Here is a 54,347-nt window from a genome sequence, read left to right as displayed (position 1 = left end):
CGGGACGGGGGGTTTTGGCCGGCCCCGTCGCACTGGCCGGTGCGGGCGCCCCCGGGGCCCCGGATCCGGACCCACTGGTCGTGGCGGGGGGGGGGGCGCCGCGGCTGCGCGGCACCCCCCCCCCGCGCCTCGACCAGCACGAGGTGGTCCGGCCCCGGGCCTTCGACCGTGGTCGGCGGCGCCCCGCGCCCCCACGCCTCGGTCGACCGGCGGCGGAACCGCCACCGGCTCACCGCGAGCCGCCAGGCGACCGTGCGGATCCACGCCTCGGGCCAGCCGTCCCGGTCGAGCTGCCGGCGCCGGTCCCAGCCCTTGACGAAGGCCTCCTGCACGACGTCCTGCGCCTCGTGCAGGTCGCCGAGCATCACGAACAACTGGCCCGTGAGCCGCGCCACCGCATGGGCGTAGAACTCTTCGAACTCCTCGACGGTCAACGAACACTCCCGGATCTCCGACTACACCCCGCATACGCCTGCCGTGGGCCCGCCGGTTGACACGGAATCCCGGGGACCAGAGTGATCGTGATCACGGAACCGCGGCCGGAGGACACGCGTCACCGGGACGCCGGGCCGGGGACCGGCGGGCAACAGGACACGCCGCGGCACCTGAGGTATGCCTTTCCCATGGGGTCCCGCCGCACAGCCTTGGTCCCGCGCCTCTCCCGGCGCGGCGGCCGACTGCTGCTCGCCGTGCCCTTCGCGCTGATCGCGCTGGTCACCGTGGTGGACGTGCTGGTGCCCCCCGACGTGCACCTGGGCCCGTTCCTGATCGCCGCGCCCGCCGTGACGGCGTCGTTCGCGGGGGCGCGCATGACGGCCTTCGTGGGGGCGGTCGCGGTGGCCGCCCAGTCGGTGGTGGCCGCCGCGCGGACGACCTTCACGGACCTCAACCACACCTACCAGATCGTCGCGCTGGTCCTCATCTCGGTCATCGCGACCTTCTTCGCCCATCTGCGGGAGCGGGACGAGAGCAGGGTGACGCGGCTGCGGTCGATCGCGCACGCGGCCCAGAGCGTCGTGCTGCGCCCCCTGCCCCACCGTGCGGGCCCCCTGCACATCGCCTCGGTCTATCTCGCGGCCGAGGAGGAGATGCAGATGGGCGGCGACCTGTACGCGGCGGCCCGCACGGCCTCCGGGACCCGGCTGCTGATCGGCGACGCCCGGGGCAAGGGGCTCGACGCCATCAGCGAGGCCTCGCTCGTCCTGGGCGCCTTCCGGGTGACGGCCCGGCGCGAGCAGGAGCTGCCGGAACTGATCGGACACCTGGAGGCGGGGGTCGGCTCCGAGGAGGAGACCCGGGACCCGGACGGGGCGGGATCCGGCGCCGGAACGGCGGCCGACGACACGGACGAGGCCTTCGTCACCGCGCTGGTGCTGGACATCCCCGACCACGAACCGGTGGTCCGGCTCGTGAACCGCGGGCACCCGCCGCCGCTGCTCCTCCGGGACGGCAAGGTGATCCCGCTCGACACGGCCGAGGCGAGCCCTCCCCTGGGTCTCGCGGACATCGTCTCCCCCGAGGTGACGGTGGAGACCTTTCCCTTCGGCGTGGGAGACGTGCTGCTGCTCTACACGGACGGGGTGGTGGAGGCGCGGGACCGGACGCGCGCCTTCTACCCGCTGACGGAGCGGCTCACGGCCTGGGTCGGGGACGACCCGCCGACCCTGCTCGGCCGGCTGCGCGCCGATCTGCGGGCGTACGCGGGCGGTCATCTCGGCGACGACGCGGCGCTCGTCGCGATCGAGAGGATGCCCACGGAGCCTTAGGTCCCGCGGCCCGTGACGGTCGGCAGGCCTGCATGGATTGCATGGGTGGCATGTTGTGCCATCTGTCTTCGGTGAGGCGGTTTCCGGCCATGCCGCGTTCACGCGACGTTCGTCCCGGCCGCCCAGTCTCGCGGCCATGAACAAGGCAACCCTCTCCGCGACCGCCGTCGTCTCCGCCCTCGCCCTCGGGCTCCCCCTGGCGTCGACCGCCTCCGCGAGCCCCTCCGAGCGGGGCCTGTCGCGGGCCCACCAGCAGCACCGTTCCGGCCACCCCATTCCGTTCACCGAAGCCACCGTCACCGCCGGATCCGACGGTTCGTACACCCTCGCCTGGAAGGCGGAGGGCGTGCGGCGCGTCGAGATCCGCGCGAACGGCAGGGTCGTCGCACGAGGCGGCGCCACCGGCCGGGCCGTGGTCACCGGCCTGCCCGCCGCCGACCGCCAGTGGTTCCGGTTCGACGCCGACCACGGCCAGGGCCTGCGCCTCGCCGACCGGCTCGTCAGGCTCTCCGGAACCGTCAACCTGCGCGACGCGGGCGGCTACCGCACCGAGGACGGCCGGTGGGTCAGGATGGGCGAGGTCTACCGCTCGGACGCCCTCGACCACCTGACCCCCGAGGACCAGGAGAAGCTCCGGCGCCTGGGCGTGCGGACCGTCTTCGACCTGCGCATGGAGGACGAGCGCGCCAAGGCGCCCGACCGGGTGCCGGCCGGCGCGGACTACGTCGTCGCGGACGTCTTCGCGGGCTCCGGAGCCTTCCAGCAGCTCCCGGGGACCCCCGCCGAGGCCGAGCGGATGATGGTCGACGCGGAGAAGTCCATGGTCAGCGGCGAGGGCGGCAGGAAGGCGTACGGCCAGGTCTTCGACGGCATCGCCGAGGACGACGCCCGTTCCGTGCTCTTCCACTGCACCGCCGGCAAGGACCGCACCGGCTGGGCCGGCGCCGCCCTGCTGACCGCACTCGGCGTGCCGCGCGAGACCGTCATGGCCGACTACCTCGCCAGCAACACCTACCGCAAGGCCGCCAACGACGCCGTGCTCGGCCACCTTCCGCCCGCGCAGGCCGCCGTCTACAAGCCCCTGCTCGACGTCCGCCCCGAGTACCTCAACTCCGGCTGGGACGAGGTCGAGGCGGCGTACGGCTCCTTCGACACCTACCTGAAGGACGCCCTCGGCATCGACCACCGCGAGCTGAAGCGCCTCAGGAAGGACCTCCTCATCGGCTGAACCCCGGGCCGCGGATCACCTGTTCAGGGACTGTGCCCGGGCGCCCGTTCCTGGCTCCATGGGAGGGGCGTCCTCGTCGGGACGCCCTCCCCTGGTGGCTCTGATGACGAGGTGATCGGCTGTGGCGACCGACCGGTACGGCCATGACGTGTACAACGGCACGGCGGAGGCGACCGCGCACCTGGACCGCGCGGTGGAGGCGCTTCTCTTCTTCCGCCCCGAAGTGGCCGGCGCCGCCGACGACCTGATCGAGGCCGCTCCCGCCGCACCGCTCGCCCACGCGTTCGCGGCCTACCTGGGCGTCCTCGGCGCGGAGCCGACGGCCGCCGCGGAGGCGCGGCGCCGCTTCGACGGCTTCGTCTCCGGCCTCGACCTCACCGCCCTGCCCCTGCGGGAGCGACTGCACACGGCCGCCGCGGGGAGCCTGCTCGCGGGCGACCTGCGCCGGGGGAGCGCACTCCTGGAGGAGCTGACCGTGGCCCGCCCCCGGGACGCGCTCGCCCTCTTCGTGGGGCACCAGCTCGACTTCCTCACCGGTGACGCGCTGCGCCTGCGGGACCGGATCGGCGGGGCCCTGTCCGCCTGGGACGAGGACGACCCCCACCGGGGCCCGCTCCTCGGCATGTACGCGTTCGGCCTGGAGGAGTCCGGGCACTACGCCCACGCGCGGGACACCGGAGCGGCCGCCGTCGAGCGCAACCGCCACGACGTGTGGGCCATCCACGCCGTCGCCCACACCTACGAGATGCAGGGCCGGTTCGCCGACGGCACCGCCTACCTCGACGCGCGCGCCGACGACTGGTCGGACGGCACCTTCCTGACGGTCCACACCTGGTGGCACTACGCGCTCTACGCGCTGGAGGCGGGGCACACCGAGACGGCGCTCGGCATCTACGACGCGGCCCTGCACAACGAGGACTCCAGGGGCGTGGCGATGGAGCTCCTCGACGCGGCGGCCATGCTCTGGCGGTTCCACCTCGCGCGCTCCGAGCAGGCCCGCCGCTGGGAGGCGCTCGCGGACGCCTGGACGGCACGGGCCGACCCCCCGTTCTACGCCTTCAACGACGTCCACGCGGTCATGGCCTACGTCGGCGCGGGCCGGACCGGCGAGGCGCGCCGGCTGATCGCCGACCGCCGCCGCTGGCTGTCGGAACCGGCCGCGAGGGCGGTCACCAACCACGCGATGACCGCGGACGTGGGGCTGCCCGTGTGCGAGGCGCTCGTCGCCCACGCGGAGGGGGACCACGCCACCGTCATGGCGCTGCTGTGGCCGCTGCGGCGACGGCTGCACGAGTTCGGCGGCAGCCACGCCCAGCGCGACGCGCTCCAGAAGACCCTCCTGGACGCGGCCCTGCGGTCCGGACGGCACGACGAGGCGCGGGTGCTGATCAGCGAGCGGACCGCGCTGCGCCCCGACAGTCCGTACAACTGGCTGAGCAGGGCCCGCCTGGCGGACTCCCTCGGGGATGCCGTCCGGGCCGCCGCCGCCCGCGACCGGGCGGGGAGGCTGGGCCGGAGCGGAGACCTCACGTCCGACCGGTTCTGAGGATTCCACCGGCGCGTACCGCCGTGAGGCGCCCCGGCGATCACCGTACGTCGATCACCGGGGACCGGAGCGTGGCCGTGGGGGCCGCCCCGGGGCCGCGGCCCGCCCGCTTTCCACGCCGTACCGGCAGGGAGCAGCCAAGCGGCCGGAAAAGGGTGCATGCTGGGCACCGACAACGGTCGAGTTCCTGTCGGGAGGTCGAAAGAGTGAACGGCGGCGAGGGGAAGCGGCGCCTGACCGCCCGCGCTTCGGCCGGAAAGGGTGCCGCGGTACGCCGCTCGCCCGGTGCCCGCGGGCGGCGCGCCCGGAACGGCGGCGAGGTCCCCCTCGACCGGCTCACCACACGAGGACGGCTCGCCTGGCTGAATTCCGCCGGGTCCCGGATCGGCACCACCCTCGATCTGGAACGCACGGCCCAGGAGCTGGCCGAGTTCACGGTGCCCCGCTTCGCCGACGGCGCCGCCGTCGACATCCTGGAGAGCGTCCTGCGGGGCGACGAGGGCTCGCGGTGGACGGGCGAGGGCGCCCCGCTCATGCGGGCCACCGCCCTGCGCGCCGTCGAGTCGCTCTCCTCCCTGGAGCCCACCCCGGTCGGCGAGACCACCTCGGCCCGCGCCGAGGAGGCCCACGAGACGCTGCTGCACCGCTACTGCCTGCGCCAGGGGCGGCCGGTCCTGGTGAGCCGCATGCGCAACGAGGACTTCCGCAAGGTCGCGCCGACCGACCGGGCCGCGGCGAAGATGCGGGCCGCCGGAGTGCACAGCTACCTCGCCGTGCCCCTCATCGCCCGCGGGCTGCTCCTCGGCAGCGCGGACTTCGTCCGCGGCCGCGGCTCACCGCCGTTCTCCTCCACCGACCTCGCGCTCGCGGAGCAGCTGGCGTCCCAGGCCGCCGTCTACATCGACAACGCCCGGCTGTACGGGCGCGAGCGCGAGCACGTCGTCTCCCTCCAGCGGGCCCTGCTGCCGCGCGCGACCCCGGTGACGCCGGGACTGCGGGTGCGGGCCGAGTACGCGCCCTCCGCGGCCCACCACGGGGTGGGCGGCGACTGGTACGACGTCATGGCCCTGCCCGGCGGACGCACCGCCCTGATGGTGGGCGACGTCATGGGCCACGGGCTGCCCGCGGCCGCCACCATGGGACGGCTGCGGGCGGTGGCCCGCACCCTGATGACCCTGGACATGGCCCCCGAGCGCGTCCTGGCCCGGCTCGACCTCGCCACCCGCGACCTGGAGGACGAGCAGGTCGCCACGTTCCTGTGCGCCGTGTACGACCCCGCCGACTCCACGTACACGCTGGCCAGCGCCGGGCACCTGCCGCCGCTGCTCCTCGACGGGCGGGGCGCCGCCGAGTTCGTGGACGTGCCCGTCGGCGCGCCGCTCGGCGCGGGAGTGATTCCGTACGACCCGGTCCGGCTGAAGGTGCCGGGGGACGGCAGCCTGGTCATGTACACGGACGGGCTCATCAAGTCCCGGCACGAGGACATCGACCACCAGCTGGACTGCCTGCGCTCCGCCGCGCGGGGGCTCGAACCCGGTGCGCTCGAAGGCGGCGGCCTGATCGCGTGCGCGCCCGCCGACGCCGCCCGGTTCGACGAGGCCGTGCTCCTCGTCGCGACGTCGGGCACGGAGGGCCCCGCCGACCTGCGGGAGTGGGAGCTGCCGCAGGAAGGCAGGGCGGCGTCCGTCGCCCGGCACCTGGTCACGGACCAGCTCGCCGCCTGGGACCTGACCGAGCTCGCCGACGTCTTCGAACTCGTCGTCTCCGAGCTCGTGGGCAACGCCCTGCGCTACGGCAACGGCCCGGGGACCATCCGGCTGCTGCGCGGCGACCGCCTGGTCGTGGAGGTCTCGGACACGGGCCCCGACCTGCCCCAGATCCAGCACGCGGACCTCAGCGACGAGGGCGGCCGGGGCCTCCAGCTCATCAACATGCTGTGCCGCCGGTGGGGGTTCTGCCGCACCGTGAACGGCAAGGTCGTCTGGGCGGAACAGGACCTGCCCTCCTGAGGGCGGGCGCTACGGGCCCTCGGGCAGGCGGCCGGGGGCGGGCTTGGTCCCCGCGGCCGCCGCGTGCAGCACCTTGAGGGCGATCAGGAGCACGCCGATGTCGTCCAGGTAGACCGGGTCCGGAACGAGGTCGATCGGCGAGATCGTGTAGACCACCGCCGCCCAGAAGAGCGCCTTGGACTGCAGGGGCACACCGGCGTCGAGCAGCAGCCGGCGGGCCCGGAAGACCCGGACGAGGAGCACGGCCGCGTATCCCGCCACCACGAGTGCGAGAACCACGGCCACGACGAGCCAGACGGAACCGTCCATGCCGCTCTCCTGCCCGATGTCGGTGTCGCTGAGCCCCGGCCGGTCGTCCGCGGCGCTTACCAGGCTACGGCCCGGCGCCGCCGTTCGGGCCCGTCGGTGACCGGCGGCGCCCCGGGGCCCCCGGATCGCCGGTCACCGGACGTGACGCCCCGGACCCCGGCGGCGAGCGCCCAGAGGAGCAGGGGAAGCGCTGCGAGCCGTTCCATGCCCCCCATGCCGAGACCGAGGTAGCGGTGGGAGAGGAACAGCCCGAAGGCCACCAGAGCCGTGACTCCGAGCAGGCCCGCGCCCCACCGCAGGGGCGCCGGGACGTGGGCCGCCAGGTGGAACCCGGCCAGGACGAGCCCGGTGTTGCCCGCCGCCATGATGAGCAGCGCCCCGAGGACGTGCAGGTTCTCGTCGACGTCCGCCGGGGCCAGCCCCGCCAGCACGAATCCCGCGCCGGCCGCGGCGAGCAGCAGGCGGGCGGTGGTGGCGGCACGGCCGCCGCGCCACAGGGCACCACCGGTGAGGACGACGCCGAGGACGAGCAGCACCCCCAGGGCGACGAACGACACGTTCATCAGAGCGTGCTCGGGGGAGCAGACGAACCGGGGTTCGGGCTCCGCCTGCAGCGCGCAGTGCGCGTTCCCGAGGTCGCTGATGTTGTTCCGGGCCCAGCTGTACGGTCTGTCCCAGGCCGACTCGACGATCAGGTGGACGGCGAAGAACTGCACCACGCCCACGATCCAGGCCACATACCCCGTCAGGACCCTCATCCGTCCACCTTCCGTCACGCGCGATCTCGTACGGACAGCCGATCACGCGGCGCGGGTCCCGGGCACTCCCACGAGCCCCCGGACCGGGGTGGGGCAGGCCCTACCGCCCGGTGGAGCGGGTGGCCCGTTCAGAGGTGGGCGTCCAGGAGCTGCCGCACCTCGGAGTCCGTCAGGGGCCCCGTCGCGTGTGCCACCGCCTCGCCCTCCACCAGCAGGACGCAGGACGGGGCGCCGGTGACGCCGTACCGCTCGGTCGCGGCGGGACAGCGCGTGATGTCGGTACGGACGGCCGTCAGGCGGCCCGCGTACGCGTCGGCGACGTCACCGACGACGAGGTCCATCGCCCGGCTGGGCTCGATCGCCCTGGGCCACGTCCCGGTGAAGTAGGCGAGGACCGGGACCGTGCTCATCCGGAGGATGAAATCGAACTCCGCGTCCTCGCGGGGCTGGTGAATCCGCTTCGCCATGGAAGCTCCTGACCTCGCGTTCCGTCATTCCGGCCCCATCATCCCCCGCGCGGGACAGTCGTGAAGCCCGCCGGGCCCGCCCCTCGCCCGGGTCGAGGGGGGTCAGTGCTCGCAGAGGGAGAACTCGCGCTCGTAGAGCTGCTCGTTGTGCTCGTCGACGAAGAACTTGCGTTCCCGCATGAGTTCCTCGCGGAACTGCCGGGCCTGTTCGAGCGTCATGGTCGAGGCGGCGGACCACGGCTGTTGCGGGGGCACGTCGGAGGTGGAGACGACGCTCTCCGACGGGTCCACCAGGAAGAACGCGAGAATCTTGCGGTGTCCCGGCCGGGTGGGGTCCGCGAGCCGGAACGAGCCGACGCGGTGCTGCAGGATGTTCGGGAAGGCCAGGCAGCGGCCCGCCGGCGTCGACGCCGATCCGAGCACCTGGTTCAGCGCGTCCTCGTCCTCCAGGCCGTAGACCTCCCGCAGGCCGTCGTCGTCGTTCTGCTCGTACCGCGGGTCGTCGAGCGCCGTCCGGAAGGCCAGCCGGCTCTCGGTGATGTTCTCGCTGTCCCAGTAGTAGATGCCGGTCGAGACGATCCGCTCGTTGAGCATTCCCTCGACGTGCCAGGAACCGCCGGAGTACTCGGGATCCTCCGGCGTCAGATGGATCGTGGCGAGCTTGACGACGACCTGGACGGTGCGGCCCCGCAGGCCGACCCGGACGGATTCGTCCGGCACCGCGCGCGGGGTGTACGCCGGGGCGTCGGGGACGACCGGGGAGCGGGTCTCCCACCACTCGTCGTGGGCCTCTCCCCACGCGTCGAGGGCATCCGCGTAGGCGCCCGCGTCGGCGTAGGCGGATCGTTCGGGATACTCCGGCTTCGAGTCGTACCACCCGAAGGGATCGGCCTCGATCCGCAGCGGCCGCGGATGCCGCAGATCGGTGAGCACGTTCTCGAACAGGGGAAGCAGCCGCGCGAACACGTCCGGCAGCACGGAGTCCAGCGCGCGATGACGTTCGGGGTGGACGTTGTTGACGTACGAACGGAACGCGACGGCGCCCTCCTCGCTGATGTCGACGTCCGTGGGCAGCCACTGGAACCGCTCCGAGAACTCGTGCTTCGAGTAGCGGTCCGTCGGGTTCTTCCAGGCCCGCTCGGGCCCGCCGCTGACGTCCCTCACCAGACAGAACAGCGAGGGATGCACCAGGTCCAGCACCTGGCCGCCGGATCCGGGGTGCCAGTCCCGCTCCGCTTCGGGCACCTGTTCCAGGACCCGGACCGCCTCGCGCAGCCGGGACCTCAGCCCGTCGTCGACGAGCGAGTCCGACTGCCACACGCCGTCGACGGCGGACACCTCGACGCCGGTGACCCCGTCCCGCAGGTCCGCGTAGTGCGCGAGCTCGGCGAGCACATGACGCACCTGCGCGTCGGTGAGGCCCTGGGCGACGGCCTCCCGCGTCCACCGGGCGACGACGGCGGCGTCGTTCCGCTTGTCGAACCATCCGGGCTTCTCACGAAGGTGGGCACTGCACGCGATCATCTCGATCTCGCGCAGGGTTCGGGGTGCGGCGTACGAGAGAGAACGGGAAGCTTGGAAGGGCAGCGGAAAAGCAGACAGGCCGGTCAATTCTCTGGTTCCTCCGAGTCGGTGGGCGGTGGCGGGAACGATACGTGAGCGGACTGACAGGGCAGGAGCGTCACCAGGGCCGTCCCGGGCACGCGCGGGTCCCGCGGACTCGGCATGAAGGGACCCGCCCCGGGCCGTACAGGAGCAGCGATGCGCACCGTAGGAGTCGAAGAGGAGCTGCTGCTCGTCAGCGCCACGACGGGCGAGCCGCTCGCGGTGTCGTCCGCGGTGCTCGCCGCGGCGGCGGCCGGTGCCGGTGGTGACGACGCGGCGACCCCCGCTCGATGCGCGAGACACCCGCCGGGGCGGCTCTCGACGCCCTCCTGGAGCACACGAACGCGGCGCTGGACGCCACGGGCGACCGCGACCGGGCCCGTCGCGCTCTGACCGCCCTCACGGGGCACGGCGGCGGTGCCCGGCGGCAGCGCGACCTCCACCGCGGCGGCCGTGATCTCGGCGAGGTCGTACGGGAGTGCGCGCGGATCACGGTCGGCGACGGCACGTGAGCGCGTCGTGCCCGGCCGCTCCTGTCGCCGCGGCGCACCGCGCGCCGCCACCGGGCGGGCTCCGCCGCCTACCGGTCGAGGAGGGCGCGGGCGGCGCGGGCGATGTGGGTCCGGGAGATGCCGGCCTCGTCGAGGAGCTCCTCCGTGGTGCCGGAGCCCGGCAGGCGCGTGACCGCGAGGTGGGCGAAGGCGGGCCGGTGGCCGCCCGGGGCGAGCGCGGACAGGACGGCCTCGCCGGCCCCGCCCTCGGGGTGGTGGTCCTCGGCGACGACGAGGGCCCCCGTCTCACGGGCGGCCCGGACGAGGGTGTCGGTGTCGACCGGCTTGACGGAGTAGAGGTCGACGACGCGGGCCCGGACGCCGTCGGCGGCCAGCTCGTCGGCGGCGGCGAGGCATTCGTGGAGCGTCACGCCCGCGCCCACGAGCGTGACCCGGTCCGCTTCGCTGTGCCGCAGGGTCTTGGATCCGCCCACCGGGAAGGTCTCGCCGGCCGCGTACAGCACCGGGTAGGCGCCGCGCGTGGCGCGCAGGTAGGAGATGCCGTCGAGGTCGGCCATGGCGGCGGTCAGGGCGGCCGCGGAGGTGGCGTCGCAGGGGTAGAGCACCGTGGAGCCGAGGACGGCGCGCATCATGGCGAGGTCCTCGACGCCCATCTGCGAGGGCCCGTCGGCGCCGATCTCGACACCGGCGTGCGTACCGCACAGGGACATCGTGATCTGCGAGACGGCGGCCATGCGGATGAAGTCGTGCGCGCGGGTGAGGAACGCGGCGAAGGTGGTGGCGTACGGGCGGTAGCCGCGCACGGCCATGCCGACGGCGTCGGCGACCATCTGCTGTTCGGCGATGTACGTCTGGAAGAACCGCTCCGGATGGGCCTTCCGGAAGTCCTCGGTGTGCGTGGAGTTGCCGACCTCGGCGTCCAGCACGACGACCTCGGGGCGGGCACCGAGCGCGGCGAGGGCGGCACCGAACGCGACCCGGGTCGCGACCTCCTCCCCGACCTCGTAGCGCGGCAGCTCCACCGGGCCCGCCGCGCCGGCGCCGGGGCGCGCGCCCGCGGACCGGGCCGCCGGCGGCATCGGCCCGCGTACGGCCAGGTGGCGGACGCCGCCCAGCTCGGCGACGGCCCGCTCGGCCATGTCCTCCGGCAGGGGCTTGCCGTGCCAGCCGTTCCGGTCGGCGACCTCGGAGACACCACGGCCCTTGACCGTCCTGGCGACGATCACGGCGGGTCCCGTCCCGTCCGCGGCCACGGTCAGGGCCCGGTCGACCTGTGCCAGGTCGTGTCCGTCGACCACGAGCGCCCGGCAGCCGAAGGCCTCGACGCGCCGGGCGTACGCGGCGGTGTCCCACTCCAGCTCGGTGGGACCGCTCTGGCCGAGGCGGTTGACGTCGACGAGGGCGACGAAGTTGGCGAGCCGGTGCTGCCCGGCCTTGTCGAGGGCCTCCCACACGGAACCCTCGGCCATCTCGCCGTCACCGCACAGCACCCACACGCGGTACGGCTGCCGTTCCAGGTCGCGGCCGGCGAGCGCGATCCCGACGCCGTACGCGATGCCCTGGCCGAGGGAGCCGGTGGCCAGGTCCACCCAAGGCAGCACCGGGGTCGGGTGCCCCTGGAGGCGATGGCCGGAGCGGCGGTACGTGGTCATCAGCTCGTCGTCGCCGATCGCGCCGGCGGCCTTGAACATCGCGTACAGCAGGGGCGACGCATGGCCCTTCGAGAAGATCAGGTGGTCACCGGCCGGGTCGTCCGGGGCGGACCAGTCGTAGCGGAGGTGGCGGGTCATGAGGACCGCCATCAGATCCGCCGCGGACAGGCTGGAGGTGGGGTGACCGGAGCCGGCCGACGTGCTGGCGCGCACCGCGTCGACCCTGAGCTGCTGCGCGAGTTCGAAGACCTGGGAGAGGTCGCTGTCGGGTCCGAGCGGGACGGTCGGGGGCGCTGCGGTCATGGGGGAGGTCCTTTCCGGCGGAGCGGGCGGGTGCGGGAACGGTCCCGGCACCGGGGTCAGGTGGTCCCGGCCGCGGTGCCGGGACCACCGGGGTCAGGGGTTCCCGGCCGCGGGCGGTCGATCACGCCCGGTGCTCGGCTTGGCCCGCTCGGGTGCGGCTCCGGCCGCCGGGCGTCTGCCCGGGGTCCGCGCCCGGTATGCGTTCCCGTCCTGCCTCGGTCCCCCGCACTCGTCCGCTCCCTCGCCGCTCCGCGATGAGTTCCGGGCGCGCCACCGGTCCACCCTTCAGACCCGTCGTCCCGGAGGAGCAGCAGATGACATCCATGACCACGCTCGACCTCGGCCCCCAGGCGCTGATCGTGGCGCGCCTCGCGGCGGGCGTTCCGGAGGCACGGCTCGCCGACCGGACGCCCTGCCCGGAGTACGCCGTGACCGACCTGCTGGGGCACCTGGCCGGCCTGTCCCTCGCCTTCCGTGACGCCGCCCGCAAGGACCTGGGCCCCAGCACCGCGGTCCCGCCCGGCAGCACGAGGCCGGTCCTCCCGGCCGACTGGCGCACGGAACTGCCCCGGCTCCTGGCGGAACTGGCCGGGGCCTGGAGGGAACCGGAGGCCTGGACCGGATTCACCCGCGCGGGCGGTGTGGACCTGCCCGGTGACGTCGCGGGGATCGTGGCCGCCGACGAGCTGGTCATCCACGGCTGGGACCTGGCCCGGGCCACCGGTCAGGCGTACGCGCCCGACCCGGCCGCGCTCCACGCCTCGCACGCGTTCCTGCTGGCCGCCGCCGAGGAGCAGGGGGACGGCGGCGGCCTCTTCGGCACCGCGGTGCCCGTCCCGGACAGGGCTCCGCTGCTGGACCGCGCGGTGGGGCTGAGCGGCCGCGACCCGAACTGGACCGCGCCGGGCACCTCGTGACACCGACCGGCCGCGTACGGCGCCGGCCGTGGCGCCCTGCCCCGTCGGACGCGGCTCATGGCCGGCGGCGAGGGGCGGTCGCTCCGTGGCGCAGTCCGTCGAGGAGCAGGTCGAGGAGGCGGCCGGACCGGTCCCGCTGGGCCGGAGAGCTGGTGATCAGCGCGACCCCCGCGAGGCTGAGGCCGACGTCGAAGGGGTCGACGTCCGAGCGGAGGAGACCGGCGTCGGCTCCCGCGTGGAGCAGGGAGTCGATCGCCGCGCCGAGCCGGTCGAGGGTCTCCGCGAAGGGGTCCGCGCCCGAGGCGACGGCGGCCCGCAGGGCGTCCGCCATGCCCTGCTTGGCGGCCAGGTAGTCGATGAACCGGTCCATCCACGCGCGCAGGGCACGGTCCGGCGGGAGCTCCGCCAGCAGCTCGGCGGCGCTGTCGCAGACGCGGGCCAGCTCGTTGCGGTAGGCGGCCTCGACCAGCGCCTCCCGGGTGGGGAAGTGGCGGTAGAGCGTGGCCGAGCCGACTCCGGCGGCCTTGGCGATCGTGTCGATCGGAACGTCCGCGCCCTTCTCGGCGAAAGCGCGCACGGCCGCTTCGAGGATCCGCTCCCGGTTGCGGCGGGCATCGGCGCGCAAGACGCTCGGCTGGGTGGTCACGGTTGCTCCCTTCGTCGGGACCAGTCTATCTGGACAACCGGGGAGTTCCCCGGTTAGCCTCCGGGTAAATGGGGAGTTCCCCGGTTAAGGGCCGGCGCTCCGTACGACACGCAAGGAGACCCCTTGATGACCAGCGAGAAGACCGTCCTGATCACCGGCACGTCCTCCGGGATCGGCCTGGCCGCCGCCGTCGCCGCCGCCCGGGAGGGCTGGCGGGTCGTCGCCACCATGCGCGACACCGGAAAGGCCGACGCCCTGCTCGAGGCGGCGGCGGAGCACGCGGTCACCGACCGGATCCAGGTGAAGCACCTCGACGTCGTCGACCCCGGCAGCATCACCGCCTGCCTCGACGAGGTGATCGCCGAGCACGGCCGCCTCGACGCGCTCGTCAACAACGCCGGCGCCGCGCAGGTCGGAACCATCGAGCGGATGAGCCTCGACGACGTCCGGGCCGCCATGGAGGTCAACTTCTTCGGCGTGGTCGCCGCCACCCGCGCCGCCCTGCCGCACCTCAGGGCCTCCCGGGGCCGGGTGATCACCGTCACCAGCGTGGGCGGCGCGGTCGGCCAGCCCTTCAACGAGGCCTACTGCGCGGCGAAGTTCGCCGTCGAGGGCTTCATGCAGTCGCTCGACCCCGTCGCCGCCACCGTCGGTGTCGATGTCGTCGTGGTCGAACCGGGCGCGGTGGCCAGCGAGTTCGTCGCCAACATCGGCCTGGACGTGCCGGCCCTGCTCGCCGCCGCCGGACCGTACGCCCCGGCCCTCCAGGCGTACGTCGCCCGCACCCAGCAGTCCTTCGGCAACGCCCAGACGCCGTTCGAGGCCGCGGCTCCGATCATCGAGGCCCTGACCGGGGACGAGCCCCCGTTCCGCGTCCAGACCTCCGAGTGGGCCCGCGCGTTCGTCGGCACCACGCTCGCGGACCTGGACGGCTCCGCGGTCCGGGCCCTCACCGGTCCCTGGCTCCGCTGAACGGATCCCTCCGAGCCCGCGCGTTCCGCGCGGCTCCCCGCTCCGGGCGCGGCGATGACTTTCCGGCGCGCGTCCGGTCGGTACGTTCCGAGTACGCCGTCAACGCGAATCGGAGCGTCGGAACGACATGAGCACGCACAGCGACCACGACAGCAGCACCCCGGACCCCGAGCGGCAGCCCCGTCTCGTGGAACGCGAACCCGAGACCACCGCCGTCGTGCACGGCGTCGTGTCCCCGGCGGAGGTGCGCACCTTCTTCGACGAGGCCTTCGGGGCGCTCGGGCGCGTGCTGCGCGAGCAGCGGGTCCCGCCGAAGAGCGCCGCGTTCGGCCTGCACCACGGGGCGCCGGGGGAGAAGTGGGAGCTGGAGGTCGGGTTCGTCACCGGGCGCGTGGTACGGGCCGAGGGCGGCGTCGTCACCGGCGAGCTGCCCGGCGGGCGGGTCGCGCGGGTGACGCACCACGGCGGCTTCGACGGGCTCGGGGAGTCCTGGGAGCGGCTCGGGGCCTGGATCCGCGCGCAGGGGCTGCGAGGCGGTGAGGACCGGTGGGAGGTGTACGTGACGCAGCCGACGCCGGACATGGACCCTCAGGACCTGCGGACCGAGCTCAACTGGCCGATCGCCGAGTGAGACCGCCGCGCGAACCGTACGGCGGCCGAGCGGCGCTCAGGCCCCCGGCAGCCGCTCCGGCCCGCCGAGCCCCGGAGCCCCCCAGACCGGGAACCACCGCTCCATGTCCGGCTCCATCGCGAGGTCGCCGGCCAGCAGTCCCCTGACCTGGACCTCGAGGGTGTTGTCGCGGGTCTCGGCGCGATCGGTGCGCGGCGCGAACGGATAGAAGGTGCCGCGCTTGTACAGGTACACGAGCGCGAGGTCACGCGCCCGGTGCCCGTCGGCGCCCGGTTCGTCCGCCCAGGCCCCCTCCGCCGGGCCTCCCTCCGTCCCCGCGTTCGTCCGCGCCCCGGCCTCCGGGGCGCGGAACGCGGTCAGGGAGCAGAGCAGATTGGGGCCGAAGCCCGCCTCCTCGAGGAGCGCGTTGACCGCGTGCAGGTCGTTGACCAGCGTGATCAGGTCCTCGGCGGGACGCCGTACGGTGAGCCACGTGTAGCCGTACGCGTCCGACGTGTACGTCACGGGGTACGCCCCCGCTCCGGCGCTCCGGCCCTCGCCGTCGCCCCCGCCCCGATCGCTCCCGGCGACCACCTCGACGTCGAGGAGATCCCGTACGTCTGCCTTCAGACGGGCGAAGGCACCGCCCTCCACCGCGGCGAAGCACACCGCCCCGGCACCTGCCGGAACGAAGCCCGTGCCCGCCTGGAGGGTGAGCGCCGCGGCCGGCAGCCCGAAGAGACGGTCCAGATCGGGCCGGACCGGCCGGCTGCGCCCGAGGATGCTGTCGAGGAGCCCCACCGCCGTCACGCCCCGCCGAGCTGCGCCGAGATCCGCGTGAGCTGCTCGAGCCGCTGCTCCAGGGTGGGGTGGGTGGAGAGCAGCCGGCTCAGGCTCTCCTTGGAGGAGAAGGCCGGCGCGAACCAGAAGGCGTTGTACGGCTCCGCCTTGCGCAGGTCCTTCGTCGGGATGCGGGCCATCTCACCGCTCACCTTGGTGAGCGCGGAGGCGAGCGCCGACGGGCGGCCCGTCAGGAGCGCGGCGGCGCGGTCGGCGGCCAGCTCGCGGTAGCGTGAGAGCACGCGGGTCAGCAGGAAGCTGACGACGTAGACGGCCGCGCTGACGACGGGGACGAGGATCACGGCCAGGCCCATGGTGCTGTCCCGGCTGCGGCCGAGACCGCTGTAGAGCGCGACCCGCGTCATCATCCCGGCGAGGACGCCGAGGAAGGACGCGATGGTCATGACCGCGACGTCCCGGTGCGCCACGTGCGACATCTCGTGCGCGAGGACGCCCTCCAGCTCCTCGGGCTCCAGGCGCCGCAGCAGGCCCGTCGTGACGCAGACCAGCGCGGTCTTCTCGCCGCGGCCGGTGGCGAACGCGTTCGGCACGTCGCTCTCGGCGATCGCCACCTTCGGCTTCGGCATGTCGGCCAGCGCACAGATCCGGTCCACGGTTCCGTGCAGCTCGGGCGCCTGCTCCCTGGTCACCTCGCGTGCACCCATGCCCAGCGCGGCGATCCGGTCGCTGAACCAGAACTGTCCGACGAACAGAGCGCCCGTGATCAGCAGGATGATCGGCCAGGATCCGCGCAGCAGGACCAGCAGAACGCCGACGAAGACCACGTACAGCAGACCGATCAGGAACATCGTCGTCGCCATGCGCGTCGCCAGACCCCGGTCCGGGGCGTAGCGCGAGCGGGACGAGGAGCGAGTTCTGGGCATCCGCGCACCCTCTTCCACGAGCGGGCGGGACCGGCCGGGCCCCGGTCGGGGCAAGCCTTCCGCCCCCTCCTGCCAGTGTGCTCCCCCACGCGCCGGAACGGATGCGCGAAACCCGCCCCGCCCGGCGGGGACGGACTGCTCCGACTGGAGCCCTCCGGTGGTGGACGTCCGGCACCGCGCCGACGCTGGCCTGGCGGTGGCCGCCACCCGACGCGTGCGGGGCCGCGCGGAGCCGCGCCGCATCGTCGTCGGTCCCGGCGCGGCCGAGACCCTCAGAAAGACAGGAACACATGGCGGATCAAGCCCTCGGCACAGGCTGCCTGTCGCCCGCTCGTGGGAGCGGCGGGCCCGTACGGAACCGGGGGCCGCGGCCGTCCGCGCCACGCCGCTCCCGGCGGTCGCCCGCCAGGGTGGCGGTCGTCGCGGCCGGTCTGGCACTCCTGGGCGCGCTCGGACCGGCGCCGAGCGGCGCCACGGCACCCTCTCCCACGGGACCCCGGCCGGGAGGCCCGGCACGCTTCGTCCCCGGTCCCTGCCCGGCCACCCCCGACCCGATCCCCGGACGGTGCGGACTCCTGGAGGTGCCCGAGAGCCGGTCCCACCGCGGCGGACGCACCATCAGGCTCACCGTCGCCGTCATCCCCGCCGCGTCCTCCACGCCCGCCCAGGACCCGGTGGTGTTCATGGAAGGAGGACCCGGCGGCGACGCCCTCGGAGCCATCCCCTTCCTGATCGACTCCGGTGTGAACCGGGACCGCGACCTGATCGTCATGACCCAGCGCGGCGGGCTCCACTCGCAGCCGAACCTCGCCTGCCCGGAGATCGACCGGTTCAACGCGGCCGCCGTGGGTCTCCCCTACGACGCGCCCTCCACCGGGCGCCTCCTGGTGCGCGCGGCGAAGGAGTGCCGGGACCGCCTCACGGCCGCCGGAGTCCGGCTGAGCGCGTACAACACCACCGAGAACGCAGCGGACTTCGCCGACCTGCGCACCGCGCTCGGCATCAGGAAGTGGAACGTCTACGGCTACTCGTACGGCACCGACCTGGCCCTCACCACGCTGCGCCGGCACCCCGAGGGGATCCGCTCGGTGGCGATCGACTCGGTCGTCCCGCCGCAGATCGTGAGCCTTCCCTGGGCCTGGGACAGCGCGCGGGAGGGGATCACCGCGATCTTCGCGGCGTGCGAGGCCCAGCCCGCCTGCGGGACCCGCTACCCGCACCTCGCGCGCACCCTGACCCAGCAGGTCCGGCGCCTCGAGGCGCACCCCCTGAGGCTCACCGCGCAACCCCCCGGCGGCGGACGTCCGGTGAAGGTCGTCCTCGACGGCGGCGCACTGGTCAACCTGCTGGTCGCCGACGGCGGCGCCATGCCGGCCGTCGACGTCCCCGCCGCCCTCGACGAACTCGCCCACGGGAACCCGGAGCGCTTCGCCCGGGCCCAGGCCGCCGGCGCGACGCCCGCCGTCGGCGAGTTCGCCCACGGTCTGACACACTCCGTGGCGTGCGGCGAATGGGCGCCGGGCTTCACGAGGACCGACGTCCTGGAAGCCGGCCGCCGGGCCTTCCCCGGGTGGCCGGACACGGTCCTGGCCCACGCGCCGCAGCTGCCCTTCGAGTACGACCTGTGCCGCGTCTGGGACGTGCCGGACCGCACCGCCGTCCAGCGCGTGACCACGTCGAGCACCGTGCCGACGCTGATCGTCTCCGGCACGTTCGACGCGAAGACGGGGGCGAGCTGGGGACCCTACACCGGCCGCACGCTGACCCGCTCGACCGCCGTTCTCATCCCCGGGATCGGCCACTTCGTGGTTCCCCAGTCGCCCTGCGCGCAGAGCGTCCTGGCCTCCTTCCTCACCCGTCCGACCGCGCCCGACACCGGTTGCGTGGCAGGACTGACGCCGAAACCGTTCACCCTCACCCCCGAAGCGGAGACCCGATGAAGTCGCTCAGCCCACCCCGGCGCCGGCGCGCGTCGCGCAGACTCCCGGCCGCCCTCGCCGGAGCCACGGCCGGTGCCCTCGTCGTCGGCCTGGCCGCGATGCCCGCCCGGGCCGAGTCCGGCGCCCGGGTACCGCTCGGCACGGTCGCCGGGACGGCGGGCGGAGCCCGCTTCGAGCCGGGACCCTGCCCGAGGACCGCGGACCCGATCCCCGATCTGGCGCGCGCCCGCTGCGGCACGCTGACCGTCCCCGAGAACCGTTCCCGGCACCGGGGACGGAAGATCACCCTGGCCGTCGCGATCATCCCCGCGGTGAGCGGGCGGCCGTCGCCCGACCCGATCGTGTGGTTCGCCGGCGGTCCCGGGGACGACGCGGTCTCCGAGATCCCGATGGCGGTCGCCGGCGGCCTGAACAGCGACCGGGACGTGATCTTCATGTCCCAGCGCGGAACCTACGCGGCCGACCCGGAACTCACCTGCGCGAACATCGACGCGTTCAACGCCCGCGCCCTGGGCCTCGTCTCCAACGCACCGTCCACCGGGCGCCTGCACGTCCGGGCGACACGGGAGTGCCGCGACAGCGTGGTGGCCAGGGGCGCCGACCCCGGCGCCTACAACGACATCGAGAGCGCGGCCGACTACGACGCCCTGCGCGGCGCGCTGGGCATCAGGAAGTGGAACGTCTTCGGCATCTCCTACGGCACCCATCTGGCGCTCAACTACATGCGCCTGCACCCCGACGGCATCCGGTCGGTCGGCATCGACGGCGTCCTGCCGCCCTCCCTCGCCGGCGGGGCCGTGACCTGGAAGGCCGCACGAGAGGGCTTCGACGGCCTGTTCAGGGCCTGCGAGCTGCAGCCCGCCTGCAACACCCGCTACCCGCACCTGAAGGCCACCTTCCTGCGTCTCGTCGGTCAGCTGGAGGCGCGACCGCTCACCACCACCGTCACGGTCCCGGTCCATCCCGAGCCGGTGAAGGTCGTCCTCGACGGGAGCAACCTGGTCACCTGGCTGACCTCGGCCACCCATGTGGCCGCCGGGGTGCCGCGCTCCATCGACGAACTGGCCCACGGCGATCCGCAGCGCATCGCGGAGCAGCTCGCTGGCGGCAGGTACAGCCCGCAGGCCGTCGGAAGGGTCGCCCACGGGCTCGTCTACGGCATCTTCTGCAGCCAGTGGACCCCCTACGAGAGCGAGGCCGACATCATCCGGGGCGGACGGCGCGCGTTCCCGACGTTCCCCCGGTCGATGCTGGCCAACGCCCCGCAGCTCGCCTGGCTCCACGACGACTGCCGCGCCTGGGACGTCCCTCCGGCGCCCGCCCTGATCCGGGACGTGACGCGCAGCGACATCCCGACCCTCGCCCTCTCCGGCGGCTTCGACGCCCAGACCGCCCCGAGCAACGGGGCCTACGTCGCCCGGACGCTGAGCCGGTCCACCGCCGTCACCGTCCCCTACGTCGCCCATGTGGTCTTCGCCGATTCGGCGTGCGCCCAGACGATCACCCGCTCGTTCTTCGACGAGCCGACCGCACCGGACACACGCTGCCTCGCGGGCCTCCAGCCGCCCGCCTTCGAGATCGCGCCGTGAAGCGGCCCACGAGCCGTCGTCCGGTCACCCCGCCGACGCCACCCCGCAGGCGGTGGCCAGCGCGGCGGTGAACTCCCGCGCCAGTCCGGTGATCACGGGGAGGTCGAAGGCCAGCGCGTTGTACTGCAGCCAGCACCGCAGGCCGCCGTCCGGCTGCTCGACCACGGTCAGCTCGGGCACGCCCCGGTCGCCGCCCGGAAGCGGCCAGGGCACGGTGCTCCCGCGCGGCAGCTCCCATGGCTCACAGGCCAGGCCGGGCAGCTGCGCGGGCGCGGCCCACGCCTCGTACCGCAGCCACGCCGCGAACGGCACCGAGGGGCTGAACTCGGCGAACGGATACAGCTGGTGGTCCAGCGCCTCGCCGTAGACCACTCGCAGCCGGTCCACCAGCTCGGCGAAGCCGGGGCCCCCGCTCACGTCCACCCGCAGCAGCAGCGACTGGACGAAGCAGCCCACCGTCCGTTCGGCGTCCGGCCGGGGGCGGCCGGGCACCGGGGTCATCACCACCAGGTCGGGATGCCCGCTGCGGCCGGCGAGGAGCGCGGTCCAGACCGCCGCCACGGCCAGGAAGGGGGTGGCGCCCAGCTCGGCCGCCCGGGCCCGCAGGGCCCCGGCCAGCACGGGAGGAACCTCGAACTCGTGCCCCTGGGTGAGGACTTCGTCCACCTCCCGGCGGCCGGTGAACCGCTCGACGGCCTCCGGCGCTCCGGCCAGCGCGGTCCCGAAGTGGGCCCGGGAGGCCGGCCAGTGCGCGTTCGCCCAGTCCACCAGCTCCCCGTAGCCCGGACCCGGGCGGGCGGGCGGCGCCGGCCGGCCCCGCCGCAGGGCGGAGTAGAGGACGCCGAGGTCGGCGAGGAGGACACCGACCGACCAGCCGTCGGACACCATGTGGTGCGTCGCGACCAGCACCACGTGGTCCGTCTCCGAGCGGCTCACCACCAGCAGGCGCGCCATCGGGTCACGGGCCAGGTCGGTGAGACGGTCGCGTTCGGCCAGCAGCAGGGCGTCCACCTCGGCGTCCGTGGCGCCCGGGGCCCGGGTCAGCGTGATCCGCACCCGGGGCTCCTCGTCCAGGACCGCCCGCACGACCCCGTCCGCCACCGTCTCGAAGCGGGTGCGGAGCGCCGGATGGCGTCGCACCGCCTCGGTCAGCGCCCGGGCCATGGTCTCGGGTTCGAACCGGTCGGCCACCCGGAACAGTGCCGTCACCGCGCCGGCGTCGCGCCCGGGGGCCTCGGCCATCCAGCGGAAGAAGTTCTCCTGCTGAGAGGTGAGGGCGACGGCGTGCGGCTGCGCGCGGAGCGCCGCCAGGTAGGGCGTCAGGGGCTCCGCCCCGGCGGCTGCCCCGGCCGCCTCCACGGCCGACCCCTCGGCGGTCGCGGCGGGCCGCCGGTCGGGGTGGTCCACCCAGGCCGCCTGGGCGCGCAGCGAGGGCCGTTCGAAGACGACGCCGGTGCCCGCCCGGATCCCGAACTCCTCGGAGATGCCGCCGGCGAGCTGGACCGCCCGGAACGAGTCGCCGCCGAGCGCGAAGAACTCGGCGGCGACATCGGTGACCGGGCGCCCGAGCAGCCGCCGCCAGAGTGCCGCCAGGCGCAGTTCCGTCGGGGTGGCGGGGGCGAGGGCGGGACCGGTGGACTCCGGGGCGGCGTCGAACAGCGGACGGAGCCGGTGCTTCACCACCTTTCCGGTCGGATTCCTGGGCAGGTCGTCCGCGAGCAGGATCCGGACCGGAAGCTCGGGCCGGCTCAGCCGGGAGCTCAGGAACAGCCGCAGCTCGTCCGGGTCCAGACCGCCGGGCGCGGCCACCACGACCGCGACGGGGACGGCGCCCATCACCGGGTGCGGCAGGCCGAGCGCGGCGGCGTCCGCGACCGCGGGATGCTCGTGCAGCGCCTCCTCGATCCGCAGCGTGGAGACCTTCAGCGCACCGCTCTTGATGACGTCGCTCTCCCGGTCGACGAGGTACAGGTACCCCTCCCGGTCGAGGTGTCCGACGTCGCCCATCCGTACCCAGCCGTCCCGGAACACCTGGGCGTCGGATCCGGCGGTGCCGAGATAGCCGCGGGGCGGTCCCGGCTGGCGCAGCCACACCTCGCCGACCTGCCCGGCGGGCAGCGGCAGCCCGTCCGCGTCGAGGATCCGGAGGTCACCGGGGTTCGCCGGGCGGCCCACCGAGCCGGGCCGGCGCGCGTCGACCACGGTCGAGATCTGCGCGGGCGACGCCTCGGCGGAGGTGTACGTGTTGACGAGCGTCGCGCCGGGCAGTGCCGCCGCCAGCGCGGCCGCGACCGGCACGGGCAGGGCCGCGGCGGAGGAGTTGACCAGGCGCAGACTCCCGAGGCCGTACCGCCGGGCGGTGCCCGCGTTCACGAGTTCGATCACCATCGAGGGCACCAGGAAGGCCGTGCCGACGCCGAACTCCTCGACCGCGGCGCCGAACCGGTCCGCGTCGAAGCGCGGCAGGCTCAGGGTGGTGGGCGTGGCGGTCAGCGAGTTCAGCAGCATCACCTGTCCCGCGTTGGTCCCGAGGGGAAAGGCGTGCAGGGCGTGCCGCGAGTGCGCGTAGGCGCGGCGGCGGGGGTGCGCGGCCAGACCGGCCGTCAGGTTCCCGTGCGCGGCGACCACGCCCTTGGGGGCGCCGGTGGTGCCCGAGGTGCCGATCACCTGGGCGGGATCGGCCGGAGCGACCCGGTGCGGCGGGCCGTCCGGCGGCGCGGGGTGCGCCGCGAGCAGGGCGTCCAGACGCAGCTCCCTCAGTCCCGGTACGCCGGGCAGGCCCCCGTCGGCCAGGACCGTGCGGGCCTCGGCGAGCACGGCCAGGGCGGCGGCGTCGCCCTCGGAGAGGTCCTCGCGGACGGGGACGGGAACCCCGCCCGCGTACTGGACGGCGAGGAATCCGACGGCGTACCGCTCCCAGCGGGTGTTGGAGAACCGCAGCACCACCCTGTCGCGCGGGGCGACCCCGGCGGCCGCCAGACCGACGGCGGCGCGCAGCGCCTCCTCGCGCCACTGCCGGTAGGTGAGTTTCCCGCCGCCGACGACGTGCAGCGCGGTGTGGTCCGGGTGTTCGGTGGCCCGCGCGTCCAGGAGCTCCGGGACGGTCGTCGCTGCGGGCGGCACGGTGAGGGCGATGGCGTTCTCCGATGTGAGGGGCGGGGACGGACGTCGGGGTCGTGCGGGGGTGGGGCGGCGGAGCCCGGGACCGGGCGCGGTGGGCGGAGCGGCAGCCCGGCCGCGCCGGCCCCGGGGCACGGCCGGGGCGGGGTACGGCGTCAGCCCAGCCGGCCGGCGGCCTCCTCCTCGCTGAGCGCGTCGATCTCGGCGATCAGCAGGGCCTCGATCCGGGCCGCCAGGGCGGCCGGGGTGGGGCTCTCGAAGGCGTCCCGGATCGACAGGTCGATGCCCACGTCGGCCCGGATGCGCGCGACGACCCTGGTGACCAGGAGGGAGTCCCCGCCCAGGGCGAGGAAGTCGTCGCCCACGCCGACCTCCGGTATCCCGAGCACCTCCTGCCAGACGTCGACCACCAGGGCCTCGGCCTCCGTGCGCGGCGCCAGGCGGCCGGACGACGCGCCCGCCGGCTCCGGGTCGGGCAGGGCCGCGGCGTCGAGCTTGCCGTGGGCGGTGAGCGGGAGGGTGTCGAGCAGCACCACGGCCTCCGGCACCATGAAGACCGGGAGCCGCAGCGCCAGGTGCTCGCGCAGCGCGGCCGCGTCCGCGGGAGCGGCCGCGGCCCCCTGCGCGCCGGCCGGTCGCGGGACGGCGTAGGCGATCAGCCGGCGGCCGTCGCGGACCAGCACCGCCGCACGGGCGACGGCCGGGTGGGCGGTGAGGGCGGCCTCGATCTCGGCGGGCTCGATCCGGTAGCCGCGGATCTTCACCTGGTCGTCGGCGCGGCCCAGGAACTCCAGCTGCCCGTCGCGGCGCCACCGGACGCGGTCGCCGGTGCGGTACATCCGGTCGTCCGGGGCGCCGGTGAACGGGTCCGGCAGGAACGCCTCCGCGGTCAGTTCGGGCCGGGCCGTGTAGCCGCGCGCGAGGCCCCTGCCGCCGACGTACAGCTCGCCCTCGGACCCGGCGGGCAGCAGGCCGCCGCGCTCGTCCACGACGTAGAGGCGCACCCCCGGCAGCGGACGGCCCAGCGGCGGGCGCGCCCCGGCGCCCGGGCCCCCGCCGAGCTCGCCCGCGGTGACGATGACGGTGGCCTCGGTCGGGCCGTACGTGTTGACCAGCCGGACGGCGTCGCCGTGCCGCTCCCGCCACCGGGCGACGGTGGCCGCGCGTGCCTCGGAGCCGCCGAGGACCACCAGGCGCAGCGCCGGCGGCCACGGGGCCAGGTCTCCGAGCGAGACCAGCTCCTCCCAGTAGGCGGTGGGCAGGTCGAGCACGGTGACGGACCGTCCTGCCTCGCCGCGCAGCAGGTCGGGCAGGGTCCGGCCGCCGCCGGGCAGCAGGACGACACAGGCACCCGCGGTGAGGGCGGGCCAGATCTCCTCGGCGTGGGTGTCGAAACCGATCGAGGCGAACTGCACGATCCGGTCGCCGGGCCCGAGGCCGTAGCCCTCGGGCCCGGCCATCCAGCGGACGCGCTCGGCGAGAGCGGCGTGCTCGACGGCGACGCCTTTGGGGGCGCCGGTGGAGCCCGAGGTGTAGAGGACGTACGCGAGACCCTCCGGGTCGGTCCCGGGAAGCGCGGCCGCGGCGGGGGCCTCGCCCTCGGGAGCGCTGCCCGTGGCGCCGGGCCCGCCCGTACGCGTACGCCCGCCCCCGGTGCCCGGATCGCCGACGGCCAGCACCGGAACCCCCAGCTCCGGGAGCTCCCCTCCGGTGAGCAGCAGGACGGCGTCCGCCTCGCCGAGCATCAGGCGCTGGCGCTCCGCGGGATGCGCGGGGTCCAGGGGCAGGTACCCCGCGCCCGCCTTCCAGATCGCGAGCAGAGCGGTGACCAGCGCGAAGGAGGGCTCGATCCGGACGCCCACCGCACGCCCGGCCACGGGACCGAGCCGGCCGGCCAACGCGTCCGAGGCGCGGTCGAGTTCGGCATACGTACGGACGTGGCCCGCGCACTCGAGAGCGGGGGCGTCGGGGCGCGCGGCGACCTGCTCGGCGAAACCGCGCAGGACGTGAGGGGCGTCCTCGGAGACGGCGGGCCCGGCGCCGAGGGCCAGCAGCCCGGCGCGCTCCTCGGCGGACAGCAGCCAGTCCCCGTGCAGCGGGACCTCGACGTCCGCGACGGCCCGGGCGAGCAGGTCGCGGACCCGGCGCGCCAGGCCCTCGACGGTGGCCCGCTCGAAGAGCTCCCGGTCGAAGCAGAACGACAGCGTCATCCCGCCGTCGGGGGTGCGCCAGCTGTCCAGCAGCAGGTCGGTCTTGGCCCGGTCGAAACCGGAGTCCATGCTCGCCGTCCGGACGCCCGCGGGCAGCGCGGCGTGCTCGTCGCCACCGGCCAGCTGGTACTGGCTCTGGTGGACGAACACCGCCTGGTAGAGGGGACCGGCGCCGGGTTGCGCGGGCAGGTCCAGTGCGGCGGCCAGCCGCTCGACCGGGACGTCCTGATGGGTCAGCGCGGCCATCGTGGCGGAGCGCACCCGGCGCAGCACGGTGCGGAAGCCGGGCTCGCCGGTGAGGTCCGCGCGGATCACCCCGGTGCGCGAGAAGTAGCCGAGCAGGTCCTCGTGGGAGGTCTCGTTCCGGCCGGCCAGCGGGGTGCCGACGGCGAAGTCGTGGCTGCCGCTCCAGCGGGCCAGCACGCACTGGTAGGCGGTGAGCAGCACCATGAACGGCGTGCAGCGCTGCTCACGCGCGAGCGCGTCGATCCCGGCGACCAGACCGGGTCCGAGGGGGAGGTCGGCGAACCCGGCCGGGTGGGCGGGCTCGGCGGGCCGCGGGTGGTCCAGCGGCATCCGAAGGGTGCCGACGCCGGCCAGCCGCTCGCTCCAGTACCGGAACGCCTCCTCCGCCGCCCCGCCGTCCAGCCTGGACCGCTCGGCGCGCGCGAAGTCCCCGAACCGGAGCTTCAGTTCCGGCAGGGCGGCCGGTCCCTCGCCGGTCTCCTCCCGGTACAGCGCGACCAGTTCACGCCACAGCACGCCGAACGACCAGCCGTCGGAGACGATGTGGTGGACCACGACGCCCAGGGCGTGCTCGTCCTCTCCGGCGCTGACCAGGACGGCCCGGAGCGGCGGGCGCTCACCCAGGTCGAAGGGGGCGTTGGCGAAGGGGGCGCAGGCCGCGGTGAAGGACTCCTCGGACGCGTCCGGAAGCGTGACCCGGGCGAGGGCGACGTCCCGTACGGGCTCGACGAGCTGGACCGGCTGTTCGCCGTCCAGGGCGAACCGGGTGCGCAGCACCTCGTGCCGGGCGGTGAGCCGGGTGAGCGCCGCGCCCAGCGCCCGCGGGTCGACCGGTCCGCTCCAGCGCCGGTTCAGGTACATGTTGAACCCGGCGTCCTCCGGGTTCAGTTGCTGGAGGAACCAGAGGCGGCGCTGCTCGTCGGTCAGCGGATGGCGGGCGATCGGGGTCGGGGAGGTCATGCGTGTCTCTCGCTTCTCGCGCGGGCCTTCAGGGTTTCCAGACCGATCAGGTCGTCGGATTCGGCGTCCGGGACCTCGCGGTCGAAGCGGGCCAGGACGGGGATGCAGAAGCTGATCAGGACGAGCGCGGCCATGGCGAGGCCGAACACCAGGTAGAGCAGGCCGATGCCGCGCCCGTCGCCGGTGCCGATCAGCGCGCCGACGGTCGGGGCGAGCGCGCCGCCCTCGTCCATCAGGGGCTGGAGCAGCTCGGGGCCCATCGGCGCGACCAGGGCGAAGCCGATCGGCAGGGTGGACCAGGCGACCATGGTGTTCACCGCGATCACCCGGCCGTGGAAGCGCATCGGCACCTTGGTCTGGACGACCGTCGCGTAGATGCCGTTGAGCAGCGCGAGCCCGTAGGTCATGCCGAACGCGCCGACGGCGACCACGGTCACCGAGGGCCGCAGACCGGTGACGACGCAGGCGGCGGCCAGGCCCAGCGCGGCGATCAGGACGCCGCGCAGCCGCATCCGCCGAGGGCCGCCCCAGACCAGCAGGGTGAGACCGCCGAGCACCGCGCCCAGTCCCGCGGCGGTGGAGACCCAGCCGGCCGACGCCGTCGACGAGAAGGAGAGCACCAGGGGGGTGACGAGCAGGAAGAGCGGCGAGAGGAAGACGTTCAGGGCGGCGAACCAGAACAGCATGGCCCTGAAGTGGCGGCTCCCGAGCGCCCGTCGGAAGCCCGCCCGGATCTCGGCGCCGACGGACTCGCGCCGCGACGCGGCCATCGCGTCCGGGAAGCGCACCGCCAGGGTGACACCGGTGGCGACCGCGTAGCTGACGACGTCGAAGACCAGGATGCCGCCGAGGCCGATCAGGTGCAGGATGCCGACCGCGATCAGCGGGACGAGGAACTGGGCCAGGCCGAGGGCCATCTGGACCACGCCGTTGGCGCGGCCGAGGAAGCGCTTGGGCACCAGCTGCGGCACCGCCGAGCCCCAGGCGACGCGCTGGAAGGCGAGCGCCGCGGAGAGCACGGAGATCAGCACGTACGTGTGCCAGATCTCCAGCGCGCCGCCGAGGTACAGCACCAGCAGCACCGCCTGGGTCAGGCCGGCCGCGACGTCGCCCCACAGCATCACCCGGCGGCGGTCGCCGCGGTCGACGATCGCGCCGGCCAGCGGGGCGACCACGACGCTGGGCACCAGGCCGAAGGCGGCGAGCAGGCCGAGCTGGAACAGCGAACCGGTCTGCAGGTAGAGCCAGATCGGCAGGGCGAACTCGGTGAGGGCCGAGCCGATCATCGACAGCTGCTGGCCGGTGGCGATGGTCAGGAAGCGGCCCATGGTCGGGCGGACGGGACCCCTCCCGCGGCCCTCGCGTGCCGACCCCGGCGCCCCGGACCCCCGTGCCCGCCCGCGTACCGGAACCGTCCCGGCTCCTTCGCGGGACACGCCAGCCAGCCACCAGGTGGCATCGGCGGTGCGTGTGTGGCGGGCCTCCTCACCGGCGGCGATCGAGCGGTGCACCCCGGTCAGGATGTCGGCCAACTCCTGCGCCCGGTACTTGAGATAGAAGTGCCCGGCCTCGTCCAGGACCACCACCGCGGCGGTCCCGGTGATCCGGTGCCACTCGCGGAACCGCTCCTCGTAGAACTCGGTCGCCGGGTCGCGGTCGCCGCAGACGGCGATCACCGGCGCCGTGAGGGTGCCGCCCTCGCTCTCGTACAGCTCCCCGAAGTACCGCTCGGCGCCCTCGGTGCCGACCCGGCGGTTCCGCACGATCAGCCGCAGCTGCTCCTCGTCGACCTCGTCCACGTCCAGGCCCGCCGCCGCGAGGGCGTTGATCATCCCCTGGTCGCTGCGCAGCCGGGCGGACAGCTCGGCGAGACGCGCGGCCAGCGCGGCACCACGGCCCTTCGGGCGGGCGAACGGGAAGATGCCCCCGAGGTGGACGGCGTCGATCTCCCGGCCGGCGGCCTCCACCCGACGGGCGATCTCCACGGTCAGCCGGACGCCGACCCCGCAGTGCCCGTAGAGCACCAGCGGTCCCGCGACGTTCGCGACGATCTCCTCGGCGCAGAGCCGGGCGACCTCGTCGATGTCCATCGCCTCCTCGCCCAGTTCGTGGCCGGGGACGGCGATGGAGTGCAGGGCCCAGTCCGCCGGCAGGGCGTCGGCGAGCGGCTTGTAGATCAGGGCGCTGCCCCCGCCGTACGGCGCGCAGACCACACTGGCGGCCACCTCGCGGCGCTCGGGGGTGAGCAGGTGCAACAGGCCGCGCGGGCCGCGGTCGCCCTCGGGCGCGGCCACCAGGGCGGCGAGCCGCCGGACCGTCGGATGCCTGAAGAGGTCCATGACACCGACCGGGGTGGCCAGGTCGGGGAAGGCCCGGCGCATCCGGGCGACCACCTGGGTGGCGAGCAGGGAGTGACCACCGAGGTCGAAGAAGTCGTCCAGTGCGCCGACCCGGGGGAGCTCCAGCAGCTCCGCCCACATGGCGGCGATCAGCCGCTCGGTCTCGCCCTCGGGCTCGACGTGGTCGCCGCCGTCGAACGGGCCGTCCGCGGGTTCGGGCAGCGCCTTCCGGTCGACCTTGCCGTGGGCGAGCAGCGGCAGCCGCTCCAGCACCACGTAGCGCGCCGGGACCATGTAGTCGGGCAGGACCTCGCCCAGCGCGGCACGCAGGTCCGCGGCGGTCGGCCCGTCGCCGCCCGCGGGACGTTCCAGGTAGGCGACGAGGTTCTGTCTGACGCCCTCGCCGCGGGCCACGACCACCGCCTGGGTGACGGCGGGCAGGGCCGTCAGCGCCGCTTCGATCTCGCCGGGCTCGACCCGGTAGCCGCGCACCTTGATCTGGTCGTCGCCGCGGCCGAGGTACTCCAGCGTCCCGTCGGCCCGCCAGCGTGCCAGGTCGCCGGTGCGGTACATCCGGGGTCCGCCGCTCGCCGGGGCGTCCGGGCCGGCGCCGGATGACGGCTCCGGGTCCGCCGGACCGGCGTACGGATCGGGCAGGAACCGCTCCGCCGTCAGGTCCGGCCGGCCGAGGTAGCAACGGGCCAGTCGGTCCCCGCCCAGGTACAACTCCCCGGCCACCCCCGGAGGAACGGGGTTGCGGGCCTCGTCCAGCACGTAGCAGCGCCCGCCGGCCAGCGGCCTGCCGATGGGGGTGCTGCCCGGAGCGTCCTGGCCGTCGGCGGTGACCTCGTGGACGGTGATCCCCACCGTCGCCTCGGTCGGCCCGTAGTGGTTGAACACCGCGCACCGGCCCAGCGCGGCGATGCCCGCCGCCCAGGACCCGTTGCTGGCCTCGCCGCCGAGGACCAGCGCCCGCCGCGGCAGCAGCTGCTCCAGGGGCGCGTCGGCGGTCAGCGCGGCCAGATGGGAGGGCGTCATCTTCAGGTAGTCGATGTCCGCACGCGCGATCTCCGCGGCCAGTTCCACGCCCGCGATCCGGCGCGGCAGCAGGTGCACACGGCCGCCGGTCGTCAGCGCCAGGTACAGCATGGTGATGCTGAAGTCGAAGGAGAGCGACTGCAGCAGGCCGAAGGCGGCCCCGGGCTCGATCCGCAGCCGGTCGCCCGCGCCGGCCAGGTAGTTGAGGATCTGGCGGTGCTGGACCGCGACGCCCTTGGGGGTGCCGGTGGAGCCCGAGGTGTAGATCACGTAGGCGAGGTGGTCCGGTCCGGAGACCTCCTCCAGGGGCGACTCGTCCCACCGCGTCGCGTCCGAGCCGTCGTCGGTCAGCAGGTCGGCCGCCGGGTGGTCGCCGAACCGCGCTCGCAGCACGGTGTCGGTGATCAGGACACCGGCCCCGGAGTCGGCCACGAGGTGGGCGAGCCGGGCGGGGGGCTGCTCGGGGTCGAGCGGCAGGTAGCCGCCGCCGGCCTTGAGGACGGCGACCAGGGCGACCGCGAGCTCGGCGGACTGCTCCAGGCAGACGGCCACCCGGTCGTCCGCGCCCACGCCCAGCGCCCTCAGGCGCCGGGCCATGGCGTTGGCGCGTCGGTCCAGCTCCCCGTAGGTCAGGGTCCGGTCCTCGAAGACCAGGGCCGTCGCCCCGGGCGTACGGAGGGCCGCCCGGTGCAGGGCCTCGGTGAGAGTGGCGGGACCGCCGTCCGGGAGCGCGGGACCGACGGCCCAGGTCTCCAGCACGGCCGTCCGCTCGGCCGGGCCGAGGAGCGGGAGCCGGTCGACCGGCAGCGCGGGGTCGGCGACGCCGGCCGCGGTCAGCAGCTCGAAGCGCTCGGCGAGCCGCTCGACGGTGGCGGCGTCGAAGAGGTCGGTGCGGTAGGTGAACAGACCGTAGAGGCCGCCGTCCGGCTCCTCGCGCATGTAGAGGGCGAGGTCGGCGTGGGTGGTGGTGGCCTCGTAGCCGAAGCCCTCGGAGTCCGGGCGGCCCGCGGTGGGGGCGGCGGAGGGGTCTCCGTAGTTCTGGAAGGCGAAGGTGGTCTGGAAGACGGCGGCGCGGCTGACGTCGCGTTCCACCGCGAGGTCGTTGACCATCTGCTCGAACGGGACCTCCTGGTGCGCGTACGCGTCGAGCGTGGTCTCGCGGACCCGGTCGACGAGCTGCCCGAACGGGAGACCGGGGGAGAGCAGGGCGCGGATCGGCAGCATGTTGACGAACGCCCCGACCACGTTCTCGAGTTCACGGTGGAGACGGCCGGCGACGGCCGAGCCGACGGCGAAGTCGCGCTGCCCGCTGTGCCGGCCGAGCAGCGCCTGGTACGCGGCCATCAGCACCATGTAGGGGGAGGCGCCGTGGGCCCGCGCCACCTCGCCGATCCGGCGGGTGAGACCGGCGTCCCAGCGGAACTCGGTCGCGGCCCCGTCGAAGGTGAGCAGGGGAGGCCGGGGCCGGTCGGAGGGCAGCTCCAGGGCGGGGACGCCGTCGAGCCGGTCGCGCCAGTAGGCGCGCGAGGCGGCGAGCCGCCCGTTCTCCAGGCGGTCTCGCTGCCAGGCCGCGTAGTCGCCGAACTGCACCTCCAGGGCGGGGAGTTCACCCGGCACGCCGTGGGCGTGGTGGGCGTAGCGGACGTCGATCTCGCGGTGGAGGAGGTCGATGGACCAGCCGTCGCAGATGATGTGGTGCATCACCAGGGCGAGGACGTGGTCGTCCTCGGCGATGCGGACGACCAGGGCGCGCAGCAGCGGGCCGGCCTGGAGGTCGAAGGGCCGCGCGATCAGCGCGCCGAGTTCGGCGGCGGCCCGCGCCTCCGGGTCCGCGTCCCCGCCGGCGTCCAGGTGCTGGGCGGCGAACGGCGCCGGTTCGGCGATCGTCACCTCGGCGGTGCCCGCCTCGGTGGTGCGGAAGGTCATCCGCAGGCTCTCGTGCCGGGCCACCAGGTCGGTCAGCGCGGCGTCGAGGGCGGCGCGGTCGAAGGGGCCCCGGAGCCGGCGGGCCGGTGCGAGGGTGTAGGCCGTGGAGCCGGGAGCGAACTGGTCCATGAACCAGAGGCGTTCCTGACCGCTGGAGAGGGGCGGTGCCGTGCCCGCCGGGCGGGGCTCCACCACCCGGGCGGGGGCGGTGGAGCCGCGCAGCCGCTGGCTGAGCAGGGCGCGCTTGGCTGCGGACCAGCCGGCGGGCAGGTCCTGGGTATCCGTCATCGGGTTCCTGTTCGGGCGTGCGGTGAGGGACTCTTCGGTGAGGGACTCGTCGCCGAGGTGATCGAGGGGGCGCGGGCGCGGTGGCGGGTCGGTCGGCCGTCGGCGGGCACGCGCGCGCCGGGGCGCGGGCACGGCCGCTCTGCCGTGCCCGGCGCACCGGGGGAGGGGTGGCCTACCGGCGTTCGCGGACGGCGGCGGCGATGCCGGCCGGGGTCGGGACGTCGAAGAAGACGTCGAAGTCGACTTCCACACCGAGCTCGTCGCGGATCCGGGCGGCGATCTGCACCACCGTCAGTGAGTGCCCGCCCAGGTCGAACAGGTCGTCCTCCGGGCCGACGTCGGGCAGGTCCAGCACCTCGGCCCAGATCCGGCGGACCGTCCCGGTCGTCTCGTCGCCGGCATCGCCGGTCTCCTCGCCCCGTGGCGCCGGAGCCTCGCGAGGCGGCACCGGCAGGCCCAGCCGGTCCAGCTTGCCGTTCGGGGTGAGCGGCAGGCGCTCCATGACGAGCCAGCGCTGCGGAGCCATCGCGGCCGGCAGCGTGCGCATCAGGTGATCGCGCAGTTCGGCGGGGGCGGGCGGACGGACGCCCGTGGCCGGGACCAGGTAGCCGGCCAGGAAGGGCTCGCCGTCCTCCTCGGTGCGGACGGCGACGGCGGCCTGGGCGAGGGCCGGGTGCTCCAGGAGGGCGGACTCGATCTCGCCGAGTTCGATCCGGTGGCCGCGGATCTTGACCTGGTCGTCGATCCGGCCGAGGAATTCGAGTTCGCCCCCGGTCGTCCAGACGGCCTGGTCCCCGGTGCGGTAGAGCCGGCTGTCGGGCGGGCCGAACGGGTCGGGCACGAAGCGTTCGGCGGTGAGTCCGGGCCGGCCCAGGTAGCCCTGGGCGACGCCGTCCCCGCCGATCAGCAGCTCTCCGGGGATGCCGAGCGGGGTGGGACGCAGGTGCGCGTCGACCACGTACACCCGGGTGTTGGCGATCGGGCGGCCGATGCGGACGTGTGCCGCGTCGGCGGGGAGTTCGGCGCAGGTGGACCAGATGGTGGTCTCCGTGGGCCCGTACACGTTGAAGAGCCGGGCGGTGCGGGCGCGCAGTGCGCGCGCGAGGGGAGGCGGGAGCGCCTCGCCGCCCGCCAGGCCCGTGACGGCCGTGAGCGCCTCGATGCCGGACCCGGCCGCGAGCATGACCCGCCATCCGGACGGTGTGGCCTGGACGTGGGTGACGCCCTCGCCGCCGATGAGGGCGAGCAGCCCGGGGCCGTCGACGGCGAGTCCGTCCGGGGCGAGGACCAGGCGGCCACCGGTGATCAGCGGCAGGTACAGCTCCAGCGCGGAGATGTCGAAGGAGAGCGAGGTCAGGCCCAGCCAGGCGTGCCGGGGGCCGGAGCCGAGCCGGTCGGCGAACGAGGTGAGCAGGTTGACCAGTGCCCGATGGCCGACGGCGACGCCCTTGGGGCGGCCGGTGGAGCCGGAGGTGTAGAGGACGTACGCCGTGTCGTCCGGACCGGGAGCGGTGTCCCGCCCCTGTTCGGGGGCGGCCTCGTCCGGGTCGCGCTCCTGAGGCGCGGGGAGCCGCAGGACCGTGGGGGCCGCCTCGGCGACCGCGGGCGCCGGCTCGCGGTCGGCGAGCACCAGGACCGCTCCGGAGTCGCGCAGGACGAGGGCGAGGCGCTCGGCCGGATAGCCGGGGTCCAGCGGGAGGTACGCGGCGCCGGTGGCGAGGGTGCCGAGCAGCGCGGCGGGCAGGTCGGCGGTGCGGTCCAGGTGCAGGGCGACCAGATCACCGGGGCGGACGCCCCGGGCACGCAGCATCGCGGCCAACTCGTCGGCCCTCAGGAGCAGTTCTCGGTAGCTCAGGTGCTGTCCGGAAGCGGTGACCGCGATCGCCTCGGGGGTGGCGGCGGCCTGGGAGCGGACCAGGTCGAGCACGGTCCGGTCGGCCGGGTAGGGGCGTTCCGTCGCGTTGGGCCCGGTGGTGACGGCCCGGAGTTCGTCGGCGTCCAGGAGCGGCAGATCCACCAGCGGCGCGCCGGGCGCGGCGACCGCGCCGGCGAGCAGGGTGCGGTAGTGGCCGGCGATGCGGCGGGCCGTGTCCGGGCCGAGTGCGGCCGCGTCGTACTGGAGGCTGAAGTCCATGCCGCCGCCGGAGGCGTCGGGGGCTTCGACGATCTGGAGGTGGAGGGTGTTGCGGGCGGTGCGGTTGTGTACGGCCCAGGCGACGCGGGCGCCGGTGTCGGCGAAGTCCGGGTCGGGGCCGCGCCGACGGTAGCCGAGCGACACCGCGGTCAGGCCGACGCGGGGCCCCAGACCGGGGACGGCGGTGCCGAAGGGCACCGCGCGGTAGGGGTATCCGGCCCGCAGCTCCGCCCGGACGGCGGTCGCGAAGGCGGCGAAGGTCTGCGTCGGGTCGGCCGGGGGCGCGTGGACGGGCAGTTCATTGACGAACATGCCTATTTCCTCGGCGAGTTCGCGGGTCCGGGTGGAGAGCGGGACGGAGACCGGCACCGCTTCGCCGCCGTAGCGGCGCAGCAGTCCGTGCAGTGCCGCGAGCAGGAACTCGAAGACCGTCGTGCCGCCGAGGGAGGCCGCGGCGGCCAGCGCGGCCGTCTCGGCGCGGTCGAGGTGCCACCCGACCGCCTCGCCGGGTCCGGCGGCGGTCGACGTGCGGGGTGCGCCGGGGAGCACCGGGTCGGTGGCGGTGGCCCAGCGCGGCCCGTACCACTCGGCGGCCCGCCGCACGGTGTCGGGATCCGGCGTCGGGGCGGCCGCTGCGGTGCGCGCGGGCAGGGGCGCGGAGCGGTACGCGTCCGCGAGGTCCCGGGTCAGGACGTCCTTGGAGTTGCCGTCGAAGACCGCGTGGTGGGCGGTGAACAGCAGCTCCGCGCTGCCGTCGGCGCGCCGGTGCAGGGTGAAGCGGCTGAGCGGGCCGGTCTCAAGGGAGAACGGCCGGGCGGCCTCGTCCGTGAGGCGTCGCTCCAGTTCGGCCTCGTCCGCCGGTGCTTCGAGCCGCACCAGTTCGGGCGGCCGCGCCGCCGGTTCCCGCCACACCTGGCCGTCACGTTCCACCAGGCGGGCGGCGAGCGCCGGATGACGCCTGGTCACAGCGGTCACCGCGCGGGCCAGCGCGGCGGTGTCGACCCGGTCGAAGGAGATCCGTACAGGCATGTGGAACGCCTCACGGGCCAGTCCCAGCCGATCGGTGAGCCAGACCCCGTGCTGTGCGGGGGAGGCCGGAGTGCGGTCGGTCAGGGAGAGGACTTCGGACATCGGCGGCTCGCTTAGGACGTCGGAGCGTGGTCAAGGAGCTGTGCGGGTGAGCGTGCGGAGGGGCGGGGGCTCGGGCTGCCGCACGACGGGGTCCCCCGGACGCCGACGGCGTGCCGGGGTGCCCGGGTTCGGCAACGGCGCCGGCCGCCGTGGAGCGCAGGCCCACCCCCCGTGGACCGGCCGACGGCCGTGAGCGGTCAGGACCGCCGGACATGCCAGGATGCCCCGAGGCGTCTGGTATCTCCGGCCCCGCCCGATGAAGACCATTGGTCCAGACCTGTCGAGAGATTCGCACAACGCCCCAGGGCCGTCAAGGGCCGTCCACTGCCCGGAATCAGCCTCCATGTCCGCGACGGACTCACCGACTTGCGCCCAAACATCCGTGTGTATGATCCGCTCTGACGACGCGTCAACACACCGCCCCACAAAGGGGGATCGGACGCATTCGTTCCGCCCGCCGTGCCGCAGCGGGCGAGGGGACCGGGCTCAGGACGTCAGGGACCCGCGTGCCCGCGCCTCACGGCCGCTCCTCGGGCGGGACGCACAGCACGGGGACGGTGGACAGGTGCAGGAGCTTGTGGGGGGTCGAGCCGAGCAGCGCTCCGCGCACCGGGCTCTCGCCCCAGGTGCCGACCACGATGACGCGCGCGGCGTGACGGGCCGCCGCCTCGATCAGTGCCTGGGCGGGCTTGTCGTCGATCACCTCCACCACGGTCGGCACACCCGCCCGGTCGGCCTCGGTGACCGCGTGCTCCAGGCCGGTGCGGCCGGCCTGGCGGATGGCCTCGTAGTGGGACGCGTACTCCTCGCCGACCGGGCCCGGGGCCGCCGCCCCGTAGACGAGCACGAGCCGCTCGCCGAAGGCCGCCGCCACCTCCACCGCGATGCGCAGCGCCCGGGCGGCGCCGGGGGACTCGTCGTAGCCCAGGACGACCGACATCTCAGGACTCCTTGTGCAGGCCGTGGGAGCGGACCAGCTCGGGGTCGGCCACGCCCGGGCGCTCCCGCCAGAAGGCGGGGGCCCGCAGCCGCCAGACGACCATGACGACCACACCGGCGAGCGCGATGCCGATGCCGATCACGAGCGGGGGGCCGAGGCCGAACCACGAGGTGCCGCTGTACGAGTTCGCCGGATCGGACATGTCGGCGACCGACCGCACCAGGAGCCACGCGAGCAGCCCCGCGCCGACCAGCGGGCCGAGCCCGATGAACAGGAAGTTGTGGACGCTCGCGAAGAGGTGGCGGCGGTAGTAGACCGCACACGCGACGCCCGTGAGCGCGTAGTAGAACGCGATGAGCAGGGAGAGCGCGGTGAGCGAGTCGAAGAGCGCGTTGGAGCTGATCTGGCTCACCGCGAGGTACCAGGCGATGGCGATCCCGGCGACCCACCACGTACTCACGTCGGGCGTCCGGAAGCGCGGGCTGATGTGGCCGTACGTGGAGGGCAGTGCCCGGCGCCGGGCCATGGACAGCGCCGTGCGGGAGGCCGGGATGATCGTCGTCTGGGTGGAGGCGATCGCGGAGGTCGAGACGGCGAGGAGAAGGATCCAGTCCCAGCCGCCCAGGACGTCCGTGGCGAGCTTCGCGAAGACGAACTCCTCCTCGTCCGCGTTCTCCGCCAGGAACGCCGGCCCGGCGTACGCCACGACGGCGAAGCCCACGGAGACGTAGGTCACCAGCAGGATGACGGTCGACCAGAGCCCGGCCTTGCCGGGCGCGGTCGCGGAGTCCTCGACCTCCTCGGTGAGATTGACCGCCGACTCCCAGCCCCAGTAGATGAAGACGCCGAGCAGCAGCCCGCTCGTGAGCGCGGCTCCACCGGCGCCGAACGGATTCAGCCAGCTGAGCGCCGGCTCCACGGAGTCGTACTTGCTGGTGCCGCCGTAGACGCTGTAGAGCGCCACGCCCACGAAGATCAGCAGGCAGGCGACCTGGGCGAGGATGAGGACGTTCTGCACGTGGGCCGACAGCTCGGTGCCGATGACGCACACGGCCGTCATGACGAGGATGAGCAGGACGGTGAGCAGCTGGCGGACGAAGGTGTTGTCCACCCAGCCGTCCAGGCCGAAGGCCAGCAGGGCGAAACTGACGGCAACGTCGGCGAGCGAGCCGACGACCAGGACGCCGGTCATGGTGATGGCCCATCCGCCGAGCCAGCCCGCCCACGGGCCCATCGCCCGGGTGACCCAGGAGAACGTGGTCCCGCAGTCCTGGTCGACCTTGTTCAGGTAGTAGAACGCCGACGCGATGAACAGCATCGGGACGAACGACGCGACCATGACGCCGGGCGCGTAGATGCCCACCAGTGCCACGACGGGGCCGATGACGGCCGCCAGTGAGTAGGCGGGAGACGTGGCGTTGAGCCCGATGACGAGGGCGTCGACGAAGCCGATGGCGTTCGCCTTCAAACCCACGGGCCGCCCGTCGGGCGCGGCGTCCTCTGCGGTCATGTTCCCTCGCACCCGTCGAGCCGGACAGAACGGCGAGACCTACGCCTTCATCGTAGGGAGGCTCGATCAGGCGTGCATGCGCAGTGGGCGGTGCGCCCGCCAATCGGTCGGACGCCCGCCCCGAACGGGTGAGACGCGGGCTCCGCCACACCGCCGCCGGGCGCGCGCTGCCCGATGATCGCAGGCGGCCGGTGGATCGCGGTGCCACGCGCGCACCCCCCCTCGGGCCACGCGCGCACCCGGCCACCGCGGGCCGGGCCCGCACCGTCCGACCGCGGTGCCACGCCCGCACCGTCCACCGCGACCCGGAAAGGCCGCCCATGCGCATCCTGCTCGTCGCCGGCAGCTTCAACAGCCTCACCCAGCGCGTCCTGGTCGAGCTGGGCGACCGCGGGCACACCGTCTCCGTGGAGGTCGCCCCCGACGGGGCCGCCGTCCGCGAGGCCGTGGCGCGCCACGCGCCCGACCTGGTCGTGGCCCCGATGCTGAAGGCCGTCGTGCCCCGCGACGTGTGGACCGCGCACCGCTGCCTGATCGTGCACCCGGGGCCCGTCGGCGACCGGGGGCCGTCCTCGCTGGACCACGCGATCCTCGAAGGGGCCCGGGAGTGGGGCGTCACGGTGCTCCAGGCCGACGAGGAGATGGACGCGGGCGACGTCTGGGCGTCCGCCGCGTTCCACGTCCCGGAGGTCGGCAAGAGCGACCTGTACCGCAACGAGCTGTCCGACGCCGCCGTGACCGCCGTGCTCCTCGCCGTGGAGCGGGTCGCCGCCGGGGAGAAGCCCCGTCCGCAGACCGGAGAGGTCCGCGCCCGGCCCGTGCTCCGCCAGGAGGAGCGCCGGATCGCGTGGGACGAGGACACCACCGAGACCGTCCTGCGCACCCTGCGGGCCGCCGACTCGCAACCCGGGGTGCCGGACCGGCTGCTGGGAGCCGAGTGGTTCCTGCACGGCGGTCACGCGGAGGACGGTCTGCGCGGGCGGCCCGGTGACCTGCTGGCCACCCGGGCGGGCGCGGTGTGCCGGGCCACCGTGGACGGCGCGGTGTGGATCCCCGAGCTCCGGGCCCGCACCGGCCCCGGCGGTCCGCGGGCCTGCAAGCTCCCCGCCGCCGTGGCCCTCGGGGGCCGGCTGCCGGAGCTCCCCGAGCTGCCGGCGCCCGCCGGACCGGCGCCGGGCCTGCGGACCTGGTCCGACATCCGCTACCACGAGCAGGGGCCGGTCGGCGTCCTGTCCTTCTCGTTCCCCGGCGGGGCGATGAGCACCGACCAGTGCCGCCGCCTCCTCGCCGCGTACGAGACCGCCCGCGGGCGGCCCACCTCCGTCCTGGTGCTCGGCGGCCGGCGCGACTTCTTCTCCAACGGCATCCACCTGAACGTCATCGAGGCGGCCGCCGACCCCGCCGCCGAGTCCTGGGCCAACATCAACGCCATGAACGACCTGGTCGAGGCGGTCCTCACCACGACCGACCGGCTCGTCGTGAGCGCGCTCGGCGGCAACGCCGCCGCCGGCGGGGTGATGCTCGCGCTCGCCGCCGACGAGGTCTGGTGCCGCGCGGGGACGGTGCTCAATCCGCACTACCGGCTCATGGGCCTGTACGGATCCGAGTACTGGACCCGCACCCTGCCCGGGAGGGTCGGGGAGGCCCTGGCCGCGCGCCTCACCGAGGAGGCACGGCCGGTGTCCGCCGCGGCGGCGCTCGGCATGGGCCTGGTCGACCGGGTCGTCGACCGCGGACCCGGGGACTTCCCCGCCGAGATCACCCGATTGGCCCTCCGTCTGGCATCCCATGGCGGTCTCCAGCCGCGGATCGCCGCGAAGAAGGCGGAACACGAGGAAAGGGAGTCCGTCGCTCCCCTTGCGGCCCACCGGGAACACGAGCTCTCCCGGATGCGGGCGATCTTCGACGATCCCACCGCGAGCTACCACGCGCTGCGCCGGGCCTTCGTCCGGAAGGAGGCAGGACCCCGAGCGGCGCTCCCGGACGGCCCAGGTGCGGGCGCGGGCGGATCGGCCGACTGTTAAGCAAGACCCAGGCCTGAAACGAGGCCTTCGCCCCATCCCTCCTCAGGAGGCGACCCATGAGCGCAGCAACGCCGGCCCCGGTCGAGGACCAGGGTGCCGCACCCGGCAGCGAAGAGAAGCCGATCCACATCCTCTGGATCAACGCGGGTCTCAGCTGTGACGGCGACTCGGTGGCCCTGACGGCCGCCATGCAGCCCAGCATCGAGGAGATCGCCCTCGCGGGGCTGCCAGGGCTGCCCAGGATCGCGGTCCACTGGCCGCTGATCGACTTCGAGTGCGGTCCGGTGGGCGGCGCCGACACGTTCATCGAGTGGTTCTTCAAGGGGGAGCGGGGCGAGATCGACCCGTTCGTGCTGGTCGTCGAGGGGTCCATCCCCAACGAGGCCATCAAGCAGGAGGGCTACTGGAGCGGCTTCGGTGACGACCCGGAGACCGGGCAGCCCATCACCACCAGCGAGTGGATCGACCGGCTGGCGCCCAAGGCCCTCGCGGTGGTCGCGATCGGCACCTGCGCCACGTACGGCGGCATCCACGCCATGGCGGGGAACCCGACCGGCGCCATGGGCCTCCCGGACTACCTCGGCTGGGACTGGAAGTCGCACGCCGGCATCCCCATCGTGTGCGTGCCCGGCTGCCCCATCCAGCCCGACAACTTCGCGGAGACGCTGACCTACCTGCTCTACCAGGCGGTCGGCTCCGCGCCCATGATCCCGCTCGACGACAAGCTCCGCCCCACCTGGCTCTTCGGGGCGACCGTGCACGAGGGCTGCGACCGCGCCGGCTACTACGAGCAGGGCCAGTTCGCCTCGACGTACGACTCGCCCAAGTGCCTGGTCAAGCTCGGCTGCTGGGGCCCGGTCGTCAAGTGCAACGTCCCCAAGCGCGGCTGGATCAACGGCGTCGGCGGGTGTCCGAACGTCGGCGGCATCTGCATCGCGTGCACCATGCCCGGATTCCCGGACAAGTTCATGCCGTTCATGGACGAACCTCCCGGCGGCAAGGTCTCCAGCACCGCGAGCGGCGTGTACGGCTCCGTCATCCGCCGTCTGCGGACCATCACGGCCAGGACCGTGGACAAGGAGCCGAAGTGGCGGCACACCGGCGAGCGGATCACCACCGGCTACCGGCCGCCCTGGTGACCGGCCGCCACCCCGCGCAACCCCCGCAGGACCCCCCATCCACCCCACTGTTCGTGCAGACGAAGAGTTGACGAAGGGCACCGCAGCGACCATGGCATCTCCGGCGAAGACGACGGGTGACGGCTCCGGCCTTGTGGAGATGGCGTGGGACCCCATCACCCGGATCGTGGGCAGCCTCGGCATCCACACGAAGATCGATTTCAAGCAGAAGCGCGTCGCGGAGTGCTACAGCACGTCCTCCGTCTTCCGCGGCTACAGCGTCTTCATGCGGGGCAAGGACCCCCGCGACGCGCACTTCATCACCAGCCGCATCTGCGGCATCTGCGGTGACAACCACGCCACCTGCTCCGTGTACGCGCAGAACATGGCGTACGGCGTGAAGCCCCCGCACCTCGGTGAGTGGATCATCAACCTCGGCGAGTCCGCGGAGTACATGTTCGACCACAACATCTTCCAGGAGAACCTGGTCGGGGTGGACTACTGCGAGAAGATGGTCCGCGAGACCAACCCCGGCGTCCTGGAGCTCGCCGAGCGCACCGAGGCGCCGCACGCCGCCGAGCACGGCTACCGCACGATCGCGGACATCATGCGCTCCCTCAACCCCCTCGAGGGCGAGTTCTACCGCGAGGCGCTCCAGGTCAGCCGCTACACGCGGGAGATGTTCTGTCTCATGGAGGGGCGGCACGTCCACCCCTCCACCCTCTACCCCGGCGGTGTCGGCACGGTCGCGTCCGTGCAGCTGTTCACCGACTACATGAGCCGCCTGATGCGGTACGTGGAGTTCATGAAGCGGGTCGTCCCGCTCCACGACGACCTCTTCGACTTCTTCTACGAGGCGCTGCCCGGCTACGAGGAGGTAGGCCGCCGGCGCGTGCTGCTCGGCTGCTGGGGCGCCCTCAACGACCCCGAGCACTGCGACTTCACCTACGCCAACATGACCGACTGGGGCCGGCGGATGTTCGTCACCCCCGGGGTCGTCGTCGACGGCAAACTGGTCACCAACGACCTCACCGAGATCAACCTCGGCCTGCGCATCCTGCTCGGCAGCTCGTACTACGAGGACTGGCAGGGCCAGGAGCAGTTCGTCACCCACGATCCGCTCGGCAACCCGGTCGACCCGCGCCACCCGTGGAACCAGCACACCATCCCGGCCCCGCAGAAGCGGAACTTCGACGACAAGTACAGCTGGGTCATGTCCCCGCGCTGGTTCGACGGCAAGGACCACCTGGCCCTGGACACCGGCGGCGGTCCCCTCGCGCGCCTCTGGTCCACCGCGCTCTCCGGCCTCGTCGACATCGGCTACATCAAGGCCACCGGGCACAGCGTCGTCATCAACCTCCCCCGGACGCTGACCAAGCCGGAGACCACCTTCGAGTGGAAGATCCCGAAGTGGAGCAACGCCCTGGAGCGCAACCGCGCCCGGACCTACTTCCAGGCGTACGCGGCCGCCGTCGCGCTGCACTGCGCCGAGAAGGGCCTGGAGGAGGTCCGCGCCGGACGCACCCAGACCTGGGAGAAGTTCGAGGTGCCGGACGAGGCCGTCGGCGTCGGCTTCACCGAGGCCGTACGGGGCGTCCTCTCGCACCACATGGTCATCAGGGACGGCAAGATCGCCAACTACCACCCCTACCCGCCGACGCCCTGGAACGCCTCCACGCGCGACACGTTCGGGACCCCCGGCCCCTACGAGGACGCGGTGCAGAACACCCCGATCTTCGAGGAGAACACGCCCGAGAACTTCAAGGGCATCGACATCATGCGCGCCGTCCGCAGCTTCGACCCCTGTCTGCCGTGCGGCGTCCACATGTACACGGGCAGCGGCAGGACCGTGAAGCAGATGCACGTGCCCACCGGCCTGAGCGGTCTGGGCGGATGAGCACGACCACCGCCGAACAGGCGGGCCGACGGGTCGAGGAGGTCCTGGACCGGCTGGCCGAGAGCGGCGACGCCCAGGCCTGCGCGGCCGCGGAGGAGGTCGTACGCGTCCTCATGGAGTTCTACGGCAACGGCATCGCCCGCGTGGTCGAGCTCCTCGGGCGGCCCGCCGCCCGCCCGCCCGCCGACCCACTGGGGCCGCTGCTCGCGGACGACCTCGTCGCGAGCCTCCTCAACCTGCACGGACTGCACCCCGAGGACGTGCCGACCCGCATCGCACGCGCCCTGTCCATGCTGCCGCAGCCCGTGGAGAACGCCGGCTTCGACCCGGCGACCGGCGTGCTGCGGCTGCGGGCCACCGCCTCGACCGGCTGCGGCTGCTCCGGCACCCAGGACTCCGTCCGGCAGGCGGCCGCGGACGCCCTCGCCTGCTTCGCCCCCGAGGTGACCGGCGTCGAGCTGGAGAGCGGCGCCCCGCGCGAGCCGGCGCTGCTCCAGATCGGCACCCGTCCGTCGCTCGCGGGCGCGGACGGCCGATCGTCGGCCGCCCGGTGAACGGGCCGCCGAACAGCGCCGTGCGGCCCCCGGGGCCCACCGGCCTGCGCCGGTTCACCACCCCCCGCCCGCCCCGCGAGGAGCGCTGCGAGCTGTGCGGCGCCCCGCTCGCGGCCGAGGCGCGTCACCCGCACCTCGTCGACACCGACAAGCGGGCCCTGGTCTGCGCCTGCGGCCCCTGCGCGCAGCTCATGGACCGCTCCGCCGCCTCCCCGGGGCGGTTCCGGGCGGTCCCGGGCCGCTTCCTGAGCGACCCGGGCCACCGGATCGACGACCGGACCTGGGAGTCGCTGCGGATCCCCGTCTCCGTCGCGTTCTTCTTCCACAACTCCGCCCTCGGCCGGCCGGTGGCGCTCTACCCGAGCCCCGCCGGCGCCACCGAGAGCGAACCGGACGAAGAGGCCTGGCGGTCCTTCCTCGACGCCACCCGGCTCGCCGCCCACCTCGAACCCGACGTCGAGGCCCTCCTGCTGCGCCGCCACGACGGCCGCACCGAGTGCTTCCTCGTACCGGTCGACCTCTGCTACGAACTGGTGGGCCGCATGCGACTGCACTGGCAGGGCTTCGACGGAGGCGCGGAGGCGCGGGCGGACCTCGACGCGCTCTTCGCCCACGTCCGCGGCCTCGCCCGCGAGCCGCAGGGGAGCCGGACGTGACCGAGTTCTCCTTCAGCTGCACCGGCGTCCGCGCCGACGCCTACGCCGCGGGACCCACGCTCGTGTTCCGGCTCCGGATCACCGCCTCCGGCGGCACCCGGGTCCACGCCATGGCCCTGCGCTGCCAGATCCGCGTCGAACCCGCCCGGCGCGGCTACGACGACCGGGAGGCCGCCGCCCTGGGCGACCTCTTCGGCGAACGCTCCCGGTGGGGCACCACCCTCAACCCGGTCCAGTTCGCCCACGCCTCCGTCATGGTGCCCGGCTTCACCGACGAGGTCGAGACCGACCTCGTCGTCCCGTGCACCTACGACACCGACATCGCCGCGTCCCGCTACCTCCGGGCGCTCAACGACGGCGAGGTCCCGCTGCTCCTGCTCTTCTCCGGCACCGCCTTCACCGGCGCCGGCGGCTTCCACGTCGAGCCCGTGCCCTGGGACAGGGAGGTCTCCCACCGCATGCCCGTGAAGGTCTGGCACGAGATGATCGACCAGCACTTCCCCGGCTGCGGATGGATCCGGCTCCCCGGCGACGCGATGGACGCCCTGCTCGCCTACCGCTCCCGCCGGGCCCTCCCGTCGTGGGAGGCCACCGTCGAGTCCCTGCTCGAAGCGGCGGGGGAGAGGACACGATGACCACGGTCGCCTTCACCCCCGCCACCGAGGCGCGGTTCGCCGTCGCCCGGCACGTCGCCGACGCCGTGCTCTTCGAGGGGTACGTCCTCTACCCGTACCGCGCGTCCGCCGCGAAGAACCGGCTCCGCTGGCAGTTCGGGGTCCTCGTGCCGCCGTCCTGGAGCGCCGCCGCCGAGGAGCACGACTTCCAGCTCACCGAGTGCCTGATGGAGCCCAGGACCGGCGCCGAACTCGCCGTGGAGGTCCGCTTCCTGCGCGCCCAGCGGCGCACCGTCGAGGAACGCCGCGAGGACGGCACCTTCGCCCCGACCGGTGAACTCCGCCTGCCCGACCGGGTCCTGGTGCCCTGGGACGAGGGCGTCGAGGAACGCGTCACCCTCACCGTGCCCGTCGGCGACCTGCGCGGAGACGGCACCGTCCTGCCCTTCACCCGGCCCGCCGCCGAGGAGACCGAGGAGGTCACCGCCCCCGACGGACGCGTCCTCGGCCGGCTCGTGCGCCGCCGTGAGGAGATCGGCGGCGCCCTGCGGATCTCGGCGGCGGAACTCGACGGCCCCTACCGCGTCGAGCGCCTCTCCGTCACGGTGGAGAACACCAGCCCCTGGACCGCCGAGCGGGACACCGACCGCCACGCGGCCCTGCCCCACTCCCTCGTCGCCACCCACACCCTCCTCCACCTCGACGGCGGCTCGTTCCTGTCGATGACCGACCCGCCGGAGTGGGCGAGGGGCGCCGTCGCCGCCTGCCGCAACCTGCACACCTGGCCCGTCCTGGCCGGCGAACCCGGCCGCGACGACCTCGTGCTCTCCTCGCCGATCATCCTGGAGGACCACCCGGCCATCGCGCCCGAGAGCCCCGGCGCCCTCTACGACGCGACCGAGATCGACGAGATCCTCGCCCTGCGCACGGCGGCCCTCACCGACGAGGAGAAGCGCGAGGCCAGGGGGACCGACGCCCGCGCGGCGGCGGTGATCGAGCTGGCGGACACCATGCCGCCCGAGGTCCTCGAACGCCTGCACGGAGCGGTACGGAGCCTCCAGAGCGTCACCGGGCCCCCGAAGCCCACCGGGAACGTCCTCGAACCGGACACCCCCTGGTGGGACCCGGGCGGGGACACCGGGGTCGACCCGGGCAGCGACCACGTCCTCGTCGACGGACGGGCCGTCCGCGCGGGCGGCAGGGTCGTCCTGCGCCCACGGCTCCGCCGCACGGACGCCCAGGACCTGTTCCTCGACGGGCGCAGCGCGGTGGTGGAGGCGGTCCTCCACGACGTCGACGGCGGAGTCCACATCGCCGTGACCGTGGAGGACGACCCGGGCGCCGACATCCGCCGGGAGCAGGGCCGGTTCCTCTACTTCCAGCCCGACGAGGTCGAAGCCCTGGAGGGCCTGTGAACGGCCCCGAGGCCGAGGCCCGCGCACCGGGTGCGCCCCGCACCCTCGTCGCCGGAGTGGGCAACATCTTCCTCGGCGACGACGGCTTCGGCGTGGAGACCCTGCGGCGGCTCGCCCACGAGGAGCTCCCCGCCTCCGTCGAGCTGACCGACGTCGGGGTCCGGGGCGTCCACCTCGCCTACGAGCTCCTCGACGGCTGGGACACCCTCGTCCTCCTCGACGTCACCGCACGCGGCGGCGCACCGGGGACGCTCTATCTGATCGACGCCTCGGCGGCCGGGGACCGCGGCCCGGAGCCCGCGCCGCTCGACGGCCACCGCATGACCCCCGACGCCGTGCTCGCCCTGCTCGACACCCTCTGCGCGGGAACCGGGGCCGCGCCGCCCCGGCGGATCCTCGTCGTCGGCTGCGAACCGGCCTGCCTGGACGAGGGCATCGGGCTCAGCCCGCCGGTCGCCGCGGCCGTCCCCGAGGCGGTGCGCATGGTGACCGAACTGGTCCGCCAGGAAGCCGTCGTATGAAGACCGAAACGGAGAGCACCATGCACAGGAACGTCCTCGGCGCCGCGTTCGCCGCCACCGCCGCCCTCGCCACCCTGGCCGTCGTCGTCGCGGTCCTCCCCGACCTCCGGCGCTATCTGCGCATCAGCAGGATGTGACACCCCCGGGGCCCGGTGGCGGCGGCTGCACCGAACGGACGACACCCCCGTCCGGTCCCGGCGCGCCGGGCGGGCCCCCGCCACCGCCCGTTCTCTAATGGCGCCCGGAACCACCCCCCGCGCCCAGGACGGAGACCCGTGCACGAGATGTCCCTCGCGGTCGCCGTCGTCGACCAGGTGGAGACCGCCGCGAGGTCGCGCGGGGCCGTCGGCGTCAGCAGCATCGCCCTGGACGTGGGCGAACTGGCGGGCGTCGTCGCCGACGCCCTCGCCTTCTGCTTCGAACTCGCCTGCGCCGGAACGGTCGTCGAGGGCGCCGAGCTGACCACCCGTACCGTCCCGGGCACCGCGCGCTGCGCACCGTGCGACGAGGTCTGGCCGGTCGGCATGCCGCCGGACCTGCTCTGCCCCGGCTGCGGCGCCGCCGCCGACGGACTCGTCTCCGGCCGCGAACTCCGGATCCGCGAGGTCCGCTGGGCCGACCCCGGAGCACCGCGCGACGCCCCCCGCACACCGATCACCGAGGAGAGCTGAGCATGTGCCGAGCAGTGGATCTCCAGCGCGCCGTTCTCGCGAAGAACGAGGCCGCGGCCCAGATCCTGCGTACCGAACTGACCGCCCGCGGCACCACGGTGGTCAACCTGCTCTCCAGCCCCGGCAGCGGGAAGACCGCCCTGCTGGAGCGTGAACTGCGGCTCGCCGGCGAACGGGGCGTCAGCGCCGCCGCGCTCACCGCCGACCTCGCCACCGAGAACGACGCCCGCCGCCTGGCCCGCTCGGGCGCCCCGGTCAAGCAGGTGCTCACCGACGGCCTCTGCCATCTGGAGGCCGACATGGTCGCCCGGCACCTGCACGACTGGCTGCCCGAGTCCACCCGCCTGCTGTTCGTCGAGAACGTCGGCAACCTCGTCTGCCCCGCCGGATACGACCTGGGCGAGTCGCTCCGCGTCGTCCTGGCCTCGGTCACCGAGGGGGAGGACAAGCCGCTCAAGTACCCCACCGCGTTCGGCCTCGCCCAGCTGGTGATCGTCACCAAGACCGACATGGCCGGGGCAGCCGAGTTCGACGAGACGGCCTTCCGCGCGAACGTGCAGCAGGTCAACCCCGGCGTCGAGGTCGTCCTCAGCTCGGTGCGCGACGGCCGGGGAGCCGGCGCGCTCCTCGACCGGGCCCTCGCCACGGCCGGGGGCGACCGCGTCCACACCCCGGTGATGGCCCGGGCCGGCGCGTGACCACGGCACGGCCGGGACCCGCCCCCGCCACGGCCCCGCGGCGCAGCCGCGTGGTCGTACGCGGGGTCGTGCAGGGCGTGGGCTTCCGGCCCTTCGTCTACGCCCTCGCCACCGGGCTCCGGCTGTCCGGCCACGTCACCAACACGTCCGACGGCGTCGTCGCGGAGGTCGAGGGAGACCCCGCGGACGTCGCGTCCTTCTGCGCCCGCCTCGCGCCCGACGCCCCGCCCCTGGCCCGGGTCGAGTCGGTCGAGACGGCCGAGGTGACCGCGAGCGGCGGCAGCGGGTTCACGATCGTCCCCTCCCGCCGGGGCGGCGCCGTCCGCACCCTCGTCCCGCCGGACACCGCCACCTGCGACGCCTGTCTCGCGGAGCTCGCGGACCCGGACGACCGCAGGTATCTGCACCCCTTCATCACGTGCACCCACTGCGGCCCGAGGTTCACGATCGTCACGGGACTGCCGTACGACCGGGTCCACACCACCATGGCCGGCTTCCCGATGTGCGCGGACTGCGCCCGGGAGTACGCGGACCCCGCCGACCGGCGCTTCCACGCGCAGCCCGTCGCCTGCCCCGCGTGCGGCCCCCGGCTGCGGCTGGTCACGGCTCCCGCCGGGCCGGTGGCCCTCGGCACGGATCACGGCGGCCCCGGCCCCGGGGCGTGTCCCGACCCCGATGGCCGCCCCGCCCCCGATCCTGCCGCGGACCCGGTCGCCGCCGCGCGCGCGATGCTCGCCGCCGGCGCGATCCTGGCCGTCAAGGGCCTCGGCGGCTACCACCTGGCCTGCGACGCGACGCGCCCCGACGCGGTGGCCGAACTGCGCCGACGCAAGGCGCGCGGTGACAAACCGTTCGCGATGATGGCCGCCGACCTCGCCGACATCGAGCCCCTCGCCCACCTCGGCCCGCTCGAACGCGACCTCCTCACCGGCGCCGTCCGGCCCGTCGTCCTGCTGCGCCGCCGCGACGACGCCCGGCCCCGCCCCGGGGCGGCCCCGGCGCCGGAGGTGGCACCCGGCAGTCCCGACCTCGGCCTCATGCTCCCGTACACCCCCGTGCACCACCTCCTCCTCGGCCTCGGCGCCGAGGGCCGGGACGGGCCCCGGCTCCTGGTGATGACCAGCGGCAACCTCTCGGGCGAACCCATCGTCACGGACGACGCGGAGGCGCTGACCCGGCTCGCCGGCCTGGCGGACGCCTGGCTGCTGCACGACCGGCCCATCCACGTGCCCTGCGACGACTCCGTCGTCCGCGTCTGCGACGGCGAACAGCTGACCCTGCGCCGCTCCCGGGGCTGCGCACCGCTCCCGGTCACCCTGCCGGTCGAGGTCGCACCCGCCCTCGCCGTCGGAGGGGACCTCAAGAACACCTTCTGCCTCGGCGACGGACGCCAGGCCTGGCTCTCCGCCCACATCGGCGACATGGACGACCTCGCCACCCAGCACGCCCTGGCCTCCGCCGAGCGGCAGCTGGAGTCCGTCACGGGCGTGCGGCCCGGGCTCCTCGCCGCCGACCGCCACCCCGGCTACCGGTCCACCCGCTGGGCCCGCGACCACGCGGCGGGACGGCCCGTCGTCCCCGTGCAGCACCACCACGCGCACGTCGCGGCGGCGATGGCCGAGAACGGCCTCGACGGCACGGACCCGGTGATCGGCGTCGCCTTCGACGGCACCGGCCACGGTCTCGACGGCGCCGTGTGGGGCGGTGAGTTCCTCCTCGCGGACTACGCCGGGTTCGAGCGGTTCGCGCACCTGGCCTACGTACCCCTGCCCGGCGGGGACGCGGCCGTACGGCGGCCCTACCGCATGGCCCTGGCCCATCTGCGGGCCGCGGGACTCGCCGCCGACCCCGCGCTGCCCTGCACGCGCGCCTGTGCTCCCGGCGAACTCGCCGTACTGCAGCGACAGCTGGAGCGCGAGCTGAACTGCGTGCCCACGTCCAGCATGGGACGCCTCTTCGACGCCGTCTCCTCCCTCGCGGGCATCCGCCACCACGCGGGATACGAGGCGCAGGCCGCGATCGAACTGGAGGCCGCGGCGCTGCGCGCGCCCGGCACCGCCGAGGACGGACGCTACGCCTTCCGCCTCGGCGCGCCGCGCCCCGGCGCCCCGCTCGCCGCGGACCCCGCACCCCTGCTGGCGGCGGTGGCCGCCGACGTTCTGGACGGAACCCCCGCGGCCGTGGTCGCGGCGCGGTTCCACCGTGCCGTGGCCCGGCTCGTGCGCACGGTCTGCGCCGCCGCCCGCGGTGCGACCGGCGTGGAGACCGTGGCCCTGACCGGGGGAGTGTTCGCCAACACGGTGCTCTCCTCGGCCTGCGCCGCGGGGCTGCGGGAGGACGGCTTCACCGTGCTGCGCCACCGCCTGATCCCGCCGAACGACGGCGGTCTGGCCCTCGGACAGCTCGTCGTGGCCGCCCGGATCACCGACGGGGCGGCCCCCGGCACGCCGCGACGAGAACGACAGTGAGGAGACACGCATGTGCCTGGCGGTACCCGGAAGAGTGCTGGACGTCGAGGACCGGGACGGCACCCGGATGGCCACGGTCGACTTCGGAGGCGTGGTCAAGGAGGTGTGCCTGGAGTACCTGCCGGACCTGAAGCCCGGTGAGTACGCCATCGTGCACGTGGGCTTCGCCCTCCAGAGGCTCGACGAGGAGTCGGCCAGGAGGACGCTGGAGCTGTTCGAGACCCTCGGCCTGCTCCAGGAGGAGTTCGGAGACCCGTGGGAGGCCGCCGAGGCCGCGGCGATCGAGTGGAAGACGCAGGACGACGTGCACGGAGAGGTGCGGCCGTGAAGTACATCGACGAGTTCCAGAACCCGGACCTGGCGCGCCGGCTGCTCGACGAGATCCGCGCGACGGTGACCCGCCCCTGGGCTCTGATGGAGGTCTGCGGCGGCCAGACCCACAGCATCATCCGGCACGGCGTCGACCAGCTCCTGCCCCCGGAGATCGAGCTGATCCACGGCCCCGGCTGCCCGGTCTGCGTCACTCCGCTGGAGATGATCGACAAAGCCCTGGAGATCGCCTCCCGGCCGGGCGTGATCTTCTGCTCCTTCGGGGACATGCTCCGCGTCCCCGGCACGGGCCGCGACCTGTTCCAGGTACGCGGGCAGGGCGGCGACGTCAGGGTGGTCTACTCCCCGCTCGACGCGCTGCGGATCGCCGAGCAGAACCCGGACAAGGAGGTGGTCTTCTTCGGCATCGGCTTCGAGACCACGGCGCCGCCCAACGCCATGACGGTCCACCAGGCGCGCAAGCGGGACATCCGCAACTTCAGCCTGCTCGTCTCCCACGTCCGCGTCCCCCCGGCGATCGACGCGATCATGCGGTCCCCGGACTGCCGCGTCCAGGGCTTCCTCGCCGCCGGCCACGTCTGCAGCGTGATGGGCACGGCCGAGTACCCGGAGCTCGCGCGACGCCACCGGGTGCCGATCGTGGTCACCGGATTCGAGCCGCTGGACATCCTCGAAGGCGTCCGCAGGACCGTCATCCAGCTGGAGCGGGGCGAGCACACCGTCGAGAACGCCTACCAGCGCGCCGTGACGGCCGAGGGCAATCCGGCGGCGCAGGCGATGCTGAGCGACGTCTTCGAGATCACCGACCGGGCCTGGCGCGGCATCGGCGTCATCCCGGACAGCGGCTGGCGCCTCTCCGCACGCTACCGGGACCACGACGCCGAGCACCGCTTCTCCGTCGCCGGGATCGACACCCGCGAGCCCGCCGAGTGCCGCAGCGGCGAGGTCCTCCAGGGCCTCCTGAAACCGAACGAGTGCGAGGCGTTCGGCACCACCTGCACGCCCCGCTCCCCGCTCGGCGCCACGATGGTGTCCAGCGAGGGGGCCTGCGCCGCCTACTACCTCTACCGGCGGCTCGACGCGGGAACGCCGGGACGGCGGCCCCCCGCCCCGGCCCGCGAGACCACCGGCACCCCGTCCCCGGTCACCGCCTCCCTGGAGGGCAGCCCCCGTGCCTGACACCGTGCCCGACACCACCGTCGGCACCGCCCCGGCGCCCGACATGCTCGCCTGGACCTGCCCCGCGCCCCTGCGCGACCAGCCGCGCATCGTCATGGGCCACGGCGGCGGCGGAGCCCTCTCCGCCGAGCTGATCGAGCACGTCTTCGCGCCCGCCTACGGCGGACCCGCCCTCGCCCACACCGCCGACGCGGCCGAGATCCGGATCGGCGGCGCCCGCCTGGCGTTCTCCACGGACTCCTTCGTGGTGCGCCCCCTGTTCTTCCCCGGGGGCAGCATCGGCGACCTCGCCGTCAACGGCACCGTGAACGACCTCGCCATGAGCGGCGCCCGGGCGAGCCACCTCTCCTGCGGGTTCATCCTGGAGGAGGGCGTCGAGACCGACGTCGTCGCGCGCGTCGCGCAGGCCCTCGGCGCGGCGGCGCGCGTGGCCGGCGTCCAGGTCGTCACCGGCGACACCAAGGTCGTGGAGGCCGGGCACGGCGACGGCGTCTACATCAACACCTCGGGCGTCGGGCTGATCCCCGACGGGGTCGACCTGCGCCCGCAGCGGGTGGTGCCCGGAGACGTGGTGATCGTGAGCGGCCCGATCGGCCTGCACGGCGTGGCGATCATGAGCGTGCGGGAGGGGCTCGAGTTCGGCGTCGAGATCACCAGCGACTGCGCGCCCCTCGGCGGCCTCGTCGAGGCGATGCTCGCCGTCACGCCCGACCTGCACGTGCTCCGCGACCCCACGCGCGGAGGCCTGGCGGCCTCGCTGAACGAGATCGCGGTGGCGTCGGGCACGGGCGTCGTCCTCCAGGAGCGAGCCGTCCCGGTCCCCGAGGCGGTCGGCAACGCGTGCGCGGTGCTCGGACTCGATCCCATGTACGTGGCGAACGAGGGCAAGCTCGTTGCCTTCGTCCCGCGTGAGCACGCGGACGCCGTCCTCGCCGCGATGCGCGCCCACCCCCTGGGCGCCGGAGCGGCGGTGATCGGCGAGGCGGTCGAGGCCCACCCGGGCATGGTGGTGGCGCGCACCGGACTCGGCGGCACCCGCGTCGTGGACATGCCGCTCGGGGAGCAGCTGCCGCGCATCTGCTGAGCTCAGACCCGCCCGCCGCGTCGCCCGCGGGAGGTGTCGAGGGTCCACATGTGGGTGCAGTTCGGGCACTGCAGGTGGACCCGGGGCCCCTTGTTCCCGATCAGGTAGCGCCAGTGGCTCCGGCAGTTCCGGCGGTCGAGGCAGGGCCCGCAGTCCCGGGCGTCGTCGCAGCCCGGGCACGCGACCCAGGCACGCCGGGCCGGGTCGGCGTGGGGATCAATCGGAAGACGCACGGCCCCGCACCTCCTCCGGCAGGACACCGGCCGCGACCAGCATCGCGTGCACCCTCTGCTGCTCCTCGTCCAGGTTCGAGTACAGCAGCGCGTGCGCGGCCTGCTCCTCGCGCAGGACGGCCACGGGGTCCCAGTCGGGCCCCAGGGCCGCCACGACCTCGGCACGCCGACGTACCTCCTCGACGGTGAGGTCGATGCTGAAGCCGACCAGGTCGGACCGAGGGCCGGGGGCGTGGTTCATGGGGGGACTTTCGGGGTGAATCGAACAAGTACGCCACCACGTCTACCAGAGCGCACGGCGCGCGCGGAAGGGCCCGAGCCGCCTTCGACGGCCCCTGTGGCACACCTCATGCCGCCGCACGCGTGCGCGCGGGAGCGCGGGGGGGGGGGGGGCCGGCGCGCGGGCCCCCCCCCCCCCCGGGGGGCGCCCCCCCCCGGCCCCCCACTCCGCCCCGTCCCACCCGGGGCCGGGCGCCAGGGTATCCACGGG

General features: G+C 74.3%; 42 protein-coding genes. 25 read left to right on the top strand and 17 right to left on the bottom strand.

Annotated features, from left to right (window positions below; translation table 11 throughout):
• Nucleotides 1-434: sigma factor (locus ACFV2S_RS21430; protein WP_385561311.1), on the bottom strand; the 434-nt coding region annotated here is incomplete at its 3' end.
• 189 nt (nt 435-623) lie between these two features.
• On the opposite strand from ACFV2S_RS21430, the gene ACFV2S_RS21425 reads away from it, so the two are divergent.
• From ACFV2S_RS21425 to ACFV2S_RS21410, 4 genes are all read left to right on the top strand, one after another.
• On the top strand, nt 624-1,766 hold the full coding sequence (locus tag ACFV2S_RS21425) for a PP2C family protein-serine/threonine phosphatase (protein ID WP_385561308.1): 1,143 nt from the start codon (nt 624-626) through the stop codon (nt 1,764-1,766).
• 136 nt (nt 1,767-1,902) lie between these two features.
• On the top strand, nt 1,903-2,994 hold the full coding sequence (locus ACFV2S_RS21420; RefSeq protein WP_385561305.1) for a tyrosine-protein phosphatase: 1,092 nt from the start codon (nt 1,903-1,905) through the stop codon (nt 2,992-2,994).
• Between the two features lie 121 nt (nt 2,995-3,115).
• A complete protein-coding gene (locus ACFV2S_RS21415) occupies nt 3,116-4,540 on the top strand; it encodes a tetratricopeptide repeat protein (RefSeq protein ID WP_385561302.1) in 1,425 nt (474 codons plus the stop codon).
• 206 nt (nt 4,541-4,746) lie between these two features.
• On the top strand, nt 4,747-6,549 hold the full coding sequence (locus ACFV2S_RS21410) for a SpoIIE family protein phosphatase (protein ID WP_385561299.1): 1,803 nt from the start codon (nt 4,747-4,749) through the stop codon (nt 6,547-6,549).
• Between the two features lie 9 nt (nt 6,550-6,558).
• On the opposite strand, the gene ACFV2S_RS21405 is transcribed toward ACFV2S_RS21410, so the two are convergent.
• From ACFV2S_RS21405 to ACFV2S_RS21390, 4 genes are all read right to left on the bottom strand, one after another.
• The gene (locus ACFV2S_RS21405) at nt 6,559-6,858 is read right to left on the bottom strand and encodes a YkvA family protein (protein ID WP_385561296.1); all 300 of its coding nucleotides are present in this window, start codon (nt 6,856-6,858) and stop codon (nt 6,559-6,561) included.
• A 56-nt stretch (nt 6,859-6,914) separates the two neighbouring features.
• On the bottom strand, nt 6,915-7,616 hold the full coding sequence (locus ACFV2S_RS21400; protein ID WP_385561293.1) for a DUF998 domain-containing protein: 702 nt from the start codon (nt 7,614-7,616) through the stop codon (nt 6,915-6,917).
• Nucleotides 7,617-7,744: 128 nt separating this feature from the next.
• Nucleotides 7,745-8,083, bottom strand: coding sequence for a thioredoxin family protein (locus ACFV2S_RS21395; RefSeq protein WP_385561290.1), 339 nt, complete (start codon nt 8,081-8,083; stop codon nt 7,745-7,747).
• Between the two features lie 102 nt (nt 8,084-8,185).
• The gene (locus tag ACFV2S_RS21390) at nt 8,186-9,694 is read right to left on the bottom strand and encodes a DUF4246 domain-containing protein (RefSeq protein ID WP_385561287.1); all 1,509 of its coding nucleotides are present in this window, start codon (nt 9,692-9,694) and stop codon (nt 8,186-8,188) included.
• Nucleotides 9,695-9,978: 284 nt separating this feature from the next.
• Between ACFV2S_RS21390 and ACFV2S_RS21385 the strand changes: the two genes are divergently transcribed.
• Entirely contained in the window at nt 9,979-10,200 is a 222-nt protein-coding gene (locus ACFV2S_RS21385; RefSeq protein WP_385561415.1) for a hypothetical protein, read from the top strand.
• 68 nt (nt 10,201-10,268) lie between these two features.
• Here the strand turns inward: ACFV2S_RS21385 and ACFV2S_RS21380 are convergent, their stop codons facing one another.
• Nucleotides 10,269-12,155: a transketolase gene (locus tag ACFV2S_RS21380; RefSeq protein WP_385561284.1), complete on the bottom strand. Its 1,887-nt coding sequence runs from the start codon at nt 12,153-12,155 to the stop codon at nt 10,269-10,271.
• Nucleotides 12,156-12,469: 314 nt separating this feature from the next.
• Between ACFV2S_RS21380 and ACFV2S_RS21375 the strand changes: the two genes are divergently transcribed.
• Nucleotides 12,470-13,072 (top strand): TIGR03086 family metal-binding protein, encoded by a 603-nt coding sequence (locus tag ACFV2S_RS21375; RefSeq protein ID WP_385561281.1) that lies wholly within the window; start codon nt 12,470-12,472, stop codon nt 13,070-13,072.
• Nucleotides 13,073-13,127: 55 nt separating this feature from the next.
• On the opposite strand, the gene ACFV2S_RS21370 is transcribed toward ACFV2S_RS21375, so the two are convergent.
• A complete protein-coding gene (locus ACFV2S_RS21370) occupies nt 13,128-13,718 on the bottom strand; it encodes a TetR/AcrR family transcriptional regulator (protein WP_383788920.1) in 591 nt (196 codons plus the stop codon).
• Between the two features lie 126 nt (nt 13,719-13,844).
• On the opposite strand from ACFV2S_RS21370, the gene ACFV2S_RS21365 reads away from it, so the two are divergent.
• Complete coding sequence (locus tag ACFV2S_RS21365) at nt 13,845-14,690, top strand: SDR family NAD(P)-dependent oxidoreductase (RefSeq protein ID WP_385561277.1); 846 nt, start codon at nt 13,845-13,847, stop codon at nt 14,688-14,690.
• Between the two features lie 127 nt (nt 14,691-14,817).
• The gene (locus tag ACFV2S_RS21360) at nt 14,818-15,321 is read left to right on the top strand and encodes a GyrI-like domain-containing protein (protein WP_385561274.1); all 504 of its coding nucleotides are present in this window, start codon (nt 14,818-14,820) and stop codon (nt 15,319-15,321) included.
• A 36-nt stretch (nt 15,322-15,357) separates the two neighbouring features.
• Here ACFV2S_RS21360 and ACFV2S_RS21355 read toward each other — a convergent pair whose 3' ends face one another.
• Together ACFV2S_RS21355 and htpX are read right to left on the bottom strand one after the other, a co-directional pair.
• Nucleotides 15,358-16,101: a hypothetical protein gene (locus ACFV2S_RS21355; RefSeq protein ID WP_385561412.1), complete on the bottom strand. Its 744-nt coding sequence runs from the start codon at nt 16,099-16,101 to the stop codon at nt 15,358-15,360.
• Nucleotides 16,102-16,106: 5 nt separating this feature from the next.
• Complete coding sequence (gene htpX, locus ACFV2S_RS21350; protein WP_189805057.1) at nt 16,107-17,024, bottom strand: zinc metalloprotease HtpX; 918 nt, start codon at nt 17,022-17,024, stop codon at nt 16,107-16,109.
• Between the two features lie 581 nt (nt 17,025-17,605).
• Between htpX and ACFV2S_RS21345 the strand changes: the two genes are divergently transcribed.
• On the top strand, nt 17,606-18,964 hold the full coding sequence (locus ACFV2S_RS21345; RefSeq protein ID WP_385561269.1) for an alpha/beta fold hydrolase: 1,359 nt from the start codon (nt 17,606-17,608) through the stop codon (nt 18,962-18,964).
• Nucleotides 18,961-20,553 carry an alpha/beta fold hydrolase gene (locus ACFV2S_RS21340; protein WP_385561266.1) on the top strand — a complete coding sequence of 531 codons (1,593 nt, stop codon included), beginning with the start codon at nt 18,961-18,963 and terminating at the stop codon, nt 20,551-20,553. The genes ACFV2S_RS21345 and ACFV2S_RS21340 overlap by 4 nt, the downstream gene beginning before the upstream one ends.
• Before the next feature lie 24 nt (nt 20,554-20,577).
• Here ACFV2S_RS21340 and ACFV2S_RS21335 read toward each other — a convergent pair whose 3' ends face one another.
• The 6 genes from ACFV2S_RS21335 to ACFV2S_RS21310 form a co-directional block, all read right to left on the bottom strand.
• Nucleotides 20,578-23,676, bottom strand: coding sequence for an AMP-binding protein (locus tag ACFV2S_RS21335; RefSeq protein ID WP_385561263.1), 3,099 nt, complete (start codon nt 23,674-23,676; stop codon nt 20,578-20,580).
• Between the two features lie 152 nt (nt 23,677-23,828).
• Entirely contained in the window at nt 23,829-27,089 is a 3,261-nt protein-coding gene (locus ACFV2S_RS21330) for an amino acid adenylation domain-containing protein (protein WP_385561260.1), read from the bottom strand.
• A complete protein-coding gene (locus tag ACFV2S_RS21325; RefSeq protein WP_385561257.1) occupies nt 27,086-32,680 on the bottom strand; it encodes an amino acid adenylation domain-containing protein in 5,595 nt (1,864 codons plus the stop codon). Before ACFV2S_RS21325 ends, ACFV2S_RS21330 begins: the two co-directional genes overlap by 4 nt.
• A gap of 172 nt (nt 32,681-32,852) precedes the next feature.
• Entirely contained in the window at nt 32,853-35,945 is a 3,093-nt protein-coding gene (locus tag ACFV2S_RS21320; RefSeq protein WP_385561254.1) for an amino acid adenylation domain-containing protein, read from the bottom strand.
• 517 nt (nt 35,946-36,462) lie between these two features.
• Nucleotides 36,463-36,885: a universal stress protein gene (locus ACFV2S_RS21315; RefSeq protein ID WP_385561251.1), complete on the bottom strand. Its 423-nt coding sequence runs from the start codon at nt 36,883-36,885 to the stop codon at nt 36,463-36,465.
• A 1-nt stretch (nt 36,886) separates the two neighbouring features.
• A complete protein-coding gene (locus tag ACFV2S_RS21310) occupies nt 36,887-38,395 on the bottom strand; it encodes an APC family permease (RefSeq protein ID WP_385561248.1) in 1,509 nt (502 codons plus the stop codon).
• A gap of 320 nt (nt 38,396-38,715) precedes the next feature.
• Here ACFV2S_RS21310 and ACFV2S_RS21305 point away from each other — a divergent pair, with 320 nt between their 5' ends.
• The 15 genes from ACFV2S_RS21305 (at nt 38,716) to hypE (ending at nt 53,624) form a co-directional block, all read left to right on the top strand.
• The gene (locus ACFV2S_RS21305) at nt 38,716-40,419 is read left to right on the top strand and encodes a hydrogenase maturation protein (protein WP_385561244.1); all 1,704 of its coding nucleotides are present in this window, start codon (nt 38,716-38,718) and stop codon (nt 40,417-40,419) included.
• A 56-nt stretch (nt 40,420-40,475) separates the two neighbouring features.
• On the top strand, nt 40,476-41,558 hold the full coding sequence (locus ACFV2S_RS21300) for a hydrogenase expression protein HypE (protein WP_385561241.1): 1,083 nt from the start codon (nt 40,476-40,478) through the stop codon (nt 41,556-41,558).
• A gap of 91 nt (nt 41,559-41,649) precedes the next feature.
• Nucleotides 41,650-43,434 carry a nickel-dependent hydrogenase large subunit gene (locus tag ACFV2S_RS21295; protein ID WP_383794200.1) on the top strand — a complete coding sequence of 595 codons (1,785 nt, stop codon included), beginning with the start codon at nt 41,650-41,652 and terminating at the stop codon, nt 43,432-43,434.
• A complete protein-coding gene (locus ACFV2S_RS21290; protein WP_385561238.1) occupies nt 43,431-43,988 on the top strand; it encodes a hypothetical protein in 558 nt (185 codons plus the stop codon). Before ACFV2S_RS21295 ends, ACFV2S_RS21290 begins: the two co-directional genes overlap by 4 nt.
• The gene (locus ACFV2S_RS21285; RefSeq protein ID WP_385561235.1) at nt 43,985-44,644 is read left to right on the top strand and encodes a DUF5947 family protein; all 660 of its coding nucleotides are present in this window, start codon (nt 43,985-43,987) and stop codon (nt 44,642-44,644) included. Before ACFV2S_RS21290 ends, ACFV2S_RS21285 begins: the two co-directional genes overlap by 4 nt.
• Nucleotides 44,641-45,279 (top strand): DUF6084 family protein, encoded by a 639-nt coding sequence (locus ACFV2S_RS21280; protein WP_385561232.1) that lies wholly within the window; start codon nt 44,641-44,643, stop codon nt 45,277-45,279. Before ACFV2S_RS21285 ends, ACFV2S_RS21280 begins: the two co-directional genes overlap by 4 nt.
• Nucleotides 45,276-46,673 carry a hypothetical protein gene (locus ACFV2S_RS21275; RefSeq protein WP_385561229.1) on the top strand — a complete coding sequence of 466 codons (1,398 nt, stop codon included), beginning with the start codon at nt 45,276-45,278 and terminating at the stop codon, nt 46,671-46,673. The genes ACFV2S_RS21280 and ACFV2S_RS21275 overlap by 4 nt, the downstream gene beginning before the upstream one ends.
• Nucleotides 46,670-47,194: a hydrogenase maturation protease gene (locus tag ACFV2S_RS21270; protein ID WP_385561226.1), complete on the top strand. Its 525-nt coding sequence runs from the start codon at nt 46,670-46,672 to the stop codon at nt 47,192-47,194. The genes ACFV2S_RS21275 and ACFV2S_RS21270 overlap by 4 nt, the downstream gene beginning before the upstream one ends.
• Entirely contained in the window at nt 47,191-47,331 is a 141-nt protein-coding gene (locus ACFV2S_RS21265) for a DUF6893 family small protein (RefSeq protein ID WP_383798024.1), read from the top strand. Before ACFV2S_RS21270 ends, ACFV2S_RS21265 begins: the two co-directional genes overlap by 4 nt.
• 138 nt (nt 47,332-47,469) lie before the next feature.
• Nucleotides 47,470-47,865, top strand: a complete 396-nt coding sequence (locus ACFV2S_RS21260) for a hydrogenase maturation nickel metallochaperone HypA (RefSeq protein WP_385561222.1) — start codon at nt 47,470-47,472, stop codon at nt 47,863-47,865.
• 2 nt (nt 47,866-47,867) lie between these two features.
• A complete protein-coding gene (gene hypB / locus ACFV2S_RS21255; RefSeq protein ID WP_385561219.1) occupies nt 47,868-48,563 on the top strand; it encodes a hydrogenase nickel incorporation protein HypB in 696 nt (231 codons plus the stop codon).
• Entirely contained in the window at nt 48,560-51,031 is a 2,472-nt protein-coding gene (gene hypF / locus ACFV2S_RS21250) for a carbamoyltransferase HypF (RefSeq protein ID WP_385561217.1), read from the top strand. Before hypB ends, hypF begins: the two co-directional genes overlap by 4 nt.
• 10 nt (nt 51,032-51,041) lie before the next feature.
• Nucleotides 51,042-51,359, top strand: coding sequence for a HypC/HybG/HupF family hydrogenase formation chaperone (locus ACFV2S_RS21245; RefSeq protein WP_385561214.1), 318 nt, complete (start codon nt 51,042-51,044; stop codon nt 51,357-51,359).
• Complete coding sequence (hypD, locus tag ACFV2S_RS21240) at nt 51,356-52,540, top strand: hydrogenase formation protein HypD (protein ID WP_383798039.1); 1,185 nt, start codon at nt 51,356-51,358, stop codon at nt 52,538-52,540. The genes ACFV2S_RS21245 and hypD overlap by 4 nt, the downstream gene beginning before the upstream one ends.
• Nucleotides 52,541-52,583: 43 nt before the next feature.
• Nucleotides 52,584-53,624 carry a hydrogenase expression/formation protein HypE gene (hypE, locus tag ACFV2S_RS21235; RefSeq protein ID WP_385561409.1) on the top strand — a complete coding sequence of 347 codons (1,041 nt, stop codon included), beginning with the start codon at nt 52,584-52,586 and terminating at the stop codon, nt 53,622-53,624.
• 2 nt (nt 53,625-53,626) lie between these two features.
• Here hypE and ACFV2S_RS21230 read toward each other — a convergent pair whose 3' ends face one another.
• Nucleotides 53,627-53,857, bottom strand: coding sequence for a hypothetical protein (locus ACFV2S_RS21230; RefSeq protein WP_383798042.1), 231 nt, complete (start codon nt 53,855-53,857; stop codon nt 53,627-53,629).
• Nucleotides 53,841-54,098: a DUF6400 family protein gene (locus ACFV2S_RS21225; RefSeq protein WP_385561209.1), complete on the bottom strand. Its 258-nt coding sequence runs from the start codon at nt 54,096-54,098 to the stop codon at nt 53,841-53,843. Before ACFV2S_RS21225 ends, ACFV2S_RS21230 begins: the two co-directional genes overlap by 17 nt.
• Nucleotides 54,099-54,347 lie beyond the last annotated feature (249 nt).

The sequence above is a fragment of the Streptomyces sp. NPDC059695 genome (genome assembly GCF_042733785.1).
Classification (GTDB): Bacteria; Actinomycetota; Actinomycetes; order Streptomycetales; family Streptomycetaceae; genus Streptomyces.
This window is presented reverse-complemented; position numbering and strand designations above follow the sequence as displayed.

Excerpts from the sequence above, each read along its gene's own strand:
- ACFV2S_RS21425 (WP_385561308.1), top strand. The coding sequence starts at position 624 with ATGGGGTCCCGCCGCACAGCCTTGGTCCCGCGCCTCTCCCGGCGCGGC.
- ACFV2S_RS21420 (WP_385561305.1), top strand. The coding sequence starts at position 1,903 with ATGAACAAGGCAACCCTCTCCGCGACCGCCGTCGTCTCCGCCCTCGCC.
- ACFV2S_RS21405 (WP_385561296.1), bottom strand. The coding sequence starts at position 6,858 with ATGGACGGTTCCGTCTGGCTCGTCGTGGCCGTGGTTCTCGCACTCGTG.
- ACFV2S_RS21400 (WP_385561293.1), bottom strand. The coding sequence starts at position 7,616 with ATGAGGGTCCTGACGGGGTATGTGGCCTGGATCGTGGGCGTGGTGCAG.
- ACFV2S_RS21395 (WP_385561290.1), bottom strand. The coding sequence starts at position 8,083 with ATGGCGAAGCGGATTCACCAGCCCCGCGAGGACGCGGAGTTCGATTTC.
- ACFV2S_RS21385 (WP_385561415.1), top strand. The coding sequence starts at position 9,979 with ATGCGCGAGACACCCGCCGGGGCGGCTCTCGACGCCCTCCTGGAGCAC.
- ACFV2S_RS21380 (WP_385561284.1), bottom strand. The coding sequence starts at position 12,155 with ATGACCGCAGCGCCCCCGACCGTCCCGCTCGGACCCGACAGCGACCTC.
- ACFV2S_RS21375 (WP_385561281.1), top strand. The coding sequence starts at position 12,470 with ATGACATCCATGACCACGCTCGACCTCGGCCCCCAGGCGCTGATCGTG.
- ACFV2S_RS21365 (WP_385561277.1), top strand. The coding sequence starts at position 13,845 with ATGACCAGCGAGAAGACCGTCCTGATCACCGGCACGTCCTCCGGGATC.
- ACFV2S_RS21360 (WP_385561274.1), top strand. The coding sequence starts at position 14,818 with ATGAGCACGCACAGCGACCACGACAGCAGCACCCCGGACCCCGAGCGG.
- htpX (WP_189805057.1), bottom strand. The coding sequence starts at position 17,024 with ATGCCCAGAACTCGCTCCTCGTCCCGCTCGCGCTACGCCCCGGACCGG.
- ACFV2S_RS21340 (WP_385561266.1), top strand. The coding sequence starts at position 18,961 with ATGAAGTCGCTCAGCCCACCCCGGCGCCGGCGCGCGTCGCGCAGACTC.
- ACFV2S_RS21330 (WP_385561260.1), bottom strand. The coding sequence starts at position 27,089 with ATGACCTCCCCGACCCCGATCGCCCGCCATCCGCTGACCGACGAGCAG.
- ACFV2S_RS21325 (WP_385561257.1), bottom strand. The coding sequence starts at position 32,680 with ATGACGGATACCCAGGACCTGCCCGCCGGCTGGTCCGCAGCCAAGCGC.
- ACFV2S_RS21320 (WP_385561254.1), bottom strand. The coding sequence starts at position 35,945 with ATGTCCGAAGTCCTCTCCCTGACCGACCGCACTCCGGCCTCCCCCGCA.
- ACFV2S_RS21315 (WP_385561251.1), bottom strand. The coding sequence starts at position 36,885 with ATGTCGGTCGTCCTGGGCTACGACGAGTCCCCCGGCGCCGCCCGGGCG.
- ACFV2S_RS21310 (WP_385561248.1), bottom strand. The coding sequence starts at position 38,395 with ATGACCGCAGAGGACGCCGCGCCCGACGGGCGGCCCGTGGGTTTGAAG.
- ACFV2S_RS21305 (WP_385561244.1), top strand. The coding sequence starts at position 38,716 with ATGCGCATCCTGCTCGTCGCCGGCAGCTTCAACAGCCTCACCCAGCGC.
- ACFV2S_RS21300 (WP_385561241.1), top strand. The coding sequence starts at position 40,476 with ATGAGCGCAGCAACGCCGGCCCCGGTCGAGGACCAGGGTGCCGCACCC.
- ACFV2S_RS21295 (WP_383794200.1), top strand. The coding sequence starts at position 41,650 with ATGGCATCTCCGGCGAAGACGACGGGTGACGGCTCCGGCCTTGTGGAG.
- ACFV2S_RS21290 (WP_385561238.1), top strand. The coding sequence starts at position 43,431 with ATGAGCACGACCACCGCCGAACAGGCGGGCCGACGGGTCGAGGAGGTC.
- ACFV2S_RS21275 (WP_385561229.1), top strand. The coding sequence starts at position 45,276 with ATGACCACGGTCGCCTTCACCCCCGCCACCGAGGCGCGGTTCGCCGTC.
- ACFV2S_RS21265 (WP_383798024.1), top strand. The coding sequence starts at position 47,191 with ATGAAGACCGAAACGGAGAGCACCATGCACAGGAACGTCCTCGGCGCC.
- hypB (WP_385561219.1), top strand. The coding sequence starts at position 47,868 with ATGTGCCGAGCAGTGGATCTCCAGCGCGCCGTTCTCGCGAAGAACGAG.
- ACFV2S_RS21245 (WP_385561214.1), top strand. The coding sequence starts at position 51,042 with ATGTGCCTGGCGGTACCCGGAAGAGTGCTGGACGTCGAGGACCGGGAC.
- hypE (WP_385561409.1), top strand. The coding sequence starts at position 52,584 with ATGCTCGCCTGGACCTGCCCCGCGCCCCTGCGCGACCAGCCGCGCATC.
- ACFV2S_RS21225 (WP_385561209.1), bottom strand. The coding sequence starts at position 54,098 with ATGAACCACGCCCCCGGCCCTCGGTCCGACCTGGTCGGCTTCAGCATC.